The organism is Azospirillum brasilense (genome assembly GCF_003349955.1).
Taxonomy (GTDB): domain Bacteria; phylum Pseudomonadota; class Alphaproteobacteria; order Azospirillales; family Azospirillaceae; genus Azospirillum; species Azospirillum brasilense_B.
This window is the reverse complement of sequence record NZ_QLKQ01000029.1, coordinates 1-56,073: the sequence shown is the minus strand read 5'-3', so window position 1 is coordinate 56,073 and position 56,073 is coordinate 1. Positions and strand designations below refer to the sequence as shown.

At 68.9% G+C, this 56,073-nt stretch carries 51 protein-coding genes and 1 tRNA gene (1 of these 52 only partly in view); 27 read left to right on the top strand and 25 right to left on the bottom strand.

What is annotated here, in order from left to right:
- From DXK32_RS14720 to DXK32_RS14670, 11 genes are all read left to right on the top strand, one after another.
- Window positions 1-170 carry the final stretch of a DUF3305 domain-containing protein gene (locus DXK32_RS14720; RefSeq protein WP_114859184.1) on the top strand. The gene continues 325 nt to the left of window position 1, outside the view, so 170 of the gene's 495 nt are visible here — the last part of the coding sequence; its start codon lies off the left edge, out of view; its stop codon occupies window positions 168-170.
- Window positions 171-313: 143 nt separating this feature from the next.
- The gene (locus tag DXK32_RS14715; protein ID WP_114859183.1) at window positions 314-895 is read left to right on the top strand and encodes a DUF3306 domain-containing protein; all 582 of its coding nucleotides are present in this window, start codon (window positions 314-316) and stop codon (window positions 893-895) included.
- Window positions 896-1,185: 290 nt separating this feature from the next.
- Entirely contained in the window at window positions 1,186-1,812 is a 627-nt protein-coding gene (locus DXK32_RS14710) for a TorD/DmsD family molecular chaperone (RefSeq protein ID WP_114859205.1), read from the top strand.
- A gap of 163 nt (window positions 1,813-1,975) precedes the next feature.
- Complete coding sequence (locus tag DXK32_RS14705; RefSeq protein ID WP_114859182.1) at window positions 1,976-2,176, top strand: formate dehydrogenase; 201 nt, start codon at window positions 1,976-1,978, stop codon at window positions 2,174-2,176.
- Window positions 2,177-2,191: 15 nt separating this feature from the next.
- On the top strand, window positions 2,192-5,080 hold the full coding sequence (locus DXK32_RS14700) for a formate dehydrogenase subunit alpha (RefSeq protein WP_114859181.1): 2,889 nt from the start codon (window positions 2,192-2,194) through the stop codon (window positions 5,078-5,080).
- A 20-nt stretch (window positions 5,081-5,100) separates the two neighbouring features.
- Window positions 5,101-5,697: a formate dehydrogenase FDH3 subunit beta gene (gene fdh3B, locus DXK32_RS14695; protein WP_014239715.1), complete on the top strand. Its 597-nt coding sequence runs from the start codon at window positions 5,101-5,103 to the stop codon at window positions 5,695-5,697.
- Window positions 5,694-5,888 carry a hypothetical protein gene (locus tag DXK32_RS14690; protein ID WP_114859180.1) on the top strand — a complete coding sequence of 65 codons (195 nt, stop codon included), beginning with the start codon at window positions 5,694-5,696 and terminating at the stop codon, window positions 5,886-5,888. The genes fdh3B and DXK32_RS14690 overlap by 4 nt, the downstream gene beginning before the upstream one ends.
- Before the next feature lie 32 nt (window positions 5,889-5,920).
- Window positions 5,921-6,982: a formate dehydrogenase subunit gamma gene (locus DXK32_RS14685; protein ID WP_114859179.1), complete on the top strand. Its 1,062-nt coding sequence runs from the start codon at window positions 5,921-5,923 to the stop codon at window positions 6,980-6,982.
- Window positions 6,983-6,993: 11 nt separating this feature from the next.
- Window positions 6,994-7,371 carry a hypothetical protein gene (locus DXK32_RS14680; RefSeq protein ID WP_114859178.1) on the top strand — a complete coding sequence of 126 codons (378 nt, stop codon included), beginning with the start codon at window positions 6,994-6,996 and terminating at the stop codon, window positions 7,369-7,371.
- Between the two features lie 172 nt (window positions 7,372-7,543).
- Window positions 7,544-8,476 (top strand): WD40 repeat domain-containing protein, encoded by a 933-nt coding sequence (locus DXK32_RS14675; protein ID WP_162801184.1) that lies wholly within the window; start codon window positions 7,544-7,546, stop codon window positions 8,474-8,476.
- A 289-nt stretch (window positions 8,477-8,765) separates the two neighbouring features.
- Window positions 8,766-9,464: a class II aldolase/adducin family protein gene (locus DXK32_RS14670; RefSeq protein WP_114859176.1), complete on the top strand. Its 699-nt coding sequence runs from the start codon at window positions 8,766-8,768 to the stop codon at window positions 9,462-9,464.
- Between the two features lie 19 nt (window positions 9,465-9,483).
- On the opposite strand, the gene DXK32_RS33490 is transcribed toward DXK32_RS14670, so the two are convergent.
- The 10 genes from DXK32_RS33490 to DXK32_RS14620 all read right to left on the bottom strand — a co-directional run bounded on the left by DXK32_RS33490 (window position 9,484) and on the right by DXK32_RS14620 (window position 19,408).
- Window positions 9,484-11,571, bottom strand: a complete 2,088-nt coding sequence (locus DXK32_RS33490; protein WP_114859175.1) for a sensor histidine kinase — start codon at window positions 11,569-11,571, stop codon at window positions 9,484-9,486.
- A gap of 191 nt (window positions 11,572-11,762) precedes the next feature.
- Complete coding sequence (locus tag DXK32_RS14660; protein WP_114859174.1) at window positions 11,763-12,566, bottom strand: DODA-type extradiol aromatic ring-opening family dioxygenase; 804 nt, start codon at window positions 12,564-12,566, stop codon at window positions 11,763-11,765.
- Window positions 12,567-12,678: 112 nt separating this feature from the next.
- Entirely contained in the window at window positions 12,679-13,158 is a 480-nt protein-coding gene (locus DXK32_RS14655; RefSeq protein WP_038529084.1) for an ATP synthase subunit B, read from the bottom strand.
- Entirely contained in the window at window positions 13,155-13,805 is a 651-nt protein-coding gene (locus DXK32_RS14650) for an ATPase (RefSeq protein ID WP_103040319.1), read from the bottom strand. Before DXK32_RS14650 ends, DXK32_RS14655 begins: the two co-directional genes overlap by 4 nt.
- A gap of 87 nt (window positions 13,806-13,892) precedes the next feature.
- On the bottom strand, window positions 13,893-14,117 hold the full coding sequence (locus DXK32_RS14645; protein ID WP_014239727.1) for an ATP synthase subunit C family protein: 225 nt from the start codon (window positions 14,115-14,117) through the stop codon (window positions 13,893-13,895).
- Between the two features lie 73 nt (window positions 14,118-14,190).
- On the bottom strand, window positions 14,191-14,934 hold the full coding sequence (locus tag DXK32_RS14640) for a F0F1 ATP synthase subunit A (protein WP_094305931.1): 744 nt from the start codon (window positions 14,932-14,934) through the stop codon (window positions 14,191-14,193).
- A 12-nt stretch (window positions 14,935-14,946) separates the two neighbouring features.
- Window positions 14,947-15,309, bottom strand: coding sequence for an AtpZ/AtpI family protein (locus DXK32_RS14635; RefSeq protein WP_014239729.1), 363 nt, complete (start codon window positions 15,307-15,309; stop codon window positions 14,947-14,949).
- Window positions 15,310-15,485: 176 nt separating this feature from the next.
- Window positions 15,486-16,088 carry an SCO family protein gene (locus DXK32_RS14630; RefSeq protein WP_114859173.1) on the bottom strand — a complete coding sequence of 201 codons (603 nt, stop codon included), beginning with the start codon at window positions 16,086-16,088 and terminating at the stop codon, window positions 15,486-15,488.
- Window positions 16,089-16,236: 148 nt separating this feature from the next.
- Window positions 16,237-18,420, bottom strand: coding sequence for a bacteriohemerythrin (locus DXK32_RS14625; protein ID WP_247877156.1), 2,184 nt, complete (start codon window positions 18,418-18,420; stop codon window positions 16,237-16,239).
- A 250-nt stretch (window positions 18,421-18,670) separates the two neighbouring features.
- Window positions 18,671-19,408, bottom strand: coding sequence for a PhoH family protein (locus tag DXK32_RS14620; RefSeq protein WP_114859172.1), 738 nt, complete (start codon window positions 19,406-19,408; stop codon window positions 18,671-18,673).
- A 741-nt stretch (window positions 19,409-20,149) separates the two neighbouring features.
- Here DXK32_RS14620 and minC point away from each other — a divergent pair.
- The 10 genes from minC to DXK32_RS14570 all read left to right on the top strand — a co-directional run bounded on the left by minC (window position 20,150) and on the right by DXK32_RS14570 (window position 30,189).
- Entirely contained in the window at window positions 20,150-20,911 is a 762-nt protein-coding gene (gene minC / locus DXK32_RS14615; protein ID WP_432612346.1) for a septum site-determining protein MinC, read from the top strand.
- Between the two features lie 141 nt (window positions 20,912-21,052).
- Window positions 21,053-21,868, top strand: coding sequence for a septum site-determining protein MinD (gene minD / locus DXK32_RS14610; protein ID WP_109068620.1), 816 nt, complete (start codon window positions 21,053-21,055; stop codon window positions 21,866-21,868).
- Window positions 21,865-22,260 (top strand): cell division topological specificity factor MinE, encoded by a 396-nt coding sequence (gene minE / locus DXK32_RS33680; protein ID WP_114859171.1) that lies wholly within the window; start codon window positions 21,865-21,867, stop codon window positions 22,258-22,260. The genes minD and minE overlap by 4 nt, the downstream gene beginning before the upstream one ends.
- A gap of 240 nt (window positions 22,261-22,500) precedes the next feature.
- Window positions 22,501-23,916 (top strand): CRTAC1 family protein, encoded by a 1,416-nt coding sequence (locus DXK32_RS14600; protein ID WP_114859170.1) that lies wholly within the window; start codon window positions 22,501-22,503, stop codon window positions 23,914-23,916.
- 247 nt (window positions 23,917-24,163) lie between these two features.
- Window positions 24,164-24,712, top strand: a complete 549-nt coding sequence (locus tag DXK32_RS14595; protein WP_094305923.1) for a PAS domain-containing protein — start codon at window positions 24,164-24,166, stop codon at window positions 24,710-24,712.
- Complete coding sequence (locus DXK32_RS14590) at window positions 24,687-25,997, top strand: methyl-accepting chemotaxis protein (RefSeq protein ID WP_114859169.1); 1,311 nt, start codon at window positions 24,687-24,689, stop codon at window positions 25,995-25,997. Before DXK32_RS14595 ends, DXK32_RS14590 begins: the two co-directional genes overlap by 26 nt.
- Before the next feature lie 431 nt (window positions 25,998-26,428).
- A complete protein-coding gene (locus tag DXK32_RS14585; RefSeq protein ID WP_114859168.1) occupies window positions 26,429-27,535 on the top strand; it encodes a methyl-accepting chemotaxis protein in 1,107 nt (368 codons plus the stop codon).
- 79 nt (window positions 27,536-27,614) lie between these two features.
- A complete protein-coding gene (gene dgcA / locus DXK32_RS14580) occupies window positions 27,615-28,613 on the top strand; it encodes an N-acetyl-D-Glu racemase DgcA (protein WP_114859167.1) in 999 nt (332 codons plus the stop codon).
- A complete protein-coding gene (locus DXK32_RS14575) occupies window positions 28,610-28,990 on the top strand; it encodes a cupin domain-containing protein (RefSeq protein ID WP_114859166.1) in 381 nt (126 codons plus the stop codon). The genes dgcA and DXK32_RS14575 overlap by 4 nt, the downstream gene beginning before the upstream one ends.
- Entirely contained in the window at window positions 28,987-30,189 is a 1,203-nt protein-coding gene (locus tag DXK32_RS14570; protein ID WP_114859165.1) for an aminotransferase class V-fold PLP-dependent enzyme, read from the top strand. Before DXK32_RS14575 ends, DXK32_RS14570 begins: the two co-directional genes overlap by 4 nt.
- A gap of 3 nt (window positions 30,190-30,192) precedes the next feature.
- On the opposite strand, the gene DXK32_RS14565 is transcribed toward DXK32_RS14570, so the two are convergent.
- Both DXK32_RS14565 and DXK32_RS14560 read right to left on the bottom strand, forming a co-directional pair.
- Window positions 30,193-31,377 carry a glycosyltransferase gene (locus tag DXK32_RS14565; protein WP_114859164.1) on the bottom strand — a complete coding sequence of 395 codons (1,185 nt, stop codon included), beginning with the start codon at window positions 31,375-31,377 and terminating at the stop codon, window positions 30,193-30,195.
- A gap of 166 nt (window positions 31,378-31,543) precedes the next feature.
- Window positions 31,544-31,945, bottom strand: a complete 402-nt coding sequence (locus DXK32_RS14560; RefSeq protein ID WP_114859163.1) for a 4a-hydroxytetrahydrobiopterin dehydratase — start codon at window positions 31,943-31,945, stop codon at window positions 31,544-31,546.
- A gap of 131 nt (window positions 31,946-32,076) precedes the next feature.
- Here DXK32_RS14560 and DXK32_RS14555 point away from each other — a divergent pair, with 131 nt between their 5' ends.
- Window positions 32,077-32,670 carry a uracil-DNA glycosylase gene (locus tag DXK32_RS14555; RefSeq protein WP_247877155.1) on the top strand — a complete coding sequence of 198 codons (594 nt, stop codon included), beginning with the start codon at window positions 32,077-32,079 and terminating at the stop codon, window positions 32,668-32,670.
- A gap of 6 nt (window positions 32,671-32,676) precedes the next feature.
- Here DXK32_RS14555 and glk read toward each other — a convergent pair whose 3' ends face one another.
- The 3 genes from glk to DXK32_RS14540 form a co-directional block, all read right to left on the bottom strand.
- Entirely contained in the window at window positions 32,677-33,666 is a 990-nt protein-coding gene (gene glk, locus DXK32_RS14550; protein ID WP_114859161.1) for a glucokinase, read from the bottom strand.
- A gap of 10 nt (window positions 33,667-33,676) precedes the next feature.
- Window positions 33,677-35,074 carry an alpha,alpha-trehalose-phosphate synthase (UDP-forming) gene (otsA, locus tag DXK32_RS14545; protein WP_114859160.1) on the bottom strand — a complete coding sequence of 466 codons (1,398 nt, stop codon included), beginning with the start codon at window positions 35,072-35,074 and terminating at the stop codon, window positions 33,677-33,679.
- A gap of 462 nt (window positions 35,075-35,536) precedes the next feature.
- Entirely contained in the window at window positions 35,537-36,415 is an 879-nt protein-coding gene (locus DXK32_RS14540; RefSeq protein WP_114859159.1) for an N-formylglutamate amidohydrolase, read from the bottom strand.
- A 232-nt stretch (window positions 36,416-36,647) separates the two neighbouring features.
- Between DXK32_RS14540 and DXK32_RS14535 the strand changes: the two genes are divergently transcribed.
- Window positions 36,648-36,722 (top strand) — tRNA-Val (locus tag DXK32_RS14535).
- Window positions 36,723-36,851: 129 nt separating this feature from the next.
- Here DXK32_RS14535 and DXK32_RS14530 read toward each other — a convergent pair.
- Together DXK32_RS14530 and DXK32_RS14525 are read right to left on the bottom strand one after the other, a co-directional pair.
- Window positions 36,852-38,852 (bottom strand): methyl-accepting chemotaxis protein, encoded by a 2,001-nt coding sequence (locus tag DXK32_RS14530; RefSeq protein WP_247877154.1) that lies wholly within the window; start codon window positions 38,850-38,852, stop codon window positions 36,852-36,854.
- A gap of 467 nt (window positions 38,853-39,319) precedes the next feature.
- On the bottom strand, window positions 39,320-41,491 hold the full coding sequence (locus tag DXK32_RS14525) for a malate synthase G (RefSeq protein WP_114859201.1): 2,172 nt from the start codon (window positions 41,489-41,491) through the stop codon (window positions 39,320-39,322).
- Window positions 41,492-41,743: 252 nt separating this feature from the next.
- On the opposite strand from DXK32_RS14525, the gene recD2 reads away from it, so the two are divergent.
- From recD2 to DXK32_RS33480, 4 genes are all read left to right on the top strand, one after another.
- Window positions 41,744-43,939, top strand: coding sequence for an SF1B family DNA helicase RecD2 (recD2, locus tag DXK32_RS14520; protein ID WP_247877153.1), 2,196 nt, complete (start codon window positions 41,744-41,746; stop codon window positions 43,937-43,939).
- 350 nt (window positions 43,940-44,289) lie between these two features.
- On the top strand, window positions 44,290-44,895 hold the full coding sequence (locus DXK32_RS33485; RefSeq protein WP_114859158.1) for a cold-shock protein: 606 nt from the start codon (window positions 44,290-44,292) through the stop codon (window positions 44,893-44,895).
- A gap of 266 nt (window positions 44,896-45,161) precedes the next feature.
- Complete coding sequence (locus DXK32_RS14510) at window positions 45,162-45,881, top strand: Crp/Fnr family transcriptional regulator (RefSeq protein WP_114859157.1); 720 nt, start codon at window positions 45,162-45,164, stop codon at window positions 45,879-45,881.
- 144 nt (window positions 45,882-46,025) lie between these two features.
- Window positions 46,026-49,001, top strand: a complete 2,976-nt coding sequence (locus DXK32_RS33480; RefSeq protein WP_114859156.1) for a hybrid sensor histidine kinase/response regulator — start codon at window positions 46,026-46,028, stop codon at window positions 48,999-49,001.
- A gap of 105 nt (window positions 49,002-49,106) precedes the next feature.
- Here DXK32_RS33480 and DXK32_RS14500 read toward each other — a convergent pair whose 3' ends face one another.
- The 8 genes from DXK32_RS14500 to nifV form a co-directional block, all read right to left on the bottom strand.
- A complete protein-coding gene (locus DXK32_RS14500) occupies window positions 49,107-49,406 on the bottom strand; it encodes a hypothetical protein (protein WP_114859155.1) in 300 nt (99 codons plus the stop codon).
- A 208-nt stretch (window positions 49,407-49,614) separates the two neighbouring features.
- Window positions 49,615-49,908, bottom strand: a complete 294-nt coding sequence (locus tag DXK32_RS14495; RefSeq protein ID WP_014239763.1) for a ferredoxin family protein — start codon at window positions 49,906-49,908, stop codon at window positions 49,615-49,617.
- Entirely contained in the window at window positions 49,905-51,206 is a 1,302-nt protein-coding gene (locus DXK32_RS14490) for an FAD-dependent oxidoreductase (RefSeq protein WP_014239764.1), read from the bottom strand. The genes DXK32_RS14495 and DXK32_RS14490 overlap by 4 nt, the downstream gene beginning before the upstream one ends.
- A 29-nt stretch (window positions 51,207-51,235) precedes the next feature.
- Complete coding sequence (locus DXK32_RS14485; RefSeq protein WP_114859154.1) at window positions 51,236-52,315, bottom strand: electron transfer flavoprotein subunit alpha/FixB family protein; 1,080 nt, start codon at window positions 52,313-52,315, stop codon at window positions 51,236-51,238.
- A 39-nt stretch (window positions 52,316-52,354) separates the two neighbouring features.
- Window positions 52,355-53,221 carry an electron transfer flavoprotein subunit beta/FixA family protein gene (locus DXK32_RS14480; RefSeq protein ID WP_114859153.1) on the bottom strand — a complete coding sequence of 289 codons (867 nt, stop codon included), beginning with the start codon at window positions 53,219-53,221 and terminating at the stop codon, window positions 52,355-52,357.
- A gap of 348 nt (window positions 53,222-53,569) precedes the next feature.
- Window positions 53,570-53,893: a nitrogenase-stabilizing/protective protein NifW gene (gene nifW / locus DXK32_RS14475; RefSeq protein ID WP_114859152.1), complete on the bottom strand. Its 324-nt coding sequence runs from the start codon at window positions 53,891-53,893 to the stop codon at window positions 53,570-53,572.
- Window positions 53,894-53,910: 17 nt separating this feature from the next.
- On the bottom strand, window positions 53,911-54,783 hold the full coding sequence (gene cysE / locus DXK32_RS14470; RefSeq protein ID WP_205215718.1) for a serine O-acetyltransferase: 873 nt from the start codon (window positions 54,781-54,783) through the stop codon (window positions 53,911-53,913).
- A gap of 13 nt (window positions 54,784-54,796) precedes the next feature.
- Complete coding sequence (gene nifV / locus DXK32_RS14465; RefSeq protein ID WP_114859151.1) at window positions 54,797-55,942, bottom strand: homocitrate synthase; 1,146 nt, start codon at window positions 55,940-55,942, stop codon at window positions 54,797-54,799.
- Between the last annotated feature and the right edge of the window lie 131 nt (window positions 55,943-56,073).

The following is a 56,073-nucleotide window of genomic DNA, read 5'->3' as shown; positions in this document are numbered from 1 at the left end:
CCTCCGCCCACGAATGCGAGGCCTATCAGGTGAGCGGCGTGGAGATGGTGGAGACGGTGCCGATGCCGCCGGAGGTCACGGCCCTGGTCCGCGACTTCACCGAGCAGCACCATGTGGATGTCCCCTTCGTGAAGCGCGAGCGCAAGCGGCACTTCCCGAAGCAGGGGTGATGAATTCTTGATGGGGCGCCGGCAACCATGCCCCCCTCCCGGCCTCCCCCCGCTGACGCAGGGGGAGGAGAAAAAGCCCTCCCCTGCGCAGCGGGGGATGGTTGGGTGGGGGCAAGGTTCGGCGATCCCCGATACACACCGACATGACCGACGAATCCTTCCTCTCCCGCTGGTCCCGCCTGAAGCGGCAGCCCGTCGCTCCCGCCCCGGAGCCGGCCCTGGAGCCTGTGGAGCCTCTGCCTGAGGAGCCGCCCGCGCAACTTCCGGTGGACGCGACGGCCGAGACCGTGCCCGAGACCGCGCCGGAGTCCGATGACCCGCTGAAGGACCTTCCCCCCGTGGAGGAGCTGACGCTGGAGTCCGATTTCACCCCCTTCCTGCGGGCGGAGGTCCCGGGCGACCTGCACCGGCAGGCGCTGCGCAAGCTGTGGACCTCCGACCCGGTCTTCGCCAACGACGACGGGCTGAAGGACTACGCCGACGACTACGCCAGCCTGTTCACCGGGGCCTCGCCGGTGAAGACGCTCTACCGCGTCGGCAAAGGCTTCCTCGACGCCGCGGAAGAGGCGGCCGAGAAGGCGGAGCAGGGAGCCGGCGGGACGGCCGCGGACGGCAACGTCGATGAAGACGCGAAAGAAATCGTGGCGCTTCCTGAAGGTTCGGAGCCCGAGCAGACCCCCTCTGCCTCGCAGGAACCGGGTATCGATATGATAAAAAGAGCATAGCGCTAATCCAGCCCAAGTCGCGGTAAGCACACTTCTGAGTCAACCTTTGTTGACAAACACCGCGAATCTGCCCTTTAATATACCAATCCTGAACGTTAAGCCCCTGATATGGCGAGGCTTTTCGCGGGTGCAATATGAGGTTGTCGGTCCAGGGCGTCTCGGGCGCCGGCCCATGACGCCGTGAGTCCGCAACGGGCGAGCCAATGCGCCGCCTTTGTGGCGACGGGTGGGGCCGGGTGCCGGAGTTCTGCCGATCTGGTCCTTTCGTCGTGTCGGGAGGGATGAACGCCGTGTCCGTGACCGGTGAACACGATCCGTCGGCCTTGCCGCCGGAGGAGATGCAGCGGGCACAGCTCTACGCGCTGCTGGCGCATCTGCTTGCCCGCCCGCCCGGTGGGGAGTTTCTGGCCGCCCTGTCGGCGCTGGACGGGTCGGCGCTGGACGGCGACGCGAGCCCGCTCGGGCAGGCGCTGCGCGGTCTGGCCGAGGCCGCCCGCGGCACGGACGCCGCCGCGGTGGAGGAGGAGTTCAACACCCTCTTCATCGGCGTCGGCGGTGGCATCCTGTCCCCCTACGGCTCCTACTATCTCACGGGTTTCCTTCACGAAAAGCCGCTGGCCGAGCTGCGCGGCGACATGGCGCTGCTGGGCATCGCCCGCGCCGACGAGGTGAAGGAACCCGAAGACCACATCGCCGCCCTGGCCGAGATGATGGCGGGTCTGATCACCGGGGCCTTCGACGCCCCGGCCGATCTGGAGGCGCAGCGCCGCTTCTTCGACCGCCACATAGGCTCCTGGGCCGGCCGGTTCTTCACCGATCTGGAATCCACGCCGTCCGCCGCCTTCTACCGCGCGGTGGGCACGCTGGGTCACCGGTATCTGGAGGTCGAGGTCAAGGCCTTCGACATGGCGGCGTGACGGGGCGAACCGACAGCGCTCCGGCACTCCCGCCGAACAGACAGCAGAACAATGAGACCGGCCCACGGCAAGGCCGGTCCGGAAACGCTCAAAACAAGGCCCGGAAACCGGGCGTCCCATCGGTCTTCAGTCTCGGGGAAGCCGCGAAGAATAGGGTGAAGCTATGACGGACAAGAAGGAAAAGACCACGCTGGCGCGGCGCGACCTGTTCCGCGCGGCTGGATTGGGCGTCGGCGCGCTGGGCGCCGCCGCCGTGGGCGCCGTGGCGGGTGCGGAGCCGGTGCAGGCCGCCGAGCCCGCCCCCGCCGAGGGCTACCGCGAGACCGACCATGTCCGGACGGTCTACGAACTGAGCCGCTTCTAAGAAGGACCGCCGCACATGCTGACAAAGAAGAAGGCGGCTGCTTCCGGCGGCCGTTCGCTTGCGAAGATGGTTTCCGGCCTGACCGGTAACACCGTCGACCGTCGTTCGTTCCTGCGCACCTCGGGCATCGCCGCCGGTGGCGCCGCCATCGCCGCCACCATGCCCTTCGGCATGGTGAAGAAGGCCGAGGCGGTGACCGCCACCCCCGCCGCGGGCGCGCCGGTCAAGCTGGTCAAGAACGTCTGCACCCACTGCTCGGTCGGCTGCACGGTCACCGCCGAGGTGCAGAACGGCGTGTGGATCGGCCAGGAGCCGAGCTTCGACAGCCCGATCAACCTGGGCGCCCACTGCGCCAAGGGGGCCGCGGTGCGCGAGCACGCCCACGGCGACCGCCGCCTGCGCTACCCGATGAAGATGGTGGACGGCAAGTGGACCCGGATCTCCTGGGACCAGGCCATCCAGGAGGTCGGCGACAAGCTGCTGGCGATCCGCGAGAAGTCCGGCCCGGATTCGGTCTTCTGGCTCGGCTCGGCCAAGCACAGCAACGAGCAGGCCTACCTGATCCGCAAGTTCGCCGCCTTCTGGGGCACGAACAACGTCGACCATCAGGCCCGCATCTGTCATTCCACCACCGTCGCCGGCGTGGCGAACGTGTGGGGCTATGGCGCCATGACGAACTCGTACAACGACATCCAGAAGTCGCGCGCGATGTTCTTCATCGGCTCCAACGCCGCGGAGGCCCACCCGGTCTCCATGCTCCACATCCTGAAGGGCAAGGAGCAGAACAACGCCCCGCTGATCGTCGCCGATCCGCGCTTCACCCGCACGGCGGCCAAGGCCGACGAGTACATCCGCTTCCGCCCCGGCACCGACGTCGGCCTGATCTGGGGCATCCTCTGGCACATCTTCGAGAATGGCTGGGAGGACAAGGAGTACATCGCCAAGCGCGTCTACGGCATGGACGAGATCCGCGCCGAGGTCGCCAAGTGGACGCCGGAAGAGGTCGAGAAGGTCACCGGCGTTCCGGGCTCGCAGCTGAAGCGCGTCGCCCGCACCCTGGCCTCCAACCGTCCGGGCACGCTCGTCTGGTGCATGGGCGGCACGCAGCACCACATCGGCAACAACAACACCCGCGCCTACTGCGTGCTCCAGCTGGCGTTGGGCAACGTCGGCGTGACGGGCGGCGGCACCAACATCTTCCGCGGCCACGACAACGTGCAGGGCGCCACCGACTTCGGCGTCACCTCGGACTCGCTGCCCGGCTACTACGGTCTGGCGGAGGGCGCGTGGCGCCACTGGGCGCGCGTCTGGGACGTCCCGTACGAGGAGGTCCTGGCCCGCTTCAAGGACAAGAAGCTGATGGAGGCCACCGGCATCCCGGTGTCCCGCTGGTTCGACGGCGTCCTGGAAGCCAAGGAGAACATGGACCAGCCCGAGAGCATCAAGGGCATGGTCTTCTGGGGGCACGCGCCGAACAGTCAGGTCCGCCTTCCGGACATGAAGAAGGCGATGGAGAAGCTGGAGCTGCTGGTCGTCGTCGATCCGTTCCCGACGATGACCGCCGTCCTGTCCGACCGCAAGGACAACTTCTACCTGCTGCCCGCCGCCACCCAGTTCGAGACCGTCGGGTCGCGCACCGCGTCCAACCGCTCGGTCCAGTGGTGCGACAAGATCATGGAACCGCTCTTCGAAGCGAAGACGGACCATGAGATCATGTACCTGTTCGCCAAGAAGTTCGGCTTCGCCGAGCCGATGTTCAAGAACATCAAGCTCCACGGCAACGAGCCGGACATCGAGGACACGACGCGGGAGTGGAACCGCGGCATGTGGTCGGTCGGCTACACCGGCCAGTCGCCGGAGCGGCTGAAGCTGCACATGCAGCATCAGGCGACCTTCGACAAGACCACGCTGCGCGCCAACGGCGGCCCGTGCGACGGCGACTATTACGGTCTGCCGTGGCCCTGCTGGGGCACGCCGGAGATGAAGCATCCGGGCACCGCCAACCTCTACGACACCTCCCTGCCGGTCGCCGAGGGCGGCGGCGCCTTCCGCGCGCGCTTCGGCGTGGAGCGCAACGGCGTCACGCTGCTGGCCGAGGGCTCCTACCCGGTCGGGTCGGAGATCAAGGACGGCTACCCGGAAGTCACCTACGCCATGCTGGACAAGCTGGGCTGGACCGGGGAGCTGACCGAGGCCGAGATGGCCGTGATCAAGAAGATCGGCGGCGAGAAGATCGGCGCGGTGTCCTGGACCACCGACCTGTCGGGCGGCATCCAGCGCGTAGCGATCAAGCACGGCCTGAACCCGCCGGGCAACGCCAAGGCCCGCTGCGTCGCCTGGAACTTCCCGGACCCGGTGCCGGTGCACCGCGAGCCGCTCTACACGCCGCGCCGCGATCTGGTCGCCGAATACCCGACCTACAAGGACACCAAGTCCTGGCGTCTGCCGACGCTCTACAAGTCGATCCAGGACCGCGACGTGTCGAAGGAGTACCCGATCATCCTCACTTCCGGCCGTCTGGTCGAGTATGAGGGCGGCGGCGACGAGACCCGGTCGAACCCCTGGCTGGCCGAGCTGCAGCAGGACATGTTCGTCGAGATCAACCCGTTCGATGCCAACAACGCCGGCATCAAGGACGGCCAGATGGTCTGGGTCGAGGGTGCGGAAAAGGGCAAGGTGAAGGTCAAGGCCATGCTGACCGAGCGTGTCGGCCGCGGCGTCGCCTTCATGCCCTTCCACTTCGGCGGCCATTACCAGGGCCAGGATCTGCGCGCCAAGTATCCGCAGGGCGCCGACCCGATCGTGCTGGGCGAGGCGGCGAACACCGCCACGACCTACGGCTACGACTCGGTCACGCAGATGCAGGAAACCAAGACCACCCTCTGCCGGATCTCGGCGGCCTGAGACGCTAGGAGTTCATCACCATGGCCCGCATGAAATTCCTCTGCGACGCGGACCGCTGCATCGAATGCAACGCCTGCGTCACCGCCTGCAAGAACGAGCACGAGGTGCCCTGGGGCATCAACCGCCGCCGCGTCGTCACCATCAACGACGGCAAGCCGGGTGAGCGGTCGATCTCGGTCGCCTGCATGCACTGCTCCGACGCGCCCTGCAAGGCGGTCTGCCCGGTCGACTGCTTCTACCAGACCGAGCAGGGCGTGGTCCTGCACAACAAGGACCTGTGCATCGGCTGCGGCTACTGCTTCTACGCCTGCCCGTTCGGCGCCCCGCAGTACCCGCAGGCCGGCAACTTCGGCACCCGCGGCAAGATGGACAAGTGCACCTTCTGCGCCGGCGGCCCGGAGGCCGACAACACGGACGCGGAGTACAAGAAGTACGGTCGCAACCGTCTGGCCGAGGGCAAGCTGCCGCTCTGTGCCGAGATGTGCTCGACCAAGGCCCTCCTGGCCGGCGACGGCGACAAGGTGTCGGACATCTACCGCGAGCGCGTGGTCGCCCGCGGCTTCGGGTCCGGCGCCTGGGGCTGGGGCACCGCCTATCAGATGAAGGCGGGGTCGTGACCGTGATCCGCCGCACCGTCTGTGCGATGGCGCTCCTTCTCGTCACCCCGCTTCTGGCGGGGTGCAACGAGGAGGAGCAGGCGCGCCCGATCCATCTGGAGAAGGGCGTCTACCGCGGCGCCGCGGACAGTTCTCTGTCCGCGGATCAGGTCCAGGCGCTCCAGCAGCGCTCGGCCGGCCAGCGTTTCTGATTGGCGCGGTTCTCAAGGGAAGGGCTGACGCAATGACGTCGAATCATTCCAAGGGCGGAGTCGGCAAGAGCGGGCTTGGCAGGACGCTGCACATCGTCCTGCTGGGCGTCGCCATGCTGGCGCTGACCCTGGTCATGGCCAACATCTCCTCCGCTTCGGCGGCGGAGGCGTTCCCGCCGGTCGCCAGCCAGCCGGCCGACGGCACCTCCAAGACCGACATGTGGCGCGGCATCCGCTCGGGCGAGCAGGGCACCGTCTCCATCCCCAACAAGAGCGCCGGCGTGCTGGTGCAGTCGGAAGGGGAGTTGTGGCGCTCGGTCCGCAACGGCCCGCTGTCCACCTACGGCGGCTGGGTGCTGGGCGGCATGATCGGGCTGCTCGTCCTCTTCTTCCTGGTGCGCGGGCGCATCCGGATCGACGGCCAGAAGACCGGCCGGACCATCCAGCGCTTCAACGCCTTCGAGCGGGGCGTGCACTGGCTGACCGCCGGCAGCTTCGTCATCCTGGCCTTCACCGGGCTGAACGTGCTGTACGGGCGCTACACCGTCCTGCCGCTGCTGGGGCCGGAGGCGTTCGCCACGATGACCCAGTACGGCAAATTCGCCCACAACTACCTGGGCTTCGCCTTCATGCTGGGCATCCTCCTCATCTTCGTGATGTGGGTGAAGCACAACATCCCGGAACGCAACGACATCACCTGGGCGCTGAAGGCCGGCGGGCTGTTCAGCAAGGGCGTGCATCCGGCGGCGAAGAAGTTCAACGCCGGCCAGAAGGTGATCTTCTGGGCGACGGTGCTGGGCGGCGCGGCGCTGGGCTTCACGGGCGTGCAGCTCCTGTGGCCCTTCTCCTTCGCCTCGATGGCCGACATGCAGCTCTACCAGCTGATCCATGCCGCGTTGGCGGTGGTGCTGACCGCGGTCATCATCGCGCACATCTACATCGGCTCGGTCGGCATGGAAGGCGCCTTCGACGCCATGGGCACGGGCGACGTCGAACTCCAGTGGGCGCGCGAGCACCATTCGCTGTGGGTTCAGGAGGTGACGGGCGAGACTCCGCGTTCGCACCACGGCCGCCACCGCGCGCCCGCCGAGTGAGGACACCATCCATGCGTTCCTTCCTGATCGGCCTGCTGCTGGCCGGGGCGCTCGTCGCTCCGGCCGCCGCCCAGACTTCTCCCACGGTGAAGCCGGTGGACGAGGTGAAGCGGATCGTCGAGCAGACCTACAACGTGCAGGTCCTGCGCGTGACCGAGGCGGCGCTGGAGGACGGCACCGCCGTCTACAAGGTCGCCGCCATGATGCCGGGGACCGCCGGCAACGCCGCCTTCATGGTCAACACCCTGACCGTCGATGCGGCGACCGGCCTCGCCCTGCCGCCCTTCCGCCACCACGCGGCGGGCTACAGCCTGCCCCAGGGCGGCAGCTACGAGCCGAACCGGACCTCCAACAACCCTGCGGTCGCCCGTGGGCACACTTGGCGTTAAGAACGCCGGGCGCCAAGGACGCTTGGCGTGGACACCTGTTACCCCCTGACCGGCGGCTGCGAGGCCGCCGGTCTTTTCCTTTCCAGGAGGCGGTTCGGGCATGGAAAGAGGGCGTCATCCGGGAAACCCGCCGTGTCGCGTCCGCCGTCGGCTGCTTGCCCTGGCCGCCGCCGTGCCCGTCCTGAGCGTTCCCCTGCTGTCGCGCGCCGCCGACCTGATCGGCCATGGCGCCATGGTGAATGCCGTCGCCGTGTCGCCTGACGGCGCCCGCGTCCTGACGGGGAGCTGGGACTATTCGGCCATCCTCTGGGACCTCGCTTCCGGCTCCCAAATCGCCTCCTTTCACGAGCACGCCGCCGGCGTGACCGCCGTGGCCTTTCTGCCGGACGGCAAGCGCGCCCTGACCGGCAGCCGCGACGCCGCGATCATCCTCTGGGACCTGGAGAGCGGTCGGTCGCTGCGCCGCTTCGAGGGGCACACCGGCACCGTGGCCGGTCTGGCGGTGGCGCCGGACGGCCGCGGCTTCGCCTCCGCGGGCTGGGACTTCGCCATCCGCGTCTGGGACCCGGAGAGCGGAACCCCTTTGCGTGTGCTGGAGGGGCACGGCGCCAACGTCAACGCCGTGGCTTACACCCCGGACGGCGGGCGGCTGGTCTCCGCCGGCTACGACTTTCATATCCGTGTCTGGGACGCGGCGACCGGGCAGGAGAAGGCGGTGCTGGAAGGGCACGAGGGGAGCGTGAACGGGTTGGCCCTGTCCCCCGACGGCCGGCTGGCCGCCACGGCGTCGAGCGACGAGACGGTGCGGCTGTGGGACCTGGAGGCCGGCACCCTCCTGCGCACGCTCTATGGGCATACGGGCTTCGTCACCTCCGTCGCCGTCGCACCCGATGGCAGAACCCTGCTGTCCGGTGGGGGAGGCGACCGACGCGTCCGGCTGTGGGACGTTGCCACCGGACGGCAACTCGCTTCCTTCCGCGGCCATGAGAAGCCGGTACTGGCGGTCGCCTTCACCCCGGACGGGCAGAGCGCCCTGTCCGCCGGCTACGACGCGGTGGTCCGCCATTGGGACCTGGTGAGCAAGGCCGACGCCGAGCGTCCGTGATGCGCTTGCGGCTGGCATGAAGAGCCCTCTCCCCTCTGGGGAGAGGGTGGCCCAGAGGGCCGGTGAGGGGGTTGCGCTTGTGCCGAACGCGGCGCAACGCGCACCCCCCTCACCCTGACCCTCTCCCCGGAGGGGAGAGGGGAATTGGAACATGCCTCAGTTCCGCCACCGACCGTCCTTGAACCGTCCGTCCTTGAACCGTCCGTCCTTGAACCGTCCGTCCTTGACAGGCACCGTTCACCCATGGCCCGTTCGGCACTCCGTCGTTCCGGAATCGAGACCGCCGCCCATGTCCAGCCTGACCCACCCGGCGCAGCGCCGCGCCATCATCGACACCTGCCTCGCCATGAACGGAGCGGGCGTCAACCAGGGAGCCTCGGGCAATCTGTCCGTCCGGGTGGAGAACGGCTTCCTCATCACGCCGAGCAGCCTGCCGTACGACGAGGCGGCGCCCGAGGACATCGTGGAGATGGGCTTCGACGGGACCTATGTGGGCCGGCGGCGGCCCTCGTCGGAATGGCGGTTCCACCGCGACATCCTGAAGGCGCGGCCCGATGTGGAGGTGGTGCTGCACGCTCATTCGACCTTCGCGACGGCGCTGGCCGTCCATGGCCGGGGTATCCCCAGCTTCCATTACATGGTGGCTCTGGCCGGCGGCGATTCGATCCGCTGTGCGCCCTACGCCACCTTCGGGACGCAGGAACTGTCCGACCACGCCGTGACGGCGCTCGAAGGGCGGCTGGCCTGCCTGCTGGCCAATCACGGCATGATCGTGCTGGGAAAGTCCTTGAAGGGCGCGCTGGCCCTGGCGGTGGAGGTGGAGACGCTGGCCCGCCAGTATCTCCACGCCCATCTGCTGGGCGAGCCGGTCATCCTGCCGCCCGAGGAGATCGCGCGCGTCGCCGAGAAGATGCGCCGCATGAGCTACGGCCTGCCCCCCGACGAGGGCGCCGCGCCGGAGGACACCGCCCGCCCGCGCGAGGCCTGACGGCCAGCGGCTCCCGGCGTCAGGAAGCCAGTTGGGCGACGGGGCGCAGGGGGGCGACGGTGACCAGCGGGCGCTTGGCCGCCCCGGCGGTGCCGACCTGGAGCGGGCGCTCCTCCGCCGGAGGCTGATAGTAGGCAGGGAGGGCCACCGTGAAGCGGGTGCCCTGGCCGGGCTCGCTCGCCACCTCGATGTCGCCGCCGAGCATGGCGGCGTAATGGCCGACCAGCGTCAGGCCGAGCCCGGCGCCGCGCCGCTTGGCGCCGCTGCCGCCCTGGCCCGCTCCACCTTGAACGAAGGGCTGGAACAGCCGGGCGGTTTGGCTGGTGGCGAAGCCGCTGCCGCTGTCGGTCACGGTGAAGCGCAGCCAGGGCTCGCCGTCGCGCTCGACCCGCTCGGCGGCCAGCCGGACGGCGCCGCCCTGGGTGAACTTGCAGGCGTTGTCAAGCAGGTTGAGAAGCGTTTGCCGGACCTTGCCGAAATCCGAATACATCTGGCCGAGCGCCGCAACCTCGGCCTGGAGCGTCACCTCGTTGCCGTTGAGGTCGGCGGCGGGCAGCGTGCGCTCCCGCGCCTCGATCAGCAGCCGGTGCACGTCGAAATCCTGAAGCACGACGTCCATGTTGCCGGCCTCGATGCGGGCGTAATCGAGAATCGCGTCGACCAGGGTCAGCATCTGCTCGCCGGTCCACTGGATCTGCTCGATGTCGGTCGCCAGCTCTCCCGCGCCCAGCCGGTGCAACTCGCCCATCAGCGACTGGCTGGAGGCGACGATCTCGTTGAGCGGGGCGTGAAGCTCCTGCCCGATGTTGACCAGGAAATGGGTCTTCGCCTCGTTGGCGGCGTCGGCGCGCTCCTTGTCGCGCAGAAGCTGGCCGTGCCGGTCGGCGGCCTCCTGGCGCTGGCGCTCCATCTCCGCGGTGTTGTCGCGCAGGACGCGGACGGCGCGGGCCATGGCGGCCACCTCGTCCGCCCCGTCGTCCGGCGGCAGGGCGATGTCGGTCCGCCCGGCGGCGAGCGAGGTCACCGCGGCGGCCATGCCGGAGACCGGGCGGGCGACCCGGCGGTTGACGAACCACACCATCGCGAGACCGGCCAGCGTCACCCCCAGCGCCGCCCACAGGGCGATGCGCAGCGTGCGCCAGGACTGCTCGGCCAGACCGCCGCGCAGCGCCGCCGCCACGGCGTCGTTGCGCTGGCGGATTTCCGCCGCGTGGGCGGCGACGGCGGCGGCGTTGGGCGTCAGCCGCTCGGCGCGCAGCCCGTCCTCGTCGGCCAGGGAGGCCTCGATGCTGTCCAGCACCCCGTCGATGCCGGCCAGAGCCGCCTCCACCTCGTCGATGGTCTGGCGGGTGCCGGGGACCCAGAGGTAGCGGTTCATCTCCGCCAGCTTGGCGCGGGCGTTGCCCAGCTCGGCGCGCATGCGCAGCGAGTCGCGGTCGTCGCGCCGCGCCACGTAGCGGCCGAGATGGTCCTGCATCATCAGGATGCCGACGGTCGCATCGCCGGCCAGCGCCGCCGAATCGACGCCGCCCGCGTCCTTCAGCCGGCCCAGGCCGGCGCGGATTTGGGAAATCTGCGGTTCCAGCACCGACTCGGTCAGCCGGGCGCGCTCGCCGCGCAGGGCGACCAGCGCCTCGAAGCCGTTCCAGTAGGCGTCCAGCGCCTTGCGCGCGCCCTCCACCGAGCGGCGGTCGGCCTCGCCGTCCACCATGCCGGCCAGGGCGGTCAGCCGCTCCAGCAATCCGTCGCGGCGCAGCCCGGCGTCGAGCAGGCTCTGCTGGTCGCCCTCGGCCAGATGGTCGCGAACCGAGACCTCCAGGTCGCGCAGGCCGATGTCCAGGTCGGCGGCGGTCTGCGAGGCGTCGGCGTAGCCGGAGAAGGTGCCGACCTCGCGGCTGACCCCGTAGAGCGAGGCCACGCCGATCAGCGCCAGCAGAAGGACCAGAGCCAGAACCACGCCGAAGCCCAGCCCGACGCGCGCGGCGAGCGTCAGCTCGTCCAGGCGGCGCAGGAAACCGAGCCCCGGAAGGGAGCGCGCGAGGCGGGCCGGGGCACCGGGGGGAGAGGGGGCGTCGCCGGACCGGGGCAGGGTTCCGTTCCGCGTCACGCCACGTCCCGTACGCGCTGTCGTTCGTAAGCCACGAGATCCGGCCGAAGGTTGCGGGCGGGAAAGCCCGACGTTGTCAGAAACCCCTCCGTGTGCACGGACGGGTGGCGCGGATTGTAGCTTGGCGCGGCAACGGCGCAAACAGACAAGTGCGTAAGGTTCAGCCCCCTTTAAACATCTCCCGCAGGGCTTCAGGCCGCGCCGTGGAAGGCGTAGGCTTGCATGCCGATGCTGCCATGCTCGAAACCGCTGTGAAGCCGCTCCGTCCGCACCGCTCTGCCGGCGGCGCCGAAGGCCACGGGCAGCGGCAGGAAATGCTCGTCGGTGGGATGCGCCGTCTTGGCCTGCGGGCAGAGCGTCTTCCAGCCGGCCAGCGACGCCTCGTCGCCCGCCGTCAGCACGCCGTCGAGCCAGCCGGCGAAGTCCTCCGCCCAGCCGGCCACGTCGCTCTGGCCGAAGCGGAAGTCGCCGAGATTGTGGACGGCGCCGCCGCTGCCGAGAACCAGAACGCCCTCCTGCCGCAGCGGGGCCAGGGCGCGTCCCAGCGCGATGTGGTCGGCCGCGGTGGCGCCGGGCTGGACGGAGAGCTGGGCGACCGGGATGTCGGCCTCCGGGTACATCAGCATCATCGGGACCCAGGCGCCGTGGTCGAGCCCTTGGCTCGTATCCACCGTGGCGCCGGTCAGCGCCCGCACGCGGTCGGCCAGCGCCGGGGCGCCGGGGGCCGCGTAGCGCATGGCGTAGAGGGCGCGGGGGAAGCCGTAGAAGTCGTGGACGGTGTCCGGCTGCGTGGCGCCGCTGATTGCCGGAGTCTGGGTCGTCCAGTGCGCCGACACCGCGATCACCGCGCTCGGGCGGCCCAGCCGCTTGCCCAGACCGGCCAGGAAATGGCGGCCGGGCGAATCCTCGATGATGAGGGTGGGGGCGCCGTGCGAGACGAAGACGCTGGGGAAGGCGGACGAGGGCAGGGCGGTGGCCGGCTGGGTCATGGTCATGGAAGGGGCTCCGGGTTGCCCGACCATTCCATCAAAGAAAAACCCCGGCGCCTAGGCCGGGGTTTTTCGAAAGACCGTTGCCGGTTCCGCAACGATGCGCCGGGAACGGCGATCAGTGCAGGTGCTTCGGCAGCTCGGCGATCGACTGTTCGATCAGCTTGTCCGCCTGGGCCGGCTGGATGCCGGTTTCCAGGATGCGGCGGCTGGCGTCCATGGCGATGTCGACGGTCAGGTTGCGGACCTCAGCCAGCGCCCCGGCTTCCGCCTGGGCGATGCGGTCCATGGCCTGGGCCTCGCGGCGCTTCAGCGACGCTTCAAGGTCGGCGCCGGCCTGCGAGCGGAGACGGTCGGCCTCCTCGCGGGCGTGGGCGATGATGGCCTCGGCCTCCTTCAGCGCGTCGCGCTGGCGGCGCTGGTAGTTGGCGAGCAGCGCCTGGGCGTCTTCACGGAGGCGCTGGGCCTCGTCCAGCTCCGCACGGATCTTCTCGGCGCGGGCGTCGAGAAGGCCGGTGATCGCGCCGGACGCCTTCTTCCACACCAGGGCGGCGAAGATGATGAAGGCGATGGCGACCCACATTTCAGGCGTGTTCATGACCGGCGCTCCTCGATCACGGCGGCGACCGCCGCATCGGCCTGGGCCGCGTCGACGTTCAGCCCGGCCAGACGGCCGGCGACGTCACGGGCGATGTCGGCGGAGATGGAGCGGACGTTGGCGATCGCCTGCTCCTTGGCCGTGGCGATGTTCGCCTCGGCGCTGCGCAGACGCTCGGCGTTCTCGGCGTTCAACTGGGCCTGACGGGCGTGGTTGTTCGCGTCGATCTCGGCGGCCACCTGGGCGATCAGGGCCTGGGCTTCGGAACGGGCCCCGGCGAGGGACTGATCGACCTGGGCCATGGCGGCCTCGGCCTCTTCCTTGAGCGAAGCGGCCTTGCTCAGGTCGCGCGAGATGCGCTCCTGGCGCTCCTCCAGAACCTCGGCCACGCGCGGCAGCGCTTTCTTGGACAGGAGGTAGTAGAGGGTGATGAAGGTCAGCGCCAGCCAGAAGATCTGGGTGGGGAAGGTGGCGGGATTGAGCTGCGGCAGGCCGCCGGCGGCGTGCTCGCCGCCATGGGCGGCTTCCGGCGCGTGCTCCGCCGTCGCCGCCAGGACGTTACCGGCAAGCACGGTCAGAGTGGCGAGCGAGGCGCCCGCAGCACCCGACCAGCGGACCAGCCGTCGCTTGGCCAACAGGTTCGGCATGGATCGGTCCCCCTAGGCAAGAATGCGGCGCCGAAACTTCGAGAGCCCGGCGCCGCGTCAGAGCGAAATTGGAAGTTCGCTCTGGCCTTAGGCGAACAGGATCAGGAAGGCGATCAGCAGGGCGAACAGCGCGACGGCTTCCGTCAGCGCGAAGCCCAGAATGCCGATCGGGAAGACCTTCGGCTGGACGGCCGGGTTGCGGGCGATCGAACCGATCAGGGTCGAGAAGATGTTGCCGATACCCAGGCCGACGCCGGCGAGGGCGATAACGGCCAGACCGGCACCGACGTACTTGGCGGCTTCAGCTTCCATGGTACTCATTCCTCTAGGTAAGGGTGAACTGTGGTGGAAAAGGTAACGAGGTGATCCGGGGCGGCGCTGGTGCTCAGTGCAGTTCCAGCGCGTCGCGGATGTACAGGCAGGTCAGGATCGAGAAGACGTAGGCTTGCAGGAACGCGACCAGGAACTCGAAGCCGGTCAGCGCGATGTTGATGGCCAGCGGGACGAGGCCGGCCAGGAAGCCGACGGCGCCCAGACCGCTGATCATCATAACCGTGAAACCCGCGAACACCTTCAGCATGGTGTGACCGGCCATCATGTTGGCGAACAGTCGGATCGACAGGCTGACGGGACGCATCAGGTAGGAGATCACCTCGATCGGGATGAGGATCGGGGCGAGCGCCACCGGCGCGCCGTGCGGCATGAAGAAGCTGAAGAAATGCAGGCCGTGCTTCATCAGGGCCAGGACGGTCACGAACACAAACACCGTCGCCGCCAGCGTGAAGGTCACGATGATGTGGCTGGTGAAGGTGAAGGTGAACGGGATCATGCCGACGAGGTTGCCGAACAGCACGAACATGAAGATCGCGAAGACGAACGGGAAGTACGGGCGGGCGTCGTGCCCGGCGTTGTCCCGAACCATGTTCGCGACGAATTCGTAGAAGATCTCGGCCAGGGACTGCAGGCGGCCCGGAACCAGGGCGCGGCCAGACATGCCGAAGACGAGCAGCGCGTAGATCAGCGCGACCGCCACGACCATGAAGAAGGCCGAGTTCGTGAAGGACACGTCATACCCGGCGATCACGATCTGGAGGATCGGGTTGATCTGGAACTGGTGCAGCGGATCCAAGGTCGTCCTCGCTCAGTGTGCGTCGCCGTTGGGACGCTCGTTGTCATCCTCACGGGCCCGGCGGTAGCCGGGGGCTAATCCGAGCCCGGTGATGGCCCGGTAGACATTCAGAATTCCGGCCGCCGCGCCGAGGAAGAACATGACGATCAATCCCCAGGGCGCCGTTCCGAGCCAGCGGTCGAGCAGAAGCCCGCCGCCGACGCCAACGATCATGGCAGCGACCAGCTCGGTCCCGATTCGAAAGGCGATGCCGAGAGGACTCTGCGGCAGCCGGTGATATTTCCCCGGACCGCTCTGCGATTCCTTCCCTTCACGCGCCTTCTTCAGTCGGGCGTCAAGCTCTGCCAGAGACGGCGGGGGCTTTTCGTCGCTCATGTCGCTTCGTTGTCCCCGTTGTCTCGCAGCCACGCGAAAGCGGCGAGACCATACGGACAGGGCACAACCCTGTCAAGTCGCAAAACCCTTAATACAAGTGCTTGAAAACCCAACAAAACCGCGCTGAAACCTTGGTATTACCGGGTCAAGGGGCGCGGCTCCGCTCGTGTTTTCCGTCATCCGGCAATGCGGCTGCCCAGATCCTGGGCCACGCGGTCGGCGGTGGTGCCGGCCGGATACACCCCGAGGAAGCGCCCGTCGGGCCCCATCAGGTAAAGAAAACTGGAGTGATCCATCAAGTAATCCTCCGGTTTCCCGCCCTCCTGCGGCGCCTTGGCGTAATAGACCCGGTAGGCCTTGGCCGCCGCCTTGACCTGCTCCGGCGTGCCGGTCAGTCCGACCAGATTGGGGTGGAACAGCCCGACATAGTCCTTCAGATGCGCCACCGTGTCGCGCTCCGGATCGACCGAGATGAACATCGGCTGCACCTTGTCGGCCTGCACGCCCAGCATGTCCATGGCGCGCGCCATCGTGCCCAGCTCCGTCGGGCAGACGTCGGGGCAGTAGGTGTAGCCGAAATAGATCAGCAGGTACTTGCCGCGGTAGTCGGCGTCGGTGACCGTCCGGCCGTCCTGGTCGGTCAGCGTGAAGGGGCCGCCGATGGGCACGCTGCTCTGCACCGTGCTGGAGGCGTTGTTGACCTGCCACCAGGCGATGCCGGCGGCGATCACGAGCCCCACGGCGGAGGCGGCGGCGATGCGGATGAGTCGGGCTTTCATGACCGACTGGAATGGGGCGGCGCACGGTCCAGGTCAAGAGGACAATCTGCCCAAGGCGGGGCGCCGGCGCGACCGTCGGTTCGGGAGGCGCGGGGGTGACCTGGCCCGCCGAACGCTCCACCATGCCGGCCGCCCCCCACGCCACCCCTCACGCCGCCTTGCGCGCCGGCTCAGCCGGCTGGTGGGCCAGATGGTGGCCGATGCGCTTGTCGAAGCGCTGGATGTGGCCGGTCAGCCAGTCGCGGAACAGCGCCAGAAGATCGTCGCCGACCCGCGGCTCCCCGGCGGCGAAGCGCTGCTTCAGCTCGGCCACGCGCTTGCGCAGGGCGTCGTGCTGCGCCTTGTGCTGGACGAAGTCGGGATAGCCCGACCGCTGCATCACCCGCTCCTCCTCCTCGAAATGCAGGACGGTGTAGGCGACGAGCTGGTCGATGGCCGACCCGATGGCCTGCGGCACTTCGCCTCCACGGATGCGCCGGGCCGCCCGGTTGATCAGCGCGACCAGGATCATGTGATCGTTGTCGATGTCCTCCTGCCCGACGGCCAGCGTGTCGCTCCACGGCATGAAGACGTCCTCTCCGGCGGGCGCGAAGAGGGTGGCCAGCTCCGCGCTGTTGATCGCCGCCACATTGACCAGGAAGGCGTCGACCAGGGCGCGCAGGGACCCGGCCTGCTGGGCGAGGCTCTCCGCGGCGTCGAGCAGGCCGTTGGCCGCCTTCTCCGTCTCCAGGGCCGAGGACGACACCCCGTCGATGCTGGTGGAGACCTGCCGCGTGCCCTGCGCCGCCTCTCCGGCGCTTCGGGCGATCTCGCCGGTCGCCGCTCCCTGCTGCTGGACCGCGGCGGCGATGGAGGTGCCGATCTCGTCGCTGCGGGCGATGATCCCGGCGATCTCGCGGATGGCGGAGACGGCGCCCTGCGACGCCTGTTGCACCTCGCCGATCTGGGCGGCGATCTCCTCCGTCGCCTTGGCGGTCTGGCCGGCGAGGTTCTTCACCTCCCCCGCGACCACGGCGAAGCCCTTGCCCATCTCGCCGGCCCGCGCCGCCTCGATGGTCGCGTTCAGCGCCAGCAGGTTGGTCTGGCTGGCGATGCTGGTGATGAGGTCGGCGACCTCGTTGATCTTCTGCGCGGCGTGGCCCAGCCCGTCGATGCGCTCGCTGGCCTGGCGGGAGGCGGTCACCGCCTGCATGGAGATGTGCGAGGAGGTGGCGACCTGGGTGCCGATTTCCGCGATGGCGCTGCTCAGCTCCTCGGCGGCGGCGGCGACGGTCTGCACGTTCACCGAGGCCTGCTGCGACGCTCCGGCGACCGAGGCCGCCTCGCGCATGTTGCGGTCGGCGGTGTCCGACAGGGAGCGCGCCGTGTTCTCCAGCGCCTGCACCGCCCGTCCCACCGTGCCGACCATGGCGGTGACCGTGGCGTCGAACCGCTCGGTCAGCCGTTCCAGCGCGCGGGCGCGCTGCCCGGTCACGCGATGCTCCACCTGCTGGCGCTCCCAATGGCGCTGCAGGTCGATCTGGTTGTTGCGGAAGACATCCAGGGTGCGGGCCATGACGCCGATCTCGTCGCCGCGCTGCGTGCCCGACACCGTCACCGCCGTGTCGCCGCCGGCCAGAGTCTGCATCACCCCGGTCATGGCGTGCAGCGGGCGGACGATGGCCCGGCTGACCAGCAGCGCGATGCCCGTCGCCACCACGGCGATCAGCAGCCCCAGCCCGCCGAGGAACAGGGCGGCCTCGCGGAAGGCGGCGGCCACGTCGTCCACATAGATGCCCGACCCGATCAGCCAGCCCCAGGGTTCGAACCCGCGCACGTAGGAGATCTTCGGAACCGGCTCCGCCTGTCCGGGCTTCGGCCACAGATAGTCGACGAAGCCACCCTCCGCCGCGACGCCGACGCGGGTCATCTCGACGAACAGCAGCTTGCCGTTCGGGTCGGCGGAGCGCGACTGGTCCTGCCCGTCCATCTCCGGGCGGATCGGGTGCATGATCATGCGCTGCGCGCGGTCGATGACGAAGAAGTACTCCGATCCCGCGTAGCGCAGCCGGCGCAGCGCGTCCTTGGCCGCCGTCTGGGCGGCGTCGCGGGTCAGGGCGCCCTTGCGCTCCATCTCCTCGTAATGGGCGACAAGGCTGTGCGCGACCTCCACCACGCTGCGGGTCTTGTCCTGGCGGTCCTTCATCATCTCGGCGCGCAGGCCGAACAGGCTGACGGCGGCGATCAGGGCGAGCCCGACGGCCGCGACGCCCAGGATGACGGAGATCTTACCCTTGATGCTGATGCGCTCGAACACCTGACGTTCCTCCGGAATCTTCTTCTTCCGGCGCAAGGGCGCCGGTCTCGGGCGGTTCGACGACCGTCCGAAAATTCTGCTAAATTTTTTGTTACTTTTGCTCCGCGCATCTGATCGTCGTCAAGGCGGATCAACCCAGGGTGAGAAAACGTCGCGGGCCGCCGTCCAGACGTTTGGAAGAGAAAGATCGTGGCGCCGTGAAAAAGAAAAGGGAGGCCCGAAGGCCTCCCGCAGTTGCGAACCGGTGAGGTGGTTGCGCGTCGATGCCCTTCGTTTGCCGATGGCGTCAGAGCACGGTCAGCATGCTGGCGACCAGGGGGTGGCGGACGATGTCGGTGTCGCTCAGCCGGACGACGGCGATGCCCTCCACAGCCTCCAGCCGGCGCGCGATATCGGCCAGGCCCGACAGGTTGTCGAGCAGGTCCGTCTGGTCAGGGTCGCCGGTCAGGACCATGGTGGAATGCCAACCCAGACGGGTCAGCAGCATCTTGATCTGCGCGTAGGTGCAGTTCTGCGCCTCGTCGATCACCACGAAGGCGTTGTTCAGGGTGCGCCCGCGCATGAAGCCGACCGGCGCGATCTCGATGGTGCCGTCGGCCATCAGCGCGCGCAGGCGCTTGGCGCCCAGCCGCTCGCTCAGCGCGTCGTAGAGCGGGCGCAGGAAGGGGGCCATCTTCTCGTGCATGTCGCCCGGCAGATAGCCGATGCTCTCGCCCGCCTCGATGGCCGGGCGGGAGAGCACGATGCGGTCGACCTTGCCCTCCTCCAGAGCCTCCACCGCGGAGGAGATCGCCAGATAGGTCTTGCCGGTGCCGGCGGGGCCGAGCGCCACAACGAGGTTATGGTCCTTGATCGCCTCCATCAGCCTCTTCTGGTTGGGGCTCTGGGGCTTGACCTTGCGGAGATAGCTCTGGTCGCGGCGGTCGTCCCCGCCCACGGGGTCCCAGCCGGTGGCGGGGAACAGGGGGTGGACCGTCGACTCGGACGCTGAAACGGCGCTGCCTTTGGTCTGGCGTTTGGCCATGTCGCTCTCCTAAGGTCACGTTGGTGGGCGGCGGCTCCGGGCACAAAAAAACCTCCCGCGAGCGGGAGGTCGTCGATGCTGCTGTGCAGCAGGGTGGCCGGAGTCTGGCTTGCCGGTGCGAGGCGTGCGTCCCGTCGGCTGCGCCCGTCATGGGGTGCCGGCGACATTCGGACGCTCGGGAACGAAGCAGGGTGCAAGCGGAACCTCTTCGTCAGAATAGGAACCTCACACCACAAACATAGGTCGCGCGGCGGCGAAGGTCAGGCGAAATTGCGGGCATCGCAAAAGATTCACACAAGATGTTGTGGATGAGCCTCAGAGGGCGGCGGGACGGCAACGGGCTACCGCCAGAGGCCGAGGGAACCCGGGGTCGCCGCGACGAAGGGATGTGGCGACCGGGCGCAAACCATCTTTGCGGGTGTCGCGGCGAGGGTAAGATGCCGCAGCGCGAAATGGGCATAGTTCCGCAAAACCCTTTGCCCGGCGAATCCAGTTCCATTACCATACTTTGTAGCGAGACCTTCCGCCGACGCAACACATGGACCTCCAGCCCGGACGGGGACCCCCTGTTCCGGCCCATTGTGCGTGTGTCCGGCGGTTGTCACTCCATCGGCGCCGGGAAGAGCTTGAACGGATGGGGTCCGCGCCGCTAGAACCTGGGTGGTTGACCCTTCCGCCCTGGTGCCTGGCCGATGGCCCCAGACATGCGGACGACACGGATTCGGCAGGAACACAAGCAGGATGGCAGCGGTGAGCAGCGCCAGGCAGGGTGCCGATCGGGACGGTCCGTTCCAGTTGCGGGGCAATTCCTTCACCATGATGGTGCTGAAGGTGAATGATCCGGCGTCGCCGGACTTCTTCACCCAGCTCGCCGTGAAGGTCCGGCAGGCGCCCAATTTCTTCCGCAACGCCCCCGTCGTCCTCGACTTCGAGGAGCTGACGGAGGACACCCCGCGCTTCGACATCGCCGCTCTGGTGACCAACCTGCGCACGCTGTACCTGCTGCCGGTCGGCTTCCGCGGCGGCCCGCGCGCGGTCCATGAGGGGGCGCTCGCCGCCGGGCTGACCCCGATGCCCGCCGGGCGCGCCGCCAAGCTGGAGTCCGCGGCCCCCGCCGCCGCCGACCCGCAGGCCGGCGCCGCCGCGATCCCGGCCCCGCCGCCCGAGCCGGTCTACCGCCCGGCGCTGCTGGTGACCGAGCCGGTGCGCTCCGGCCAGCAGATCTACGCCGAGAAGACGGACTTGGTCATCACCGCCCCGGTCTCCCCCGGCGCGGAGGTGGTGGCCGACGGCAACATCCACGTCTACGGCGCGCTGCGCGGCCGGGCGCTGGCCGGCGTCTCCGGCGACACCAACGCGCGCATCTTCTGCCACAGCCTGGAGGCCGAGGTCGTCTCGGTGGCCGGGCTGTACCGCGTCAGCGAGGATTTCGGGAACGACGTGCTGAAGAAGCCGGTGCAGATATTCCTGCGCGACGGCTATCTTCACATGGAGCCCCAGTGATGACGCTTTTGAGCGCTTTCGGTCGAACGGCCCTCTGTGCGAGGACGGTGTCACGCAAAGCGTGCCCGGCACAGGCCCTGATCTGCGTAACCCGGTAACCGGACCTTGGCGGCAACATTTAGGAACGTGGGAGAAGCTCCGTTGGGCAAGATCATCGTCATGACTTCCGGCAAGGGCGGCGTCGGCAAGACGACCTCCTCCGCCGCTTTCGCGACCGGACTCGCCTTGCGCGGCTTCAAGACGGTCGTCATCGATTTCGACGTCGGGCTGCGCAACCTCGACCTCATCATGGGCTGCGAGCGCCGCGTGGTGTTCGACTTCATCAACGTCATCAACGGCGAAGCGAAGCTGAGCCAGGCGCTGATCAAGGACAAGCGCATCGACAACCTGTCGATCCTGCCGACCTCGCAGACCCGCGACAAGGACGCCCTGACCCGCGAAGGCGTGGAAAAGGTCCTGAACGAACTGTCCAAGGACTTCGACTACATCGTCTGCGACAGCCCGGCGGGCATCGAGCGCGGCGCGCTGATGGCGCTGTACTTCGCCGACCACGCGGTGATCGTGACCAACCCGGAAGTCTCCTCGGTCCGCGACAGCGACCGCATCCTCGGCGTGCTGGCCTCGCGCTCGCGCCGGGCGGAGCAGGGGCTGGAGCCGGTGACCCAGCAGCTCCTCCTCACCCGCTACGACCCGGAGCGGGTGGAGCGCGGCGAGATGCTGAAGGTCGACGACGTGCTGGAGATCCTGGCGATCCCGCTGCTCGGCGTGATCCCGGAGAGCCAGGCCGTGCTGCGCGCCTCCAACGTCGGCATGCCGGTCATCCTCGACGAGGCGTCCAACGCCGGCCAGGCCTATCTGGACGCGGTCTCCCGCTTCCTGGGCGAGGACGTCGAGCACCGCTTCGTCACCCCGCAGAAGAAGGGCCTGTTCAGCCGCCTCCTCCGGAGGTCCGCATGAGCATCTTCAGCTTCTTCCGCTCCGCCCCGCGCGCGTCGGCGGTCCAGGCCAAGGAACGCCTTCAGATCGTCATGGCGCACGAGCGCGCCGGGCGGACCGGGCCGGACTATCTGCCGATGCTCCAGCAGGAGCTGCTGGCGGTGATCGCCAAGTACATCGACATCGACCAGAACAAGGTCGAGGTGAAGCTGGACCGCGGCGGCGACTGCTCGACGCTTGAGCTGAACATCGAGCTGCCGGCCCGCGAGGCCGCCGCCAAGGCGCTGAAGGAGAGCGCCAAGCTGGCGGTGGCCGGGAACCGTCCGGCGGCCAAGGACGCCGACGAGTCCGATGCGGTCAAGCTGGCCGCCGGCGGTTCGCTGACCAACGGCGGCGTTAAGAAGCGCCGCTGAACCTTCCGTGTGTATGGTGATCGATCCCGCCGCAGCCGGCCCGCTGCGGCGGGATTTTTCATGCCCTCCGGCAGGGCTCCCGCGCGGTCATAGGCCGCAGCTCCCGGCCGGGCTGGACTTCCGTGCGGGTTTACCTCGGCCGTTCGAAGAGGTATCAACGGATTGGAGCCCGTCAGGGACCGGCCCTCGCGGGCCAAACCCTCACCGGGCGGCGTTGCGGCAGTGAGGGAGTGGCGGCCGATGTTCTTCGAATGCTCGCGGCTGATCGACGGCAACCAGCCGCGCCTGTCCAACGGCATCACCGTGACCGACGTCGACGGTGACGGGGCATTCGAACTGGTGGTCACGGGCTACGCCACCAACAACCTCATCCTCAAATGGGACGGCTCCCGGCTGGTCGACGTCGCCGGCCCGCTGCTGGCCGACCCGTCGGGCTGCGCGGTGGCCATCGCCGCGGCCGACGTGGACGGCGACGGGCGGGAGGAGCTGTATGTCCTGAATTCCGACCGGGCGAGCGGGCCGAAGGAGATGGGCGACCGGCTGTTCGCCTGCTTCGGCAAGCACTGGCTCGACCTGCTGGCCCAGCCGGAGAACGCCGGCATGGCGAACCGCGTCGCCGGACGGTCGGTGATCGCCATGGACCGGCACGGCCATGGCCGCTACGGCTTCGTCGTGGCGGCGGACGGCGGCCCTTTCCGCCTGTTCGAGCTGAGCCGCCGCGGCCGGCTGGAGGACGCGGCGGAGGAGGCGGGAATCGACCTGATCGGCGCCGGGCGCGGGCTGCTCGCCCTGCCGTTTCTGTCCGACCGCGTCGATCTGTTCGCCTGCAACGAGGGCGGACCGAACTTCCTGTTCCGCAACCTGGGCGACGGCACCTACGAGGAGATCGCCGAGGAGCGGGGGGTCGCCGATTCGCGATTCGCCGGGCGGGCGGTGACCGCGGTGGACGGGCCGGGCTATGGCGGGTTCGGGCTGCTGGTCGGCGCCTGGGAAGGGCCGCAGCGCCTGTTCGTCCAGCGCTCCGGCGGCGGCTTCGTCGACGAGGCCGATCCGGAGATGTCCTTTCCGGGCCGGGTGTCCAGCGTGATCGCTGCCGATTTCGACAACGACGGCTACGAGGAGCTGTTCTTCAACCTGCACGGCGAGCCCAACCGCCTGTTCGGCTGGCGCGACGACCGTTGGCAGGCCATCGACCTTGGCGACGCGGCGGAGCCCAAAGGGCTGGGGACCGGAGCGGCGGTGGCCGACATCGACGGCGACGGGCGGCTGGAACTGCTGATCGCCCATGGCAATGGGGTGGGCGGCGGGCATGGCGCCGGGCATGGTGGGGGGCATGGCGGCGGATCGCCGCAGCCCCTGTCGCTCTACCGCACGGCGGCGAACCACAACGGGTGGCTGCGCGTGCTGCCGCTGACCCCCTACGGCGCGCCGGCGCGCGGCGCGGTGGTCGCCTGCACAGCCAACGGTCGGCGGCAGGTGCGGTCCGTCTGCGCCGGTTCGGGCTATCTCTGCCAGATGGAGCCGGTGGCCCATTTCGGGCTGGGCAGCGCCCGCTCGGTGGAGCGGCTGGAGGTGCGCTGGCCGGACGGCATGACGGCCATCGTCGAGAACCCGCCCATCGACCGGCTGCTGACCGTTCCCTATCCGCCGGAGTGAGGCAGCCGGAATGAGACGCGGCACAATGTTGCGTCCGGTAGACGGTTGAGCGATGTCGGGCGGACGGTTGAGCTGAATCATATTTCCGCCCGGCAACAAATTTAATCTTTTGTATAACCTGCATGGTCTTTATTTTGCGGCGTCCGCCAGTGCCCGACGGGAACGCGCGGATGGGGAGATGTACGCCCTGTAACCGACCGCGAACCAATAAGGGGGCGCCGGGCTCTCGGCCCGCGACCGCAGGCACATGGCACACAGCGCTGTTCTCAGTCCCGGCCCCCGCGACCGGACGCTGACCGGGGTCGAGCGGTTCTTCGACGCCGATGAGGTCATCGTTTCCAAGACCGACCTGAAGGGCCGGATCACCTACGCCAACCGGGTGTTCCAGCGCGTCGCCGGCTACAGCGAGGCCGAACTGATGGGCGCTCCGCACTCCATCGTCCGCCATCCGGACATGCCGCGCTGCGTGTTCAAGCTGCTGTGGGACACGCTGGGGGCGGGGCAGGAGATCTTCGCCTACGTCGTGAACCGGGCGCGCAACGGCGACCATTACTGGGTCTTCGCCCACGTCACCCCCAGCTACGACGTGAATGGCCGGCTCGTCGGCTACCACTCGTCGCGCCGGGTGCCGGACCGCGGCGCCATCGACAAGGTGGTGCCGCTCTACCGCACGCTTCTGGACATCGAAAACCGCCACGAAGACCGCAAGCAGGGCATGAACGAGGCCTTCGCCACCGTTGTCGGGCTGCTGACGGAGAAGGGGATCGGGTATGACGAGTTCGTCTTCTCTCTCTAAGGCGTTCGTCCTGGGGGCGGTCGCCGCGCTGCTCGTCGCAGCGCTGTTGGTGACCGACGCGCTGGACGTCGGCGGCGCGCCGCTGCGCATCGGGATCGGCGCCGCCGCCCTGGCCGCGCTGGCCGGGGTCATGCTGTGCATGGTGCGCGCCCGTGCCGCGGTGGGGCAGGCGGTGGCGGTCTGCCGGGCGGTGTCGCGCGGCGACTTCGAGGCGCGGGTCGTCAACGTGCGGGAGAAGGGCGACCTGGGCGAGCTGATGCACGCCCTGAACGACTCGATCGACCGCACCGACGCCTTCATCCGCGAGGCCACCGCCTCGATGAGCTACGTGTCGGCCAACAAGTATTTCCGGCGGATCGTGCTGAAGGGCATGCAGGGCAATTTCCTGCACGCCTCGCGCACCATCAACACCGCCACCGACGCCATCGCCGCCAAGGTGAAGGGCTTCGCCGGGGTGACCGACCGCTTCGAGACGCAGATCCGCGCGGTGTGCGAACAGGTGTCCGGCACTGCACACCAGCTGGAGATGTCGGCCCGCACCATGGAGACCGACGCCCAGACCGCCACCGGCAAGGCCTCCTCGGTGGCCGCCGCCGCGTCGCAGACCGGCTCCTCGGTCGGCAGCGTCGCCGTCGCGACGGAGGAGTTATCGGCGTCGATCCGGGAAATCGCCCGGCAGGTGGAGGAGGTTGCCAAGGTCGCCGCCAACGCGGCGGGCGAGGCCGAACGCTCCAACGCTCTGATCGCCGATCTGTCGGGCGCCGCCAAGACGGTGGGCGAGGTGGTCACCCTGATCAACGACATCGCCAGCCAGACCAACCTGCTGGCGCTGAACGCCACCATCGAGGCGGCGCGGGCGGGCGAGGCCGGCAAGGGCTTCGCCGTGGTGGCGCAGGAGGTCAAGCGGCTGGCCGACCAGACCGCCAAGGCCACCGGCGACATCGCCGGGCAGATCGCCGGCATCCAGTCCTCCACCGACGTGGCGGTCGCCTCCATCGTCGGCATCGGCCACACCATCCAGGACATCAACCACATCGCCGGCGGCATCGCCGCGGGCATCGGGCAGCAGGGCTCGGCGATCCGCTCGATCGTCAGCAACATGGATCAGGCCGCCGCCGGCACCCGCGCCGTCACCGAGGACATCCAGGACGTCACCACCGCCGCCGAACGCACCAGCGGCACCGCCCACGAGGTGTTCGCTGCGTCGGAGCGGATGAGCGTCCAGGCCGACCGTCTGACCCGCGAGGTGCAGCTTTTCCTGGACGAGATGCACAAGGTGGCCTGACGCATTTTTGTGCAATATCCTATTATTTGTCCGAAAAATCGCGCTTGCTTATAAGGTGGGCATTGATTAGCCGCCCGGCATTTGCTTGTATGCTAAGCAGTGCCGGAGCGGAGGGCAGGGTCCATGCGACCTTTTGCCTCATTTTTTAGGAGAAACCGTTGCTTTTGTTGCGGCGCACGCGGTGCGCGGGGTGCGGTGCGGCAAAGCCGGTGCCGCGTGTGATTGTTCGGACTCCATTATGACGCCGAATTCATCACAATTTCGAAACTGACATCTCAGAAACGTTGAGGCTGAACCCGGGGCGCCGCCCGCAAATGCAGGCGTTCCGCGGCTTTGCGCGTCCGGAGGGTTCCGGGCGGGCGTTTGGCACAGCGTTTGATGGTTAGACGTCTAAAAAAGATATCCCACCCAAACTCACAGAGGTGCTCGGGATGAGTGTGGCCGGAAACGAACTGTTCGAGCTTTCCCGGGGCGTCCTGGATGTCGCCTCCCGGAAGGTGTCTTTGATCGAAGACATCACCCGCCGCACCAAGATGCTGGCGATGAACGCCCTGATCGAGGCGTCGCGGGCTGGCGACGCCGGGCGGGGCTTCGCGGTGGTGGCGAACGAAGTCTCCGAGATTTCCAAGCAGGTGAACACCATCACCAAGGAGCTGCGGTCGGAGATCGTCTCCCGCGTCGATCACCTGACCACCACGGGCAGCGCCATGGTGCAGGAGATGCACGGGCGGCGTCTGGCCGACCTGTCGCTGAACATGATCGAGATCATCGACCGGAACCTGTACGAGCGGTCCTGCGACGTGCGTTGGTGGGCGACCGACAGCGCCGTGGTGGACTGCGCCGCCGACCCGACGGAGGTGAACCGCCAGCACGCCTCCCAGCGGCTTGGCGTCATTCTCGAGTCCTACACCGTCTACCTCGACCTGTGGATCGCCGACCTGAAGGGCGAGGTGATCGCCACCGGCCGCCCCGGCCGCTACCCCGGCGCCCAGGGTGCCCGCGTGGGGGACGAGGGGTGGTTCCGTCAGGCGCTGGCCACGCGCAACGGCGGCGAATTCACGGTGGGCGACGTGTCGCGCAACGGCCGCCTGGAGGACCGGGTGGTCGCCACCTACGCCACCGCGATCCGGCGCGGCGGCGAGGCGGACGGCGATCCCATCGGCGTGCTGGGCATCTTCTTCGACTGGGAACCGCAGGCCGCCGCCGTCGTCCAGGGCGTGCGGCTGGAGGACGAGGAGCGTTCCCGTTCGCGCTGCCTTCTGCTCGACGCCCGGCACCGGGTGATCGCCTCGTCCGACGGGCGCGGCATCCTCAGCGAGACCGTCCAGCTCCGCCGCAGCGGCGAGAGCATGGGCCATTACGCCGACGGGTCCGGACGCACCTATGGCTATGCGCTGACGCCGGGTTACGAGACCTACAAGGGGCTGGGCTGGTACGGGGTGATCGTGCAGGACCCGGATCCGCGCCAGCAGCAGGCGCCTGCAACCGCCGGTATGGGTGGGCGAACAGGAATGAACGGCGCCGGGCTTCACGGGTAAGGCTGGCATTCGCACCCTGCTCTGGTCATCGCGGCGGGTTTGCTTACACTTCGGGTCCGCCGCGTTGCTGGAGAGTTTCATGTCGTCCACCGCCCGCCGTCTTTATGTCCGCCGCGATACCTTCCCCATCGCGGGGACCTTCCGCATATCGCGCGGCGCCAAGACCGAGGCCGAGGTCGTGGTCGCCGAGGTGGTCGAATCCTGCAAGCGGGGCCGTGGGGAATGCGTTCCCTACGCCCGCTACGGGGAGTCGCTGGACGAGACGGTCAAGACGCTGGAGTCCCTGGCCGGGGCGGTGGCGGACGGGCTGGACCGCGAGCGGCTGCGCACCCTGCTGCCGCCGGGGGCCGCGCGCAACGCGCTGGACTGCGCGCTGTGGGACCTGGAGGCCAAACAGGCGGGCAAACCGGCCTGGCGGCTCGCCGGCCTGCCCGACGCGCCGAAGAAGCTGACCACCTGCTACACGTTGAGCGTGGACGAGCCCGCGGCGATGGCCGCTTCCGCCAAGGCGCGGGCGGCGGACCATCCGCTGCTGAAGATGAAGCTGACCGGGGAGGGCGACCTCGACCGCGTGCGCGCGGTGCGCGAGGCCGCCCCGGCCACCCGCCTGATCGTCGACGCCAACGAGGCCTGGACGCTGGAGATGCTCCGCCGCTTCGCCCCGGTGCTCGCCGATCTGGGGGTGGAGCTGATCGAGCAGCCGCTGCCCGCTGGCGAGGACGAGGCGCTGCGCGGCATCGACTGCCCGGTGCCGCTGGGCGCCGACGAATCCTGCCACGGGTTGGACTCGCTCGACCGGTTGAAGGGCATCTACCGGGTGGTGAACATCAAGCTGGACAAGACCGGCGGCCTGACCGAGGCGCTGCTGCTGAAGCAGGCGGCGCAGGAGTCCGGATTCGACGTCATGGTCGGCTGCATGGTCGCCACCTCGCTGGCCATGGCGCCGGCCGTGCTGCTGGCCCAGGGCGCGCGCTACGTCGACCTCGACGGTCCCCTGCTGCTGGCCGAGGACCGCACGCCGGCCCTGCATTACGACGGCGGCACGCTCTGCCCGCCGGCCCCCGAACTCTGGGGATGAGCACCCCGGCCGGCAACCTGCTGGCGGGCCTGCCGTTCGGCACCCTTGCGGACGAGATTTTCACGACATTGACGGAAACGGCGTCGTCCGGGACGGTGCGCATCGAGCGCATCCTGTCCACCGGTCAGGCGTCCCCTGCTGGTTTCTGGTACGATCAGGACTGGGACGAGTTCGTGCTGGTCGTCCAGGGCGCCGCCCGGCTGCAGCTTGAGGGCGAGGCGGAGCGCGCGCTCGGACCCGGCGACTGGCTGATGATCCCGGCCCGTCGGCGGCATCGCGTCGCCTGGACCGACCCGACCACCCAGACCGTCTGGCTGGCGGTGCACATCGGCGAGAAACAGACACCGGAAACACCGGGGCAGGGGAAGGGCCAATGACCATCGACATCGCGCGCGCCCGCGCGGAGACGCCGGGAACCCGGCACGTCGTTCATCTCAACAACGCCGGGGCCGCCCTGCCGCCGCAGCCGGTGCTGGACGCCGTGACCGCGCATCTGGCTCTGGAGGCCACCATCGGCGGCTACGAGGCGGCCGAGCACGCCAACGGCCGGCTGGAGGGTGTCTACGACTCCGTGGCCCGCCTGCTCGCCTGCTCGCGGGAGGAGGTGGCCCTGGCGGAGAACGCGACGGTGGCCTGGGGCATGGCCTTCAACGCGCTGGCCGCCTTGCCGGGGGAGGGCTTCCGGCCCGGCGACCGCATCCTGACGGCGCGCGCCGAATACGCCGCCAACCTGATCCCCTTCCTGCAAGCCTCCCGCCGCACCGGCGTGGCGGTCGAGGTGATCCCCAGCGACGAGACCGGCCAGACCTCCGTCGCGGCGCTGGAGGCGATGATCGGGGCGCCGGGGAAGGGGCCGGTCAAGCTGATCGCCATCACCCACATCCCGACCAACGGCGGCTTGGTCAACCCGGCGGCGGCCATCGGGCGGGTGGCGCGGCGGCACAACATCCCCTATCTGCTCGACGCCTGCCAGACGGTGGGCCAGATGCCGGTGGACGTCGAGGAACTGGGCTGCGACTTCCTGTCGGCGACCGGGCGCAAGTTCCTGCGCGCGCCGCGGGGCACCGGCTTCCTCTATGTCCGCAAGGACTGGCTCGACCGCATCGAGCCGTACACGCTCGACCACAGCGGCGGCGCGCTGGCCGGGCCGGACCGCTACACCATGCGCCCCGACGCCCGCCGCTTCGAGCTGTGGGAGAGCAACATCGCCGCGCGGCTTGGGCTGGGTGTGGCGGTGGATTACGCGCTGTCCTGGGGGCTGGCGGCAATCCGCGACCGCGCCTTCGCGCTGGCCGACCGGCTGCGGCACGGTCTGGGCGGGCTTCCCGGCGTGACGGTGCGCGATCTCGGGGCGGAGCGCTGCGCCATCGTCACCTTCACGGTGGACGGCCATGAGCCGCGGGCCATCAAGGCCGCTCTGCGCGGCCAGGGGATCAACCTGTCGGTGTCCTCCGCGCCCTCGACCCCCCTCGACATGGACGCCCGCGGTCTGACCGAGGTCGTCCGCGCCTCTCCGCACTACTACAACGACGAGGCGGAAGTGGAGCGGTTGCTGGCGGCGGTGAAGGCGCTGTAGGCGCTACAGCACCGACTCAACGACATCGGCCACGCCGTCCGCGTAGCGGTCCCAGGTCAGCCCGGCCAGGAAGGCGGCGCCCGCCCGCCCGATGGCCGCGGCGCGGGCGCGGTCGGCCCACAGGCCTTCCAGCGCCGCGACGATCTCGTCCACGTCGCTCTCGCCCCAGCCTTCGGTACCGAAGGAGGTCCGGATGGCGCCCTGCCGGGTCAGCGGGACGCAGCGGCCCTCCCCGATCAGGTCGAGATGCCCGGTGTTGGCCGACAGGATGGCGGGCACGCCGCAGGCCATGCATTCCATGGCGACGAGGTTGGTCCCGCCCTCGCCGCGGTTGGGGAACAGGCCGACGTCGACCTCGCGCAGGATGCGCGCCATGTCGGCGTTGGGCACGGGGCCGAGGTCCATCACCTGATCGGGCGGCACGCCGTTGGCGATGGCCCAGTCGGCCCCGTCGAACTGCCCGTTGTCGTGGAAGGACACCGGTGCCACGGCGGGGTTGGCCTCCAGCGAGCGGGCGCTTTCCGGCCAGGGGTTGTGCCACGCCGTCAGCAGCAGCGCCTCGGGATGGCGCTCGGCGAAGGCGCGGAAGCCGAGCAGGGCGAGGTCCTGCCCCTTGCGGAACTCCGGCTTGCCGCCGGAGAAGACGACGAAGCGGTCCTTGAACCAGCCGACTTTCGGCGCCGGATGGAAATGGGTGGGATCGACGCCTTGCAGGACCGTCCGCACCCGCCCGATCCCGGCGCCGGTCAGCACCCGCTCGACGAAGCTCGACCCGGCGACGATGGCCGCGCAACCGTCCGCCCGCGCCCGGCCCTCCGCGTCGATGGCGGTGTCCTCCAGATAGCAAACGCCGACGGTGGGCTGGCCCTTCAGAGTCACGCCCTCCACGGATCGGCTGCCGACGAGGTTGTTGCCGAGCCCGCGCAGCACCGGCACCGACACGCCGATCTCCTGCCCCGCATGGGGCGCGATCTGCCGGCACAGCGCCTCGGACTCGCGGACGAAGCCGGCCATGCGCCGCCATTCCAGCGGGGACAGCGCGATGTCCTCCAGCCGCAGCGGCAGCGAGCAGACCGGCACCAGCCGCCCGCTGCGCGTCCAGCTCAGCGCCAGTTGCAGCCCGTTGACGCCCCAGCCGCTGTAGCTGGACAGGCCCCATTGGATGACGGCGGGCTGGGCGTTGGGCATGGTCTGTCTCGCGGGTTGGTGTTCCCTCGCCCCTCCGGGGAGAGGGTGGCCCGGAGGGCCGGGTGAGGGGGATGCGCTTGGGCCGGACGTACCGCCACGCGCAACCCCCTCACCCTAACCCTCTCCCCGGAGGGGAGAGGGGAAAAAGTTGAGGAAAGGGAAAAAGCTACCCGTGCCGCGCGGTCGGGGAGACGTCGCCCATGGACTCCGACACCGGGGCGTAGGGTTCGTCCATCAGCCCTTCGACCTTGGCGGCCATGATGAAGTCGTTCTCGTGCAGGCCTTTGATCTTGTGCGTCCAGAAGGTGACGGTGCAATGACCCCAGCCGTAGAGGATTTCGGCGTGGTGGCCCTCCGCCTCGCACAGGTCGCCGACGCGCATCGCGAAGTGCTGGGCCTCGCGGAAGTTGGAAAAGCGGTAGTCGCGCTCCAGCCGGTCGGGGTCCGGCCGGATCGACCAGCCGGGCACCTGCACCAGATAGGTTTCCGCCATGGCGCGGTCCATCGGGGGAATGCCGCCGCGGCAGGGTTCGCAGCTCTTTCCCGCCAGTTCCTGGTGTGTCGCCATCTCGTGTCCTCCGGTGTTGTTGGTCTCGACTCCTCGTTTCGAACAATGCTGGGGCCAAAGCCTCCCAAGGACAAGCCTCCCAAGGACAAGCCTCGCGGCGGCAAGCCTCACGACCAGCCATGGACGCGCGCATGACGGACCTGCCCTTCGCCGACTACCAGAAGCCCACGAAGACCGCCGCCGGGCCGCGCCTCGCCATCGTGGGAGAGGCGCCGGGGGCGGAGGAGGCCCGGCGGGGCGTGCCCTTCGTCGGGCGCAGCGGCCAGCTCCTCGACGAGACGCTGAAGGCGGCGGGGGTGGAGCGGGCGGAATGCCTCGTCGCCAACGTCTTCCGTTACCAGCCGCCGGGCAACAAGGTGGGGCATTTCTTCGCCTCGCGCACCCGCGCCAGGAAGGAGGGGCGGGCGCTCGACGAGCGCTGGGGGCCGTTCGGCACCTCCGACTGGGTGCTGGCGGAATACTCCGGCGAGATCGAGCATCTGCAGCGGACTCTGGAAGGCTTCGCCCCCCGCGTCATCGTCGCGCTGGGCCGCACGCCGCTGTGGGCGTTGACCGGGCTGAACGGGATCATGCAGCTGCGCGGCACGGTCCAGCCCTGTCGCCTCGTGCCGGGGGCGGAGGTGGTGGCGACCTTCCACCCCAGCTACATCCTGCGCGGCCAGCTCGCCGAGCAGCCGACCTTCCTGGCCGACCTGACACTGGCCGCCTCGCGGCTGACGGCCTGAGCGCCGTTACGCCCGCTCCGCGGCCTCGGCCAGACCGAGGAAGGCGGGAAGCTCGTGGGTGATGACGTAGGTCGGGATGGGCGCCAGGAAGTCGCGCATCCGGCCCTTCTCCATGAAACGCTTGCGGAAGCGGGAGTGGGTGAACAGGGTGCCCAGCTTCGGCACGATGCCACCCGCGATGTAGAGGCCGCCGCGCGCGCCCAGCGTCAGCGCGAGGTTGCCCGCCACGGTGCCGAGCATCGCGCAGAACATCTCCACCGCCTCCACGCAATGGGGGTTGGTGTTGGCGGTCGCCGCGTCCGACACCTGGGCCGGGGTGAAGGGTTCCGGCTCCTGATGGTCGAGGACGCACAGCGCCTGATAGAGGTTGACCAGCCCCGGCCCGGACAGCACCCGCTCCGCCGACACATGGTCGAAGCTCTTGCGGAGCTGGGCCAGAACGGCGCTCTCCCGGTCGCTGACCGGGGCCATGGTGACGTGGCCGCCCTCCGCCGCCAGCGCGGTCCAGCCCTCGGGTCCGGGCACCAGCCCCGACACGCCCAGCCCGCTGCCCGGCCCGATCACCCCGACGACGCGGCCCGGCACCGGCGCTCCCTCGCCCACCTGACGGACGTCGGCGGCGGTGAGGCGGGGCACCGACAGGGCGACGGCGGTGAAGTCGTTGATGACGGCCAGCCGCTCCAGCCCCAGCTTGCCGCGCACCTCGGCCGTGGAGAAGGACCAGCCGCGGTTGGTCATCAGCACCGCGTCGCCGGTCACCGGGCCGGCGATGGCGAAGGCGCCGCGGCTGGGCCGGGCGTCGTGCGCCACGCCGCCCAGATAGGCGAGCGCCGCCGCTTCCAGCGACGGGAAGTCGGCGCAGCGCAGAACGCGCGAACCGTGGATGCCCGTGCCGTCGATCAGGCCGAAGCGGGCGTTGGTGGCGCCGATGTCGGCGACCAGGGTGACGGGGCCGGAAACGGCATGGCTGCCATTGGTGGTGTGGTCTGTGGTCATGAAATCAGTTTCACCCGTACGGCGCGCGCGTCAAGGCATCGACGTAGCTTTCCCGCCACCAGCCGATGTCGTGGCTGCGCAGGATGCGCATCATCGCGGCGTGGCGCTCCTTGCGCTCGGGCAGCGACATGGTCAGGGCGCGCTGCAGGGCGTCGGCCACCGCCTCGATGTCGAAGGGATTGACGATCAGCGCCGAATCGAGCTCCCGCGCCGCCCCGGCGAAGGTGGACAGCACCAGCACGCCGGGGTCGTCGGCGTCCTGGCAGGCGACATACTCCTTGGCGACGAGGTTCATGCCATCGCGCAAGGGGGTAACCAGCCCGACATGCGCGGTGCGGTAGAAGCCGGCCAGCACGCGCCGCCCGAAACTCTTGTTCAAGTAGCGGATCGGCACCCAGTCGAACTCGGCGAAGCGCCCGTTGATGCGGCCCGACAGCTCCGACAGCTCGCGCTTGATGGCGATGTATTCCGGCACGTCCTCCCGGCTCGGCGGCGCCACCTGGAGAAAGGAGACGCGGTTGCAATGCTCCGGATAGGTCGCCAGGAGCTGCTCGAAGGCCTGGAAGCGCTGCGGCAGGCCCTTCGAATAGTCCAGCCGATCGACCCCGATGATCAGCCGCCGCCCGACGAGGCTTTCCTTCAGCCGCTGGGTGTGGCGGGAGCGCATGGCGGTCTCGGCGATGCCCACCAGATTCTCGGTGTCGATGCTGATGGGGAAGGCGCGGGCCAGCAGCGTGCGGCCGAAGGCGTGGATCAGCATGCCGCCCTCGGGGCCGCGGTCCTCGACCTCGCCGTCCAGCTCCTGCCGGATGTAGTCGGCAAAGCTGCGCAGATCCACATGGGTGTGGAAGCCGACGAGGTCGTAGGCGCACAGCTCGCGGATCAACTCCCGGTGATTCGGCAGAGCCACAAGGATTTCCGGGGCGGGGAAAGGTGTATGCAGGAAGAAGCCCATGCGCTGGGTGCAGCCGCGCTGGCGCAATTCCTCGCCGAAGGGGATCAGGTGGTAGTCGTGGACCCACACCATGTCGTCGGGGCTGAGCAGCGGGACGAGCTTTTCCGCGAAATAACCGTTGACCCGCTTGTAGCCTTCGCGCGTGCGGCGGCTGACTTCGATCAGGCCGACGCGGTAATGGAACAGCGGCCACAGGGTCTGGTTGGCGAAGCCGTTGTAGTATTCTTCGAAGTCGCGGCGGCTGAGGTCCAGCGTCGCGTAGGTCAGGCGCCCGACGTCGGTGCGCCGGGGCTCGCTCTGCGACTCCTCCTCGACCACCGTGCCGCTCCAGCCGAACCAGATGCCTCCGGTCTTCTTCAGCGCGGCCAGCACGGCCACGGCGAGGCCCCCGGCGGCCTGCTTGCCTTCATCGATGGGGGCGACGCGGTTGGATACGACGACCAGTCTGCTCACGTGGGTGGTTCTCCGGTCTCGGACGGCCGCATGGTTGGGCGGCCGAATGGCGCGTGGCGGGGCGGGCCCCGGAACGCGCAGGGACGAAACGACCGTATGGGGGGTTGGTTCCCTATCGGTCGAATGGGTTATGCCGAAGGACCGGGGTGGGTTGGCGGGCGCGCCGCCAGCCCCAGATTGTGCGGGAGCAGAGCCGGGATTCTGTGTGCAATGCAGCATAAACGGCTGTTTGCGCCACGTCGAAGCTTTGTCTTAACTTTGGTTAAACCATTGAATGACATGCAAAAACATTTTCCCTCTTGATCCCTGAGCGGGGCTTCATCATATTGTGCAGTGCGGCATCGGTCGTGTCTGCGACGCGGTCGGAGCCGTAACGCACTTCTTGGGCGTTTCCTCCCTAGACTCGGGCCGGGGCCTTTGCCCCGGCCTTTTTTTGTGCGCGGTCGGGCCGCGGCGGTCCGCTCAGCGCGGGGCAAGGGGGCCGGGCGGCAGGTGGGCGATGTTGTCCACCAGTTCGTGCATGTGCCGGGTCAGGACGGTCAGGAAGGGCAGCCGCGACAGCGTCGCCTCGTCCATGTAGAGGTCGCGGCTGATCTCGATCTGAAGCGCGTGGATGCCCTGGCGCGGCCGGCCGTAATGGCGGGTGGTGTAGCCGCCGGCGTAGGGCGCGTTGCGGCTGACCGTGTAACCCAGGCCGCGCAGGAAGCGCTCCGCCGTTTCGGTGACCGCCGGGGCGCAGGAATTGCCGAAACAGTCCCCGAGCACGATGTCGCTGCGCCGGTTGTCGCGGTCGCCCAGCCCGGGGGAGGGCATGGAATGGCAGTCGATCAGCACAGCGTGGCCGAAGTGGGCACGCGTGTCTTCAACGAGACGGCGCAGCGCGTTGTGGTAGGGGGTGTAGCACTGCTCCACCCGCCGCACCGCTTCGGAGAAGCGCAGCTTGCCGCGGTAGATGTCCTCTCCGTTGGCGACCACCCGCGCGATGGTGCCCAGCCCGGCGGCCACGCGCGGCGAGCGCGTGTTGACGTAGGGGGGGAGGGGGTCCGCGAACATCTCCGGGTCCAGCTCGTAGGCTTCGCGGTTGACGTCCAGGAAGGCCCGGGGGAACAGCGCGCGGATCAGCGGGATGCCCAACGCCGGGGCACCCGCGAAGATCTCGTCGACGAAGCAGTCTTCCGACTTGCGCAGCGCGCGGGGGTCGAGACGCGCCGCCGCCAGGAATTCGGCCGGATAGCGGTTGCCGCTGTGCGGCGAGGCCAGCACCAGCGGCTTGGTCTGTTCGTCCGGGGCCAGAAGCTCGAAGGCCGGCTCCGGTGTGGCGGCGTCGACGGATGCATCCATGGCATGTGATGTAGTGGACCCGGGCGGCTCTGTCACGCACCGTCCCGCTCGCCCCCCGACAGATGTGAGGGGCGCCGTGTCCTTCGGCGGAAAAAATGACGGCACCCGTCGGCGGGCGGCAAAAAAGTGAAAACGAGGCTTGCCAGACCCCCGGGATGATGGTACACCCCACGCCCACGCCGGACGGGACGCAAGACGGATGCCGAACCCCGAACCGACCGGCGACACGGATGGGCGCGTAGCTCAGCGGGAGAGCACTACGTTGACATCGTAGGGGTCACAGGTTCAATCCCTGTCGCGCCCACCATCCTCGAGGGCCGGAACCCAAACGGGTTTCCGGCCTTCGCCATATCTGGACGATGCGATATCGGGACGATGCGATGGTCCGGGTGACCGGCCCTTGCCGTTGTGGGCAAGGGCCTTGCGGTCCCGTGCGTCACGCCGCGCTGCGGTTCGGCGCCTTGCCGCGCGCCAGATTTTCCAGATCGCGGTCCAGCGCCGGCTGGTCGGCCACCGGCACGCAGAATTTCACCTGCAGTTGCCCCGGCTCGCTGGAGTTCACCGTGAAGGGCACGGGACGGGACAGGCCGGGCGCGCGCAGGGTGCCGGGAGTGCCCACCGCCATCTGCGGCGCGTCCAGGATCATCGCACCGCCGGACGAGAGGTTGGCGATCCGCCCCTGCTGCCCCGTGCCGGCGCCGGCGCCGTCGACGGTGCAGGGCAGGTCGACCGGGAAGCGCGCCATGCGGCGGCGGTCGACGTCGCTGGTCGCGGTGCGGACGACGCGCACCAGGACGCTTTGCAGATCGTCGATGCTCTGCGCCACGTTCTCCGCGACGGCGCGCATGCCGTCGGCCCGTTCGCCGGTCTGGTTGGCCTCCTCGGACACCAGGGCGATGCGGCTGGACACCTCCCGGGCGGCGTGGCTGGTCTCGTTGACGGTGCGGGCGATCTCGCGGGTGGCCGCGTCCTGCTCCTCGACCGCGGCGGCGATGGAGGACGAGATGTCGGACACCTGATCGATGGACGCGGCGACCTCGCCCACCCGGTCCACCGCCTGCTTGGTGACCGATTGCACGTCGGTGATCAGCGTGGCGATCTCCTCGGTCGAGCGGGCGGTCTGGCTGGCCAGATTCTTGACCTCCTGCGCGACGACGGCGAAGCCCTTGCCGGCCTCGCCGGCGCGGGCCGCCTCGATGGTGGCGTTCAGCGCCAGCAGGTTGGTCTGGCTGGCGATGTCGCCGATCAGCCGGGCGACGGCGCCGATGCGCTCCACCGCCGTCGACAGGTGTCCGATGATGGCGCTGGCGGAACCGGCCTTCTCGACGGCCTGCCCGGTCACCGACACCGACGCCGTCACCTGCCGGCCGATTTCCTGGATGGAGGCGGAGAGTTCGTTGGCCGCGGCGGCGACGGTCTGGGCGTTGGCCAGCGCCTGGCTCGCCGCGGCGGCCACGGTCTGGGAGTTGTCGCTGACCATCCCGGCGGAGGCGGCCATCGCCTCGGCGTTTCCGGCCATCTGTCCGGCGTGCCGGGCGACCTGTTCCACGGCGCTGCGGGTTTCGCGCTCCACCGTGTCGGCCATGGTGGCCAGGGCCTTGCGCCGCTCCTCCTCGCCGGCCGCGCGGGCGCGTTCCTGTTCGGCGCGCAGGCGCTCGTTCTCCAGGCCGGCTTCGCGGAAGACGCGCACGGCATCGGCCATCTGGCCGATCTCGTCGCCGCGCCCGGCGAATCCGACGTCCACCTGCAGATTGCCGGCGGCCATGGTGGACATGGTCTGCCGCATGCGGTCGACCGGCCCGATCACGCCCCGCCGCAGAAAGAGGATGGACGCGGCAATGAGGGACAGCGTCGCGGCGGCGGCGGCGATCAGCAGGGTTTTCAGCATGGCGGTGGCGGCCTCGATGTCGGTCACCGCCGCGTCGAGGCCGCCCAGACGTTCCTGGCGGATCCGCTCCATGGTGGAGAGGAGCCCCTCCATCTCCTTGTCCATGCTCTCGGCCACCGCGTCGAACTGTCCCATCATGGCGTTCCCCGCCGACGGACCCCCCTCGACATAGGTCTGGGACATGCGCCGGCCCAACTCGTAGAAGGGTGGAAAGGCGTCGCGGGTGGCGGCGATGCTCCGCACCATGTCCGTCAGGTCCAACTCCTGGGCGATGGCGTGGGCGTTCCCGGCATGCTGGGCGAAGGCCTTGGCGAACTCCTCGGCCTTGGCGGGCCCATCGTCCAGCCCGTCCAGCCCGTCCAGCCCGCGGGTCGCCGACACGTCCGTCAACCATTGCTGAACCTGCGCCACATCGTAACGGATGTTGGCGATCATCTCGCTCAGCGGCACGATCTTGCGGCTCACCTCATCGGCGGTCTGGCGGACGTGCGAGAGGTGGCGCTCCTGCAGCGATGTTTCTTTCCCAACGAAGAACGTTGCGATCGCCATGACGATAAAAACGAACACGGAAGTCAGGGTTGCCTTTCGTTTAATGGTCATGGCGTGCAAGAAATTCATAACAATGCTCCATTCCATATATTGCCGAATTCTGCCTGCGGGCGACGGCCGTTTCGATGGGACAATTCATTCAATCATTCCTGAAATCAAGTTTGCCGTTGATCCTATTCCGAACACCGTGGGCGAATTTTCCATATGAATGAGTCTTAAAACCGGCATGGGATTTTGGCTTTCGGCAATTGGACGCTCGGAGGATGATGTTTGTTCAGATTTTTTGTTTATGATGGTGATTTTTTTGTTTGTCGTTCAATGTTCGGTATTTCTCGTCATCGAGGCCTAATTTCATGTCGTGCTCCCGGCCATTTCGTTTCTGACGCGCAAAGAAAAAGGCCCTTCCCCGCGAACGGGGAAGGGCCTTTGGGGAAGGGCCTGCGATGCGTGCCGGGTGGCGCGTCGGCTCAGCCGGCGGCCTTCGCCTTGGCCTCGATGCGGCGGCGGTGCAGCACCGGCTCGGTGTAGCCGTTCGGCTGCTCGCGGCCCTTGAAGACGAGGTCGCAGGCGGCCTTGAAGGCGACGCTGCCGTCGAAGTCGGCGGCCATCGGGCGGTAGAGCGGATCGCCGGCGTTCTGCTTGTCCACCACGGCGGCCATGCGCTTCATCGTCTCCATGACCTGCGCCTCGGTGGTGATGCCGTGGAGCAGCCAGTTGGCGATGTGCTGGCTGGAGATGCGCAGCGTGGCGCGGTCCTCCATCAGCCCGACGTTGTTGATGTCCGGCACCTTGGAGCAGCCGACGCCCTGGTCGATCCAGCGCACCACGTAGCCGAGGATGCCCTGGGCGTTGTTGTCCAGCTCCTGCTGGATCTCCTCCTCCGACCAGTTGGGGCGGTCGGCCAGCGGGATGGTCAGGATGGCGTCCAGGCTGGCGCGCTCGCGGCGGGCCAGCTCCTCCTGGCGGGCGGCGACGTTGACCTGATGGTAGTGCAGGGCGTGCAGCGTGGCCGCGGTGGGCGAGGGCACCCAGGCGGTGTTGGCGCCGGCCTGCGGGTGGGCGACCTTGGCGGCCAGCATGTCGGCCATGCGGTCGGGCATCGCCCACATGCCCTTGCCGATCTGGGCGTGGCCCTTCAGCCCGCAGAGCAGGCCGGTGTCCACGTTCCAGTCCTCGTAGGCCTTGATCCAGGCGGACGACTTCATGTCGTTCTTGCGGATCATCGGGCCGGCTTCCATGGCGGTGTGCATCTCGTCGCCCGTCCGGTCGAGGAAGCCGGTGTTGATGAACACCACGCGCGCCGCCGCGGCCCGGATGCACTCCTTGAGGTTTACCGTGGTGCGGCGCTCCTCGTCCATGATGCCCATCTTCAGGGTGTTGCGCGCGATGCCCAGCGCGTCCTCGACGCGGGCGAACAGCTCGTCCGCGAAGGCGACCTCCTCCGGTCCGTGCATCTTCGGCTTCACGATGTAGACGGAGCCGGCGCGGCTGTTGAGGCGGGCGCCCTTGACGTCGTGCAGAGCGATCAGCGAGGTGATCATGCCGTCGAGGATGCCCTCCGGCGCCTCGCTGCCGTCCTTCAGCAGAACCGCGCTGTTGGTCATCAGGTGACCGACGTTGCGGATCAGCATCAGGCTGCGGCCCGGCAGGGTGATCGTCTCGCCGTTGCGGCTGGTGTAGCTGCGATCGGGGTTCAGCCGGCGCTCCACCGTGCCGCTGCCCTTGGGGAAGCTGGCGGTCAGGCTGCCGGTCATCAGGCCCAGCCAGTTGCGGTAGGCCAGCACCTTGTCCTCGGCATCCACGGCGGCGACGGAGTCCTCGCAGTCCTGGATGGTGGTCAGGGCGGATTCGAGCACGAGGTCGGCGACGCCCGCCGCGTCGGTCTTGCCGATCGGGTGGCTGCGGTCGATGCGGATTTCCATGTGCAGGCCGTTGTCGGCCAGCAGGATGGCGGTCGGGGCGGACGGGGCGCCGTTGTAGCCGACCAGACGCTCCGGCTCGGCCAGACCCGTGCTGCGGCCGTCCTTCAGCGCGACGACGAGGCGGCCATTGTCCACCGTGTAGCCGGCGGCGTCGGCGTGCGACCCGTCGGACAGCGGGGCGGCGCGGTCCAGCACGTCGCGGGCGAAGGCGATGACCTTCTCGCCGCGCTTCGGGTTGTAGCCGGCGGTGCGCTCCGTCCCGTCGGTGTCGGGGATGGCGTCGGTGCCGTAGAGCGCGTCGTACAGGCTGCCCCAGCGGGCGTTGGCGGCGTTCAGCGCGTAGCGGGCGTTCATCACCGGCACGACGAGCTGCGGGCCGGCGGTCGTGGAGATTTCCGGATCGACGTTCTCGGTCGTCACGGCGAAGTCCGGGCCCTCGGGCAGGAGATAGCCGATCTCCTTGAGGAATTCGGTGTGGGCGGCGCGGTCCAGCGGCTGGCCGCGGCGGCTGCGGTACCATTCGTCGATCTGGGCCTGGAGCGCGTCCCGCTTGGCCAGCAGCGCGCGGTTGCGCGGGGCCAGATCGTGGAGGATCGCGTCAAGGCCCGACCAGAATTGCTCCGGCGTCACGCCGGTGCCCGGCAGGGCTTCGTTCTCGATGAAGCGGTGAAGCTCCGTGGCAACTTGCAAGCCGCCAACCTGAATGCGTTCCGTCACCATTGCTGCTCTTTCCTTCCGAAGTCGTAGACACCGCGGTTTTTCGGTTTGTCGTTCTTTGGCTGACGTTTTTTTCACCGCAAGCCCGCGCCGGGCGGTCCGTTCGGACCGGTGTCCGGCGCGGGATTCGCGCGACAAGGTACACATTCGCGGCGCCGCGGTCTTCCTCGGAATCGTCCTGGCGAATTGCCGCGCTGCGGCGGTTGCGCGGGGAACTCCCCCAAAGGCCCGCCAGCGCCTATGTTGGGTGGCATGAGCATATCCGGCGATGCCTCCCCCGCGGCGGGACCTCCGCGGGAACCACTGTCGGGGCTGGTGGAGCGGGTGACCTTCCACAGCCCGGAGACGGGATTCTGCGTGCTGCGGCTGAAGGTGCGCGGGCAGCGCGACCTCGTCACTCTGGTCGGCCACGCCGCCACCATCGGCGCGGGGGAGTTCGTGCAGGCCAGCGGGGCCTGGGTGAACGACCGCCACCACGGGCTCCAGTTCAAGGCCGATTTCCTGCGCGCCACCCCGCCGACCACGGTGGAGGGGATCGAGAAGTATCTCGGCTCCGGCCTGATCCGCGGCATCGGGCCGGTCTACGCCAAGAAGATGGTCAAGGCGTTCGGCGAGGCGGTGTTCGACGTGATCGAGCAGGAGCCGGACCGGCTGCGGCAGGTCACCGGGATCGGGCCGAAGCGGGCGCAGCGCATCATCGCCGGCTGGGCCGACCAGAAGGTGATCCGCGAGATCATGGTCTTCCTGCACAGCCACGGGGTCGGCACCTCGCGCGCCGTGCGCATCTTCAAGACCTACGGGCCGGACGCCATCCGGCTGATCACCGAGAACCCCTACCGGCTGGCCCGCGACATCCGCGGCATCGGCTTCAAGACGGCGGACGCGGTGGCCGCCCGGCTGGGCATCGAGAAGACCGCGATGATCCGTGCACGGGCCGGCATTGCCTACGCGCTGGCCGAGGCGACCGACCAGGGCCATTGCGGCGTGCCGGTGGCCGAGCTGATCCCCATGGCCGTGAAGCTGCTGGAGATCGACGCCTCCATCCTGGAGACCGCGGCGGAGCTGGAGCGGCAGGACGGCGCGGTGGTCGCCGACAGCCTGGGCGGTGAACCCTGCCTGTTCCTGACCAGCCTGCACCGGGCGGAGCGGGCCATCGCCGAGCGGCTGCGCCGGCTGGCCGGCGGTCCCGTGCCCTGGCCGGCGATCGACGCGGAGAAGGCCATTCCCTGGGTGGAGGCGAAGGCCGGCATCACCCTGGCCGAAGGACAGCGCGAGGCGTTGCGCCAGGCGGCGGTGTCGAAGCTGCTGGTCATCACCGGCGGTCCGGGGGTCGGCAAGACGACGCTGGTGAACAGCATCCTGACCATGCTGAAGGCCAAGGGCGTGTCGATCGCCCTGGCCGCCCCCACCGGCCGCGCCGCCAAGCGGCTGAGCGAGAGCACCGGCCTGGAGGCGCGGACCATCCACCGCCTGCTGGAGACCGACCCGCAGGCCGGCGGCTTCAAGCGCGACGAGACCAACCCGCTGGACTGCGACCTGCTGGTGGTGGACGAGACCAGCATGGTCGACGTGCCGCTGATGAACGCGCTGCTGCGCGCCGTGCCGGGGCGGGCCGCCCTGCTGCTGGTCGGCGACGTGGACCAGCTGCCCTCGGTCGGGCCGGGGCAGGTGCTGGGCGACGTGATCGCCTCCGGCGCGGTGCCGGTGGTGCGGCTGACCGAGATTTTCCGGCAGGCGGCGACCAGCCGCATCATCGTCAACGCCCATCGCATCAACGCCGGACAGATGCCGGAGACGCCGAAGGCCGGGGAGGACAGCGACTTCTACTTCGTCGAGGCGGCGACTCCGGAGGCCGGGGTGGCGAAGCTGATCGAGATGGTCCGCGACCGCATCCCCCGCCGCTTCGGCGCCGACCCGGTGCGCGACGTGCAGATCCTCTGCCCGATGAATCGTGGCGGTCTCGGCGCGCGGTCGCTGAACATCGAATTGCAGAGGGTGCTGAACCCGCCGGGCGAGTCCCGAGTCGAGCGATTCGGCTGGACCTTCGGTCCCGGCGACAAGGTCATGCAGGTCGAGAACAACTACGACAAGGAGGTCTACAACGGCGATCTCGGCATCGTATCCGCCGTCGATGCCGAAGAAGGGACGTTGACCGCCACCTTCGACGGGCGTCCGGTGAGCTATGATTTCGGAGATTTGGACGAGATCGTCCTAGCCTATGCGACGACGATCCACAAGAGTCAGGGGTCCGAATACCCTGTGGTGGTGATCCCGGTGGTGACCCAGCATTACACGATGCTCCACCGCAACCTGATCTATACCGGTGTGACGCGGGGCAAGCGGCTGGTGATCATGCTCGGCCAGCGTCGCGCGCTGGCCATGGCGGTGCGTGGGGTCCAGGGCCGGCGGCGCTGGACGAAGTTGGGGGAGTGGCTGTCGCCTCTATGACTCTTGGCGAAAGACAACCATGTCGGGATTTTGTCACAAGCGTATGCGCGCGGGGTTTGCGCCGCCTGCCCCAGTGTGCGGAACGTCCGTCAGCGCGCGCCGTGGAAAATGTCCTAAGTTGTTCAATTGGCGAAAGAAACCGCTGTCTTCCCGGGGCTGGGCCGTGGGTGGGCGCTCAGAGTCCACCGTGGGCGGCACCGGGCGTCTTCGGGACCGGCACCCCTTCCGAACGGGCGGATTTCCCCTGGCCGAATGTCGCAGGAAAGGGCGTCTGGCCTTTGGCGTGCTTGACGGACGGCTCGTACCCTGTGACAAAGATAATTCGGCATCCTTTATGAGCTTGAAGACACATGTTCGACCGCCCGCCCCGCCAGGGCTACCGCGCTCCCGAGATCACCAAGGCCAACGTCACCGCCACTGTGAAGTGGTTCAACCCCACCAAGGGGTTCGGCTTCGTGTCCCCCGAGGACGGTTCGCCCGACGCCTTCCTGCACGTCTCCGCGGTTCAGGCCGCCGGCTATGACGCGCTCGACGAAGGCGCGACCATCGTTTGCGACCTCGCCCGCGGCCCGAAGGGCCCGCAGGTTGCTTCCATTCAATCCGTGGACACGTCCACCGCGTCGCGCGCGCCGGCCCGTCCGGCCCGTCCGGCCGGCGGCGGCTTTGGCGGCGGCGGCTATGACCGTGGCGGCTACGGCGGCGGCGGCGGTTACGACCGCGGCGGCTGGGGCAACGACGCCGGCGGCGGCGAAGAGGTCGACGGCACCGTCAAGTGGTTCAACGCCGACAAGGGCTTCGGCTTCATCACGCCGAGCACCGGTGGCAAGGACGTCTTCGTCCATGTGAACGTTCTGCGTCGCTCCGGCATGCAGTCGCTCCAGGAAGGCGATCAGGTGCGCGTGACCGTCCGCCAGGGCCAGAAGGGTCCGGAGGCCGGCAAGGTCGAGTACCGCTAAGCCGTCTTCAGCCTCTGAAGAACGGACTTTGAAGAACGGCCGGGGCGCTTCCGCAAGGAGGCGCCCCGGTTCGTTTCCGGGGTCTCAGATGCCGACGCCCGCGGCATCAGCATCGTCGTGGCGATTCCCCGGCTTGCCCAAACCTTGTGCATCCTGCGACAGTGACCGGGCGCGATGGCCCCGCGGGTCCTGGAGAGCCGCGGCGGACGGTTCCGCCCGCCGGTCGTCCGGGCCGGGACTGTGGGGGTGAAGAGGTGAGGGAAGGCATGAGAAACGATCCGCCGGGCTTCCGGCCCCAGGACGCCGCGACGCTGCGGTCCAACGCGCTGTTCGGGCGGCTGCCCGACCGGTCGCTGGAGCTTCTCGTCAGCACGGCGCAGGTGCGCACGGTGCCCCGTGGCGCCACCCTGTTCGTCCAGGACGAGGAGGCCGACCGCTTCTTCGCGCTGCTCGACGGCTGGGTGAAGCTGTACCGCCTGACCCGCGACGGGGCGGAGGCGGTGGTGACCATCGTCGCCCCTGGTGAGACCTTCGCCGAGGCCGCCATGTTCGCCAGCGGCAAGTTCCCGGTCTGCGCCGAGGCGGTCGCCGACTCGCGCGTCATGACCCTGACGGCGGAGGGCTTCGCCCGCTGCCTGCGCGAGGACGAGCAGATCGCCTTCGCCATGTTGGGATCGCTGTCGGTGCGGCTGCGCCACCTCGTCCAGCAGATCGAGCAGTTGCAGGTCCAGCCGACGGCCCAGCGGGTCGGCAGCTTCCTTTTGCGCTTCTGCCCGGAGGGCGGCGGCGCCACCAGCTTCGCTCTGCCCTTCGACAAGGCTCTGGTCGCCCGGCGCCTCGGCATGCAGCCGGAGACCTTCTCCCGCGCGCTGGCGAAGCTGCGCGGCGTCGGGGTGGAGACGCAGGGCGGAACGGTGTCCGTCGCCGACCTGGACGCGCTGCGCCGCTTCTGCAACGCCGACTCCGGCGGCGACACCCGCGGCTGACGGGCCGGCGCAGTCTGGGGTTGCCGTCTGGCGCGGCGCCGTGCCCATGAAGGGTTGTGGCGGGCCGCTGGGCCATGTTCACGCGCGGCGGCGCTGTGGTATCCTCCCGCATCCGGAAGCGGTCGGCGGTGCGGAGGGAGTTGGATGAGCGACGAGTTTCTTTTCGCCGACGACGAGCCGGGTATCGAGGCCGAGACGGCGAAGGAAGCGGCGCCGGAGCCTGCCGATCCCTGGATCATCCTGATCGTCGACGACGACCCGGCCATCCACGCGACCACCAAGATGGTGCTGCGCGGCTTCACCTTCGAAGGCCGCCCGGCGCAGTTCCTGTCCGCCGGCACCGCGGCCGAGGCGCGCAGCCTGCTGGAGCAGAATCCGGCCATCGCCGTGGTGCTCCTCGACGTGGTGATGGAATCCGACGACGCCGGCCTGCGGCTGGTGCGCATGATCCGCAGCGAACTGAACAACCGGCGCGTGCGCATCATCCTGCGCACCGGCCAGCCGGGGCAGGCGCCGGAACGCGACGTCATCCTGAACTACGACATCAACGACTACAAATCGAAGACCGAGCTGACGGCGCAGAAGCTGTTCACCTCGGTCGTCGCCGCCCTGCGCGGCTATCAGGACATCACCGCCATCGAGGACCACCGCCTGGGGCTGGAGCGCATTCTGGACGCCTCCTCCGCCCTGCTCGACAAGCGGACCATGGCGGAGTTCGTCCATGGCGCGGTGTCGAAGATCGCCGAGATCTGCCCGCCCTGCGACGGCATCGCCCTGTGCAGCCGCTGGACCGGGGAGGAGGCCGACGGCGCCGCGCGCGACCCGCTGGTGCTCGGGGCCGGCGGCATCCACGCGGCGGCGGAGGGCAAGCCGGTGCGCGCGGCTTTGCCGGCGGAGGCGGCGGAGGCGGTGACCCAGGCGCTGGCCGACGGGCGGAACCGCTATGAGCGGGAGCGCAGCCTGCTGGTCTTCCGCTCCACCTCGCGGCGCCACGACACGGTGTTCCACATCAGCCACCGCCGTCCCCTGACCGAGGACGAGCAGCGGCTTCTGGAGGTCTTCTGCTCCAAGGTCGCGGTCGGCTTCGACAACGTGCATCTCTACGAGGAGCTGACCGCGCTGAACCGCAACCTGGAAAGCCAGGTGGCCGACCGCACCCGCGAACTGGTCGCCGCGACCGAGGCGGCCGAGGCGGCAAGGGCGGAGGCGGAGGCCGCCAACCAGGCCAAGTCGCTGTTCCTCGCGACCATGAGCCACGAGATCCGCACCCCGATGAACGGCGTCCAGGGCATGCTGGAGCTGCTGGACTACACGCCGCTGACCCCCGAGCAGCAGGAGCTGGTCGCGGTCGTGCGCGATTCGGCGGGGGCGCTGCTGACCATCATCAACGACATCCTCGACTTCTCGAAGATCGAGGCCGGGCGGCTGGACCTGGAGCGCGCCCCTGTGTCGCTGTCCGCGGTGGTGGAGGGCGTGGCCGAGACGCTGGCCCCGGCGGCGCGGCAGAAGGATCTGACGCTGGTCACCTACGTCGATCCCGACCTGCCGCCGCTGGTCATGGGTGATTCGGTGCGCATCCGGCAGGTGCTGTTCAACATCGCCGGCAACGCCGTGAAGTTCACCCCCTCCGGCTCGGTGCGCATCCGCGCCGAGCTGGCGCGCTTCGAGGACGGGCGGGCGACCATCCGGATCGCCGTCACCGACACCGGCATCGGCATTGCCAAGGAGGCGCAGGCCCAGCTCTTCCGCCCCTTCACCCAGGCGGAGGCTTCGACCACCCGGCGCTTCGGCGGCACCGGGCTGGGGCTGTCGATCTGCCGCCGCCTCGCCGAGCTGATGGGCGGCGAGGTCGGGGTGGCGAGCGAGCCGGGCCGCGGCTCCACCTTCTGGTTCACCTTCACCGCCGATCTTGCGCCGGACGGCGACGCCGCAGGGGCCGCGGCACCGCCGCTGGCCGGGCTGTCGGTGCTGCTCCTGGCCGCCGACGCGGAGGAGCGGCAGTTCCTCGCCCGCTATCTGAACACCGACGGCGCCGTGCTGCTGGACGCGCCGGACGCGGCGGCGGGGATGCGGGCGCTGCCGCCGGGCACGCCCTGCGACGTCGTGGTGACCACCGCCGAGGCGGATGTGCAGGCGCTGGACGCCGCCGCGCCGGGGCTGGCTGGCGGGCGGGTGCTGCTGGGCGGGCGCGGCGCCCTGATCGACGCGGTCGCGCTGGCCCGTCCGGTGCGCCGCGGCCATCTGGTGCGCGCCGTGCTGGCCGCCGCGGGCCGCGGGCCGGCGGTCGAGGCCGAGGCGGGGCATCCCGGACCGGTCACGGCCTCCCTGGCGGGGGACGGGGCGGCGGCCCCGCCGCGCATCCTGGTGGCCGAGGACCATCCGACCAACCGGCAGGTCATCCAGCGGCAGCTCGCCCTGCTCGGCCATGCGGCGGACCTGGCGGAGGACGGCGTCGAGGCGCTGGCCCTGTGGCGCGACGGCGATTACGCGCTGCTGCTGACCGACTGCCAGATGCCCGAGATGGACGGCTTCGAGCTGACCCGCCTGATCCGTGCCGAGGAGGCGGCGAAAGGCCGCCCGCGCCTGCCCATCATCGCGGTCACCGCCAACGCCATGGCCGGCGAGGCGCAGCGCTGCCTGTCCGCCGGGATGGACGACGCCGTGTCCAAGCCGGTGGAGATCGGCCATCTGCGCCGGCTGCTGGAACGCCATCTGCCGTCCCGCCCCGCGACCGAACCGGCTCCGCCGCCGTCCGCCGCGGCGCCGGAGACCGGACCCGACGCGCCGCCCATCGACGTGGGCGTTCTGGCGACGCTGTTCGACGGGGACATGGAGTTCGTCGGGCAACTGCTTCAGGAGTTCATCGTCTCCAACAGCGCCAGCCGCGACCGGCTGGTCGCCGCTCATCAGACGGAGGATTGGGACGGGGTGCGTCAGGCCGCCCACAAGCTGGCGGGGTCGTCCCGCACGGTGGGCGCGCGCGATCTTGCGGCGGCGAGCGACGCCATCGAACTGGCCTGCGTCGACCGCCGGCTGGACGGCATCGGCGCGCTGGTCGCCCGCGCCGACCATGAACTCGGGCGCGCCGCCGCCTTCATCCGCGAGATGGCGTCGGTGTAAGGGCGCCGATCTGCGGATAAAGGGGCTGCCGATAAAGGGTCTGCGGATAAAGGGTCTGCGCGCAAAGGCGGCGTCGCGGCGGTTGCCCGCCGCGACGCGCGGGGCTTACTGGACCTTGACCTCGTTCCCGTGGTCGCGGCGGTAGATGTGCACATGGTAGGCGGCCATCGGATTCTCCCGCACATAGTCCAGCAGGCGGCGCTCCATGGCCGGCGTGGCGTTGCGGATCAGCATCTGCCAGGCCGGCTCCATGGTGGCGCGCTGCGTCTCGTCGTGCGGCAGCATGATGAAGCCCGCCCATTCCGGCCGGAAATCGGCGAGATAGCTTTCGGCGTAATGGCGCATCATCGACGCGTCGTTGACGTTGACCGACTTCATGTTCTCGAAGCAGACACGAAGATGCATGTTCCGTCTCCCTCGTTCCACGGGTCTCGATACAACGGATATGTGCAGCGTTCGTCGCTTCCGCATCCGCCGGGCGGCTGAAAATTCGGATGGTGCGACGAAGAAAACCCCTCCCCGCGGAGCGGGAAGGGGTTCCAGTCATGGCGGATAGGAGAGGGAGACGACCGGCGGACCAGCGGCGAAGGCCGTAGGACCGCCGGTGCGTTCCTCAACCAAACTTATAACTGATGCCGTAACCGCCCCGCGGGTAGTCCCACTGAATATTTTCCTTGTCCTGGCAGACCACGCGGCAGGTGCCGCATTCCAGGCAGCCGTCGGTGGCCAGAGTCACGCTGCCCGTCTCGTTCTTGCTGTAGCAGGCGGCCGGGCAGCAGACGGTGCAGGCCTGGGACTCGCAAGACTTGCAGACCGCGTCGTTGCGGATCTGGATGTGCGGCCGGCTCTCGTCCACGATGTAGCGGTTCTGGTACAGCTTCTCTTCGATCTTGACCACGATGCTCATCGCACGGCCCTCACCAGCTTGATTGCGTCGCCGACCAGACCCATGATCGAGCGCTTCTTGACGAAGGACTTCATGATCTCCTTCTCCTTCGTCCTCTTGTCGACGCTGTCCACGGTGAACCAGCTGTGGGCGGCGGCGGTCAGCGTGTCGGGATAGGCACCGAAGAACTGCTTGTTCTCGTGCATGATGCCCGGCAGGTTCCGGTACTTCTTCAGGTCCTTCATGATGAAGCTGTCGTCCAGCTTCTTCTTGTAGGCGGCGAGGTTGGCGGCGTTGAAGGGCTTGCCGGCCTGCTTCAGCTCGATCACCGTCTCCGCCGCCATGCGGCCCGACGCCATGGCGAGGTTGGAGCCCTCGCGGTGGGCGGCGTTGTTGAAGTGGGCGGCGTCGCCGACCACCATCCAGCCGTCGCCGTAGAGCTGCGGAACCGCCTTGTAGCCGCCCTCCGGGATCATATGGGCGGCGTATTCCTTCATCTCCGCCCCTTCGATCAGCGGCTTGATGACGGGGTGGTTCTTCAGGTCCTCCAGCATCTTGTAGGGCGGGATGGCGCCCTCCTTGAAGTCGGAGATCAGGCAGCCGATGCCGATCGTCAGCGATTCCTTGTTGGTGTAGAGGAACGCCGTGCCGACCATGCCCTTGGTCACCTTGCCCATGATCTCGATGACCACGCCCTCCTCGTCCTTCAGGCCGAAGCGCTGCTGGATCAGCTCGGGATCGATGAACAGGATTTCCTTGACCGCCAGCGCGACGTTCTGCGGCGCCAGCTCCTGCTGGAAGCCGGTGCGGCGGGCGAGCAGGGCGTTCACGCCGTCGGCCATGATGACCACGTCGGCGTGGATCTCGCCGCCCTCGCGGTCGGTGCGCACGCCGATGACCTTGCCGGACGCGTCGCGGATCAGCTCCGTCACCGTGGTCTCGCAGATCTGCAGGCCGCCGGCCTCGCGGATCTTCTCCGAGAACCACTTGTCGATGTTGGCGCGGATGATCGTGTAGCGGTTCGGCTTGTCGCTGTTGAAAGCCTCCGACCGGTAGTTGGTGCCGATGTAGTTGTCGTCGCCGAGCAGCCAGACGCGCTGTTCGATGATGTGGCGCTCGGTCGGGCAATCCTCGCGGAAGTCCGGGATGATCTTTTCCAGCTCGGCGGCGTACATGATGCCGCCCTGAACGTTCTTGGCGCCGGGATACTCCCCGCGCTCGAGCTGGAGAACGTTGAGGCCCTGCTTGGCCAGCGTGTAGGCCGCCGCGTTGCCGGACGGGCCGGCACCGATGACGATGGCGTCGAACTTTTCGACCATGTCCTGTTGGCTCCTGTTCGTCCGGTAGTTCAGCCGGCCAGCCGGTTGACCGAGAGGCGCTTGCCGAAAGCGTCGGTCAGGGCCGGCAGGATGGTCAGCGCGTCGCCGACCAGCCCGAGATGGGCGAAGTCGAAGATCGGCGCGTTGGGGTCGGTGTTGATGGCCAGGATCAGGTCGGACTTCTCCATGCCGACCCGGTGCTGGATGGCGCCGGAGATGCCGGCGGCGATGTAGAGCTTCGGGCGCACCGTCTTGCCGGTCTGCCCGACCTGCCGGTCGAAGCCGGTCCAGCCGGCCTGGACCAGCGGACGGGTCACCCCGACCTCGCCGCCCAGGACCTTGGCGAGGTCGAAGACCAGCTTCAGGTTCTCCGGCTTGCCCAGCCCCTTGCCCGCCGCGACGATGATGTCGGCGAAGGCGAGCTGCGCCTCGTTCTGCTCGCGGTCGGCGATGAAGCTCAGCACCTTGGTGATGACGTCGTCCTCGCGCAGCGCCGGGAAGACCTCGACCACGCGGCCGGTGCGGCTGTCGTCGCGGTCGGGCATCGACATCACGCGCGGGCGCACCGTGGCCATCTGCGGCCGGTAGGCCAGCGTCTGGATAGTGCAGAGCAGCGTGCCGCCGAAGGTCGGGCGGGTGGCCGCCAGCGACCGGTTGTCCATGTAGATGTCCAGCTCGGTGCAATCGGCGGTCAGGCCGGTGGCGAGCGTGGTGGCGATGGCGCCGGCGAGGTCGCGGCCCAGCGTGGTGGCGCCCAGCAGCACGATCTCCGGCTTGTAGGTGTTGACCACGTCGGTCATCACCCGCGTGTAGGGATCGGTGCGGTAGTCGGCCAGGACCGGGTCGGTGACCTTGTAGACGACGTCGGCGCCGTAGGTGAAGGCGTCGCCGCAGATGGCGTTCAGTTCCGGGCTGTCGGCGCCCAGCACCACGGCCCCCACCTCGACCCCCAGCTTGTCGGCAAGCTTGCGGGCTTCGCCCACCAGTTCCCACGACACGGAATGGACGGAGCCGCGCTCCTGCTCCACGATCACCCAGATGCCCTTGTATTCCTTCAGGTGCTCGGGCAGTTGGAACTTGCGTCCCTGCGGCTTGCTTGGTTCGCTCATCGGGATGTCTCCGGCGGAGGATTCGTCAGGAACGGCGCGTCACAGCCCCGCGGCGGCGCGGGCGAGCAGCTCGTCGGCGAGTTTCGGCTGGGCGCCGAAGATGGCTTCGACCGCGGCGGCGGCCATAGCTTCGGCGCTGGGGGCCTCGGCGGTGGGGGCCTCGGCCTCGACCATCGTCGCCTTCTGGGCGCGCGGCTTGGGCACGAAGACCTTCGACACGACGGTGGGCGAGCCCTTCAGCCCGACCTTCGTCTCTTCGGCGCCGGTGGTGTCCTTGTTCCAGGTCTTCAGGCCGTAACGGGCGGCGCGGAACATGTCGTCCATCTTGCCGAAGCGGATGGTGTTCGTGCCTTCCAGCATCGTGATCATGCAGGGCAGGGCGGTCTTCAGCACCTGCACGCCGCCTTCGGAGCGGCGGTGCACGACGATCTCCCGGGCGCCCTGGTCGATCGATTCGATCTTCGTGATGTAGGTGAGCTGCTGGAAGCCCAGCCGCGTGGCGATGCCCGGACCGACCTGCGCGGTGTCCCCGTCGACCGTCTGCTTGCCGCAGAAGACCAGATCGACCTGTTCCTCTTCCGACAGCTTCTTGATGGCGGAGGTCAGGGCGTAGGAGGTCGCCAGCGTGTCCGATCCCGCGAACTTGCGGTCGGTCAGCAGCACCGCGTCGTCGGCGCCCAGCGACAGCGCCTTGCGCAGCGAGGTTTCGGCCATCGGCGGCCCCATGGTCAGGACGGTGACGCGGGCGCCGACCTTGTCCTTGATCCGCAGCGCCTCCTCCAGCGAGAAGAGGTCGAAGGGGTTGATGATGGCCGGGACGCCCTGACGCATGATCGTGTTCGTCACGGGGTGGATGCGGATCTGGGCGCTGTCGGGCACCTGTTTGATACAGACAACGATGTGCATCCCGGTCTCCTTGACATTCCGCCGCCTGTCGCGCGGCGTGGCTGCGCTCCTATCAGCAAGCGGCGTGCCAGATTTGTGCTGTGCGGTAAGTTATTGTAAAAATTGGTTTTTATGGCTGTTGAGAGATTGTCGCAAAAACGACAAAGACCGGACGTGTCGGCTTCTCAACAGGGCGATTCCGTCGCGGCCCGATCCGATCCCGGACCCCGTCCGCCCTCTGTCGGCTACCGGACAAACCCGACAAGCGCCGCACAGGGCGCGGAGGACGGCCGGAAAGCGCAACGGCCCGCGGACGCTCGCCGGGAGGCGGGTTCGCGGGCCGTCTTGGAAACGTAAGGATGAAACGGGTCAGGTCGGAAGCAGGGAGTCCAGCGGGACGAAGCGGTCGGCCATCCGCTTGGCCTCATCCTGGTGGACCTTGAAGGTCTTCTCGGCGATGGCGTTGGACACCACGAAGTCCTGGTAGGCGCGCTGGAGATGGGCGCCGTAGCGGGCGGCCATGCCCTCGTCGTCCAGACCCTCCATGCCGGTGTCGGCGGACAGGTAGTCGTGGAAGCGCTGCAGGATGTGCAGGCGGTTCACGTTGACCACGCGCTGCTCGTAGGTGATGCCGAGAAAGCGCAGGAAGTCCTCCGCGGTCTCCAGATCCTCCAGATCGTCCTTGAAGCTCATGGCGGGGTCCTTTCCCTTCAGATGACGTAATGATCGGCGCGGGCGCCGGTGTCGGGAGTGTCGTGTTTGCCGCAGGCGTCCTGGTCGCACAGGTTGCCGCAGCTCCGGCAGACGATGCCGTCGAGCGGCAGGTCGTCCAGCCGGATGGCGCTCAGCGGCGGGGCGGGGTGGAGCGGTGCGGGGCGCGTGGCCTCCTCCGCCGCGTGGGCTTCCAGCCGCGCCTCGATGCGGTTGATGTGGTCGATCAGGCAGGCGATGGCCTTGCCGACCGGGTCGGGCATCAGATGGTGGTCGAGGTCGATGCCGTGGGCGGCCAGCCGCCGCTGGGTGTCGGGACGGACGATGCGGCCGGGAATGCCGACCACCGTCATGCCGTCCGGCACGTCCTTGGTCACCACGGAGTTGGCGCCGACGCGGCACTGGGCGCCGACGGTGATCGGCCCCAGGATCTTGGCCCCGGACCCGACCAGCACGCCGTCGCCCAGCGTCGGATGGCGCTTGCCCTTGGACCAGGAGGTGCCGCCCAGCGTCACGCCGTGGTAGAGCGTCACGTCGTCGCCGACCTCCGCGGTTTCGCCGATGACGACGCCGGCCCCGTGGTCGATGAAGAAGCGGCGGCCGATGGTGGCGCCGGGGTGGATGTCGATGTTGGTCAGGGCGCGGGCCAGATAGGACAGGAAGCGCGCCGGCCAGCGCAGCCCCCGCCGCCACGCGGCGTTGGACAGCCGGTGGACCACCAGCGCGTGGATGCCGGGGTAGCAGGTCAGCACGTCGAGGACGTTGCGCGCCGCCGGGTCGCGGTCGAAGACGCAGGCGACGTCCTCGCGCAGCAGCCGCCACAGGCTGGTCTCCGTCATGGCGAGGTCCGGGTGGGCGTCGATCGCGGCCATGGGGTCCTCCGGATCACGAAGAGACGACGCTCCAGCGGGTGGCGTCGTCGTGGAAGGCGCGCAGCTCCTCCGCCGTCGGGGCGCGCTTGGCGCGGGTGGCGAGCGCGCGGACCCGCGGCAGCACCGCCTGGGCGGTGGCGTCGTCGCAGGCGATGCCGAGCTGGCCGTAGGCCATCTTCACCCCCGCCGTGCCGGAATGCTTGCCCAGCACGATGCGGTGCTCGCGCCCCACCTCGGCGGGGTCGAAATTCTGGTAGGTGGCGCGGTCGCGCAGCAGCCCGTCGACGTGGATGCCGGCCTCGTGGGTGAAGACGGCGTCGCCGACGATCGACTTGTTGACCGCCACCGGCCGGTTGGAGGCGCGCTCCACGAGGTCGGAGATCGCCCCCAGCGCGCGGGTGTCCACCCCGCAATCCTGCCCGTAGAGCACCTTCAGCGACACCACCACCTCCTCCAGCGGGGCGTTGCCGGCGCGCTCGCCCAGCCCGTTGACGGTGGTGTTGACGTGGGTCGCCCCGCCCAGCACGGCGGCCAGCGAGTTGGCGTTGGCGAGGCCGAGGTCGTCGTGGGCGTGGATCTCGATCTCCAGGTCGGTGGCCCGGCGCAGCCGTTCGATGCAGGCGCGCGTCTGGAAGGGGTCGAGCACGCCCAGCGTGTCGGCGAAGCGGAAGCGGCGGGCGCCGGCCTCCTGCGCCACGGTCGCGGCGGCGATCAGGAAATCCATGTCGGCGCGCGAGGAGTCCTCGCCGCCCAGGCTGACCTCCAGCCCGTGGTCGCGGGCCGTCTTGACCTTGCGTTCGATTTCCGACAGGGCCCAGGCGCGGCTGCGCTTCAGCTTCCGGGTGATGTGGATGTCGGAGACGGGCATCGACAGGTTGACGGTGCCGACCTTGCAGTCCAGCGCCGCCTTCAGGTCGGTGTCGTGCATGCGGCACCAGACCATCAGCCGGGCCTTCAGCCCCAGAGCGGCGACGGCGCGGATGCCTTCGCGCTCCTCCGGCCCCATGGCGGGGATGCCGATCTCCAGCTCCGGCACGCCGGCCTCGTCGAGCGCGCGGGCGATGGCGATCTTCTCGTCGAGCGTGAAGGCGACCCCCGCCGTCTGCTCCCCGTCGCGCAGCGTCGTGTCGTTGATGATGGTGGAACCGGCCATCGGCATTCGGTCACATCCTCAATCTGCTGAGCTTAATCAGCGGTGGGTCTTGCCCCCTCCCTAACCCTCCCCCGCTTCGCAGGGGAGGGGATCAAGGCCCTCTCCTGCGAAGCGGGGGAGGGAGGGGCCCCACGCAG

What these genes read in the sequence shown, in the direction of transcription:
- cysE (WP_205215718.1), bottom strand. Translation starts at nt 54,783, where the DNA reads ATGGCCGCGATCGACGCCCACCCGGACCTCGCCATGACGGAGACCAGC.
- DXK32_RS14480 (WP_114859153.1), bottom strand. Translation starts at nt 53,221, where the DNA reads ATGCACATCGTTGTCTGTATCAAACAGGTGCCCGACAGCGCCCAGATC.
- DXK32_RS14700 (WP_114859181.1), top strand. Translation starts at nt 2,192, where the DNA reads ATGCTGACAAAGAAGAAGGCGGCTGCTTCCGGCGGCCGTTCGCTTGCG.
- DXK32_RS14485 (WP_114859154.1), bottom strand. Translation starts at nt 52,315, where the DNA reads ATGAGCGAACCAAGCAAGCCGCAGGGACGCAAGTTCCAACTGCCCGAG.
- DXK32_RS14555 (WP_247877155.1), top strand. Translation starts at nt 32,077, where the DNA reads ATGACGGACCTGCCCTTCGCCGACTACCAGAAGCCCACGAAGACCGCC.
- DXK32_RS14600 (WP_114859170.1), top strand. Translation starts at nt 22,501, where the DNA reads ATGTTCTTCGAATGCTCGCGGCTGATCGACGGCAACCAGCCGCGCCTG.
- DXK32_RS14585 (WP_114859168.1), top strand. Translation starts at nt 26,429, where the DNA reads ATGAGTGTGGCCGGAAACGAACTGTTCGAGCTTTCCCGGGGCGTCCTG.
- DXK32_RS14595 (WP_094305923.1), top strand. Translation starts at nt 24,164, where the DNA reads ATGGCACACAGCGCTGTTCTCAGTCCCGGCCCCCGCGACCGGACGCTG.
- DXK32_RS14575 (WP_114859166.1), top strand. Translation starts at nt 28,610, where the DNA reads ATGAGCACCCCGGCCGGCAACCTGCTGGCGGGCCTGCCGTTCGGCACC.
- DXK32_RS14620 (WP_114859172.1), bottom strand. Translation starts at nt 19,408, where the DNA reads ATGGCCAAACGCCAGACCAAAGGCAGCGCCGTTTCAGCGTCCGAGTCG.
- DXK32_RS14590 (WP_114859169.1), top strand. Translation starts at nt 24,687, where the DNA reads ATGACGAGTTCGTCTTCTCTCTCTAAGGCGTTCGTCCTGGGGGCGGTC.
- DXK32_RS14500 (WP_114859155.1), bottom strand. Translation starts at nt 49,406, where the DNA reads ATGCATCTTCGTGTCTGCTTCGAGAACATGAAGTCGGTCAACGTCAAC.
- DXK32_RS14565 (WP_114859164.1), bottom strand. Translation starts at nt 31,377, where the DNA reads ATGCCCAACGCCCAGCCCGCCGTCATCCAATGGGGCCTGTCCAGCTAC.
- DXK32_RS14635 (WP_014239729.1), bottom strand. Translation starts at nt 15,309, where the DNA reads ATGAGCGACGAAAAGCCCCCGCCGTCTCTGGCAGAGCTTGACGCCCGA.
- recD2 (WP_247877153.1), top strand. Translation starts at nt 41,744, where the DNA reads ATGAGCATATCCGGCGATGCCTCCCCCGCGGCGGGACCTCCGCGGGAA.
- DXK32_RS14715 (WP_114859183.1), top strand. Translation starts at nt 314, where the DNA reads ATGACCGACGAATCCTTCCTCTCCCGCTGGTCCCGCCTGAAGCGGCAG.
- DXK32_RS14660 (WP_114859174.1), bottom strand. Translation starts at nt 12,566, where the DNA reads ATGACCATGACCCAGCCGGCCACCGCCCTGCCCTCGTCCGCCTTCCCC.
- minE (WP_114859171.1), top strand. Translation starts at nt 21,865, where the DNA reads ATGAGCATCTTCAGCTTCTTCCGCTCCGCCCCGCGCGCGTCGGCGGTC.
- DXK32_RS14685 (WP_114859179.1), top strand. Translation starts at nt 5,921, where the DNA reads ATGACGTCGAATCATTCCAAGGGCGGAGTCGGCAAGAGCGGGCTTGGC.
- DXK32_RS14655 (WP_038529084.1), bottom strand. Translation starts at nt 13,158, where the DNA reads ATGAACACGCCTGAAATGTGGGTCGCCATCGCCTTCATCATCTTCGCC.
- DXK32_RS14705 (WP_114859182.1), top strand. Translation starts at nt 1,976, where the DNA reads ATGACGGACAAGAAGGAAAAGACCACGCTGGCGCGGCGCGACCTGTTC.
- fdh3B (WP_014239715.1), top strand. Translation starts at nt 5,101, where the DNA reads ATGGCCCGCATGAAATTCCTCTGCGACGCGGACCGCTGCATCGAATGC.
- DXK32_RS33485 (WP_114859158.1), top strand. Translation starts at nt 44,290, where the DNA reads ATGTTCGACCGCCCGCCCCGCCAGGGCTACCGCGCTCCCGAGATCACC.
- glk (WP_114859161.1), bottom strand. Translation starts at nt 33,666, where the DNA reads ATGACCACAGACCACACCACCAATGGCAGCCATGCCGTTTCCGGCCCC.
- DXK32_RS14560 (WP_114859163.1), bottom strand. Translation starts at nt 31,945, where the DNA reads ATGGCGACACACCAGGAACTGGCGGGAAAGAGCTGCGAACCCTGCCGC.
- DXK32_RS14510 (WP_114859157.1), top strand. Translation starts at nt 45,162, where the DNA reads ATGAGAAACGATCCGCCGGGCTTCCGGCCCCAGGACGCCGCGACGCTG.
- DXK32_RS14490 (WP_014239764.1), bottom strand. Translation starts at nt 51,206, where the DNA reads ATGGTCGAAAAGTTCGACGCCATCGTCATCGGTGCCGGCCCGTCCGGC.
- nifV (WP_114859151.1), bottom strand. Translation starts at nt 55,942, where the DNA reads ATGCCGATGGCCGGTTCCACCATCATCAACGACACGACGCTGCGCGAC.
- DXK32_RS14495 (WP_014239763.1), bottom strand. Translation starts at nt 49,908, where the DNA reads ATGAGCATCGTGGTCAAGATCGAAGAGAAGCTGTACCAGAACCGCTAC.
- DXK32_RS14670 (WP_114859176.1), top strand. Translation starts at nt 8,766, where the DNA reads ATGTCCAGCCTGACCCACCCGGCGCAGCGCCGCGCCATCATCGACACC.
- DXK32_RS14540 (WP_114859159.1), bottom strand. Translation starts at nt 36,415, where the DNA reads ATGGATGCATCCGTCGACGCCGCCACACCGGAGCCGGCCTTCGAGCTT.
- dgcA (WP_114859167.1), top strand. Translation starts at nt 27,615, where the DNA reads ATGTCGTCCACCGCCCGCCGTCTTTATGTCCGCCGCGATACCTTCCCC.
- DXK32_RS14645 (WP_014239727.1), bottom strand. Translation starts at nt 14,117, where the DNA reads ATGGAAGCTGAAGCCGCCAAGTACGTCGGTGCCGGTCTGGCCGTTATC.
- DXK32_RS14650 (WP_103040319.1), bottom strand. Translation starts at nt 13,805, where the DNA reads ATGCCGAACCTGTTGGCCAAGCGACGGCTGGTCCGCTGGTCGGGTGCT.
- DXK32_RS33480 (WP_114859156.1), top strand. Translation starts at nt 46,026, where the DNA reads ATGAGCGACGAGTTTCTTTTCGCCGACGACGAGCCGGGTATCGAGGCC.
- DXK32_RS14680 (WP_114859178.1), top strand. Translation starts at nt 6,994, where the DNA reads ATGCGTTCCTTCCTGATCGGCCTGCTGCTGGCCGGGGCGCTCGTCGCT.
- DXK32_RS14530 (WP_247877154.1), bottom strand. Translation starts at nt 38,852, where the DNA reads ATGGCGATCGCAACGTTCTTCGTTGGGAAAGAAACATCGCTGCAGGAG.
- DXK32_RS14630 (WP_114859173.1), bottom strand. Translation starts at nt 16,088, where the DNA reads ATGAAAGCCCGACTCATCCGCATCGCCGCCGCCTCCGCCGTGGGGCTC.
- nifW (WP_114859152.1), bottom strand. Translation starts at nt 53,893, where the DNA reads ATGAGCTTCAAGGACGATCTGGAGGATCTGGAGACCGCGGAGGACTTC.
- minC (WP_432612346.1), top strand. Translation starts at nt 20,150, where the DNA reads ATGGCAGCGGTGAGCAGCGCCAGGCAGGGTGCCGATCGGGACGGTCCG.
- DXK32_RS14570 (WP_114859165.1), top strand. Translation starts at nt 28,987, where the DNA reads ATGACCATCGACATCGCGCGCGCCCGCGCGGAGACGCCGGGAACCCGG.